Annotated in this window: 46 protein-coding genes and 3 pseudogenes (1 of these 49 running past the window's edge); 32 read left to right on the top strand and 17 right to left on the bottom strand. The window is 51.7% G+C overall.

Features of this window, described 5'->3' with window-relative positions:
* The 5 genes from KI809_RS05620 to rpmA form a co-directional block, all read left to right on the top strand.
* Nucleotides 1-2,293, top strand: the 3' portion of a protein-coding gene (locus KI809_RS05620) for a TIGR03960 family B12-binding radical SAM protein (protein WP_214170568.1). Its footprint begins 215 nt before the window's first position; 2,293 of the gene's 2,508 nt are visible here — the last part of the coding sequence; its start codon lies off the left edge, out of view; the stop codon is at nucleotides 2,291-2,293.
* Nucleotides 2,294-2,307: 14 nt separating this feature from the next.
* Entirely contained in the window at nucleotides 2,308-3,828 is a 1,521-nt protein-coding gene (locus KI809_RS05615) for an Rne/Rng family ribonuclease (RefSeq protein ID WP_214170567.1), read from the top strand.
* A gap of 24 nt (nucleotides 3,829-3,852) precedes the next feature.
* Nucleotides 3,853-4,155, top strand: a complete 303-nt coding sequence (locus KI809_RS05610; RefSeq protein ID WP_214170566.1) for a Rieske (2Fe-2S) protein — start codon at nucleotides 3,853-3,855, stop codon at nucleotides 4,153-4,155.
* A gap of 88 nt (nucleotides 4,156-4,243) precedes the next feature.
* Entirely contained in the window at nucleotides 4,244-4,552 is a 309-nt protein-coding gene (rplU, locus tag KI809_RS05605) for a 50S ribosomal protein L21 (RefSeq protein WP_214170565.1), read from the top strand.
* A gap of 45 nt (nucleotides 4,553-4,597) precedes the next feature.
* Nucleotides 4,598-4,855, top strand: coding sequence for a 50S ribosomal protein L27 (rpmA, locus tag KI809_RS05600; RefSeq protein WP_214170564.1), 258 nt, complete (start codon nucleotides 4,598-4,600; stop codon nucleotides 4,853-4,855).
* Between the two features lie 173 nt (nucleotides 4,856-5,028).
* Here rpmA and KI809_RS05595 read toward each other — a convergent pair whose 3' ends face one another.
* Nucleotides 5,029-5,220 carry a hypothetical protein gene (locus tag KI809_RS05595; protein WP_214170563.1) on the bottom strand — a complete coding sequence of 64 codons (192 nt, stop codon included), beginning with the start codon at nucleotides 5,218-5,220 and terminating at the stop codon, nucleotides 5,029-5,031.
* A gap of 91 nt (nucleotides 5,221-5,311) precedes the next feature.
* On the opposite strand from KI809_RS05595, the gene obgE reads away from it, so the two are divergent.
* The 8 genes from obgE (at nucleotide 5,312) to KI809_RS05555 (ending at nucleotide 12,672) form a co-directional block, all read left to right on the top strand.
* Nucleotides 5,312-6,322 carry a GTPase ObgE gene (gene obgE / locus KI809_RS05590; protein ID WP_214170562.1) on the top strand — a complete coding sequence of 337 codons (1,011 nt, stop codon included), beginning with the start codon at nucleotides 5,312-5,314 and terminating at the stop codon, nucleotides 6,320-6,322.
* A 65-nt stretch (nucleotides 6,323-6,387) separates the two neighbouring features.
* Complete coding sequence (proB, locus tag KI809_RS05585) at nucleotides 6,388-7,509, top strand: glutamate 5-kinase (RefSeq protein ID WP_214170561.1); 1,122 nt, start codon at nucleotides 6,388-6,390, stop codon at nucleotides 7,507-7,509.
* Between the two features lie 13 nt (nucleotides 7,510-7,522).
* Nucleotides 7,523-8,779, top strand: a complete 1,257-nt coding sequence (locus KI809_RS05580; RefSeq protein WP_214170560.1) for a glutamate-5-semialdehyde dehydrogenase — start codon at nucleotides 7,523-7,525, stop codon at nucleotides 8,777-8,779.
* 10 nt (nucleotides 8,780-8,789) lie between these two features.
* Nucleotides 8,790-9,440, top strand: a complete 651-nt coding sequence (nadD, locus tag KI809_RS05575; protein WP_214170559.1) for a nicotinate-nucleotide adenylyltransferase — start codon at nucleotides 8,790-8,792, stop codon at nucleotides 9,438-9,440.
* A complete protein-coding gene (rsfS, locus tag KI809_RS05570; protein ID WP_214170558.1) occupies nucleotides 9,430-9,816 on the top strand; it encodes a ribosome silencing factor in 387 nt (128 codons plus the stop codon). The genes nadD and rsfS overlap by 11 nt, the downstream gene beginning before the upstream one ends.
* A complete protein-coding gene (locus tag KI809_RS05565) occupies nucleotides 9,813-10,274 on the top strand; it encodes a 23S rRNA (pseudouridine(1915)-N(3))-methyltransferase RlmH (RefSeq protein ID WP_214170557.1) in 462 nt (153 codons plus the stop codon). Before rsfS ends, KI809_RS05565 begins: the two co-directional genes overlap by 4 nt.
* A 25-nt stretch (nucleotides 10,275-10,299) precedes the next feature.
* Nucleotides 10,300-11,844 (top strand): 2,3-bisphosphoglycerate-independent phosphoglycerate mutase, encoded by a 1,545-nt coding sequence (gpmI, locus tag KI809_RS05560; protein WP_214170556.1) that lies wholly within the window; start codon nucleotides 10,300-10,302, stop codon nucleotides 11,842-11,844.
* A gap of 264 nt (nucleotides 11,845-12,108) precedes the next feature.
* A complete protein-coding gene (locus KI809_RS05555) occupies nucleotides 12,109-12,672 on the top strand; it encodes a M23 family metallopeptidase (RefSeq protein ID WP_214170555.1) in 564 nt (187 codons plus the stop codon).
* 68 nt (nucleotides 12,673-12,740) lie between these two features.
* On the opposite strand, the gene KI809_RS05550 is transcribed toward KI809_RS05555, so the two are convergent.
* The 3 genes from KI809_RS05550 to KI809_RS05540 are packed head-to-tail and all read right to left on the bottom strand — an operon-like array spanning nucleotide 12,741 to nucleotide 14,292.
* The gene (locus KI809_RS05550; RefSeq protein WP_214170554.1) at nucleotides 12,741-13,316 is read right to left on the bottom strand and encodes a flavodoxin family protein; all 576 of its coding nucleotides are present in this window, start codon (nucleotides 13,314-13,316) and stop codon (nucleotides 12,741-12,743) included.
* Nucleotides 13,313-13,912, bottom strand: a complete 600-nt coding sequence (locus KI809_RS05545) for a hypothetical protein (protein WP_246559256.1) — start codon at nucleotides 13,910-13,912, stop codon at nucleotides 13,313-13,315. Before KI809_RS05545 ends, KI809_RS05550 begins: the two co-directional genes overlap by 4 nt.
* Nucleotides 13,909-14,292, bottom strand: coding sequence for a hypothetical protein (locus tag KI809_RS05540; protein ID WP_214170553.1), 384 nt, complete (start codon nucleotides 14,290-14,292; stop codon nucleotides 13,909-13,911). The genes KI809_RS05545 and KI809_RS05540 overlap by 4 nt, the downstream gene beginning before the upstream one ends.
* Before the next feature lie 136 nt (nucleotides 14,293-14,428).
* Between KI809_RS05540 and KI809_RS05535 the strand changes: the two genes are divergently transcribed.
* Nucleotides 14,429-15,487: a P-loop NTPase family protein gene (locus KI809_RS05535; RefSeq protein WP_214170552.1), complete on the top strand. Its 1,059-nt coding sequence runs from the start codon at nucleotides 14,429-14,431 to the stop codon at nucleotides 15,485-15,487.
* Nucleotides 15,488-15,525: 38 nt separating this feature from the next.
* Here the strand turns inward: KI809_RS05535 and KI809_RS05530 are convergent, their stop codons facing one another.
* From KI809_RS05530 to KI809_RS05485, 10 genes are all read right to left on the bottom strand, one after another.
* Nucleotides 15,526-16,215 carry a hypothetical protein gene (locus KI809_RS05530; RefSeq protein WP_214170551.1) on the bottom strand — a complete coding sequence of 230 codons (690 nt, stop codon included), beginning with the start codon at nucleotides 16,213-16,215 and terminating at the stop codon, nucleotides 15,526-15,528.
* A gap of 170 nt (nucleotides 16,216-16,385) precedes the next feature.
* A complete protein-coding gene (locus KI809_RS05525; protein WP_214170550.1) occupies nucleotides 16,386-16,928 on the bottom strand; it encodes a hypothetical protein in 543 nt (180 codons plus the stop codon).
* A 26-nt stretch (nucleotides 16,929-16,954) separates the two neighbouring features.
* Complete coding sequence (locus KI809_RS05520; protein WP_214170549.1) at nucleotides 16,955-17,635, bottom strand: cytochrome b/b6 domain-containing protein; 681 nt, start codon at nucleotides 17,633-17,635, stop codon at nucleotides 16,955-16,957.
* Between the two features lie 2 nt (nucleotides 17,636-17,637).
* Nucleotides 17,638-18,801 (bottom strand): cytochrome c3 family protein, encoded by a 1,164-nt coding sequence (locus KI809_RS05515; protein ID WP_214170548.1) that lies wholly within the window; start codon nucleotides 18,799-18,801, stop codon nucleotides 17,638-17,640.
* Complete coding sequence (locus tag KI809_RS05510) at nucleotides 18,767-19,000, bottom strand: hypothetical protein (protein ID WP_214170547.1); 234 nt, start codon at nucleotides 18,998-19,000, stop codon at nucleotides 18,767-18,769. The genes KI809_RS05515 and KI809_RS05510 overlap by 35 nt, the downstream gene beginning before the upstream one ends.
* Entirely contained in the window at nucleotides 18,997-19,437 is a 441-nt protein-coding gene (locus tag KI809_RS05505) for a DNA-binding transcriptional response regulator (protein ID WP_214170546.1), read from the bottom strand. Before KI809_RS05505 ends, KI809_RS05510 begins: the two co-directional genes overlap by 4 nt.
* A gap of 28 nt (nucleotides 19,438-19,465) precedes the next feature.
* The gene (locus tag KI809_RS05500; RefSeq protein WP_214170545.1) at nucleotides 19,466-19,744 is read right to left on the bottom strand and encodes a hypothetical protein; all 279 of its coding nucleotides are present in this window, start codon (nucleotides 19,742-19,744) and stop codon (nucleotides 19,466-19,468) included.
* 306 nt (nucleotides 19,745-20,050) lie between these two features.
* Nucleotides 20,051-21,472 (bottom strand): sigma-54-dependent transcriptional regulator, encoded by a 1,422-nt coding sequence (locus tag KI809_RS05495; RefSeq protein WP_214170544.1) that lies wholly within the window; start codon nucleotides 21,470-21,472, stop codon nucleotides 20,051-20,053.
* An 11-nt stretch (nucleotides 21,473-21,483) separates the two neighbouring features.
* Nucleotides 21,484-23,790 carry a hybrid sensor histidine kinase/response regulator gene (locus KI809_RS05490; RefSeq protein WP_214170543.1) on the bottom strand — a complete coding sequence of 769 codons (2,307 nt, stop codon included), beginning with the start codon at nucleotides 23,788-23,790 and terminating at the stop codon, nucleotides 21,484-21,486.
* A gap of 103 nt (nucleotides 23,791-23,893) precedes the next feature.
* Nucleotides 23,894-25,234, bottom strand: a complete 1,341-nt coding sequence (locus KI809_RS05485; RefSeq protein ID WP_214170542.1) for a deoxyribodipyrimidine photo-lyase — start codon at nucleotides 25,232-25,234, stop codon at nucleotides 23,894-23,896.
* A gap of 128 nt (nucleotides 25,235-25,362) precedes the next feature.
* Here KI809_RS05485 and KI809_RS05480 point away from each other — a divergent pair, with 128 nt between their 5' ends.
* A complete protein-coding gene (locus KI809_RS05480) occupies nucleotides 25,363-26,541 on the top strand; it encodes a vWA domain-containing protein (RefSeq protein WP_214170541.1) in 1,179 nt (392 codons plus the stop codon).
* A 4-nt stretch (nucleotides 26,542-26,545) separates the two neighbouring features.
* Nucleotides 26,546-26,950 carry a hypothetical protein gene (locus KI809_RS05475; protein WP_214170540.1) on the top strand — a complete coding sequence of 135 codons (405 nt, stop codon included), beginning with the start codon at nucleotides 26,546-26,548 and terminating at the stop codon, nucleotides 26,948-26,950.
* A 4-nt stretch (nucleotides 26,951-26,954) separates the two neighbouring features.
* On the opposite strand, the gene KI809_RS05470 is transcribed toward KI809_RS05475, so the two are convergent.
* Genes KI809_RS05470 through KI809_RS05460 form a run of 3 tightly spaced genes read right to left on the bottom strand, consistent with a single transcriptional unit; the run spans nucleotide 26,955 to nucleotide 28,216 of the window.
* Nucleotides 26,955-27,539, bottom strand: coding sequence for a putative metallopeptidase (locus tag KI809_RS05470; protein ID WP_214170539.1), 585 nt, complete (start codon nucleotides 27,537-27,539; stop codon nucleotides 26,955-26,957).
* Between the two features lie 27 nt (nucleotides 27,540-27,566).
* Nucleotides 27,567-27,851 carry a cytochrome C gene (locus KI809_RS05465; RefSeq protein ID WP_214170538.1) on the bottom strand — a complete coding sequence of 95 codons (285 nt, stop codon included), beginning with the start codon at nucleotides 27,849-27,851 and terminating at the stop codon, nucleotides 27,567-27,569.
* Nucleotides 27,852-27,874: 23 nt separating this feature from the next.
* Nucleotides 27,875-28,216, bottom strand: a complete 342-nt coding sequence (locus KI809_RS05460) for a hypothetical protein (protein ID WP_214170537.1) — start codon at nucleotides 28,214-28,216, stop codon at nucleotides 27,875-27,877.
* Between the two features lie 189 nt (nucleotides 28,217-28,405).
* Here KI809_RS05460 and murI point away from each other — a divergent pair, with 189 nt between their 5' ends.
* From murI to KI809_RS05390, 16 genes and pseudogenes are all read left to right on the top strand, one after another.
* Nucleotides 28,406-29,245 (top strand): glutamate racemase, encoded by an 840-nt coding sequence (murI, locus tag KI809_RS05455; protein WP_214170536.1) that lies wholly within the window; start codon nucleotides 28,406-28,408, stop codon nucleotides 29,243-29,245.
* Complete coding sequence (locus KI809_RS05450) at nucleotides 29,232-29,852, top strand: GerMN domain-containing protein (RefSeq protein ID WP_214170535.1); 621 nt, start codon at nucleotides 29,232-29,234, stop codon at nucleotides 29,850-29,852. The genes murI and KI809_RS05450 overlap by 14 nt, the downstream gene beginning before the upstream one ends.
* Complete coding sequence (locus KI809_RS05445; RefSeq protein WP_214170534.1) at nucleotides 29,849-32,266, top strand: homocysteine S-methyltransferase family protein; 2,418 nt, start codon at nucleotides 29,849-29,851, stop codon at nucleotides 32,264-32,266. The genes KI809_RS05450 and KI809_RS05445 overlap by 4 nt, the downstream gene beginning before the upstream one ends.
* A 90-nt stretch (nucleotides 32,267-32,356) precedes the next feature.
* Nucleotides 32,357-32,611 (top strand): annotated as a pseudogene (locus KI809_RS05440) (RomY N-terminal domain-containing regulatory protein); the annotation flags it as partial.
* 108 nt (nucleotides 32,612-32,719) lie between these two features.
* Nucleotides 32,720-33,550 carry a transketolase gene (locus KI809_RS05435; RefSeq protein ID WP_214170533.1) on the top strand — a complete coding sequence of 277 codons (831 nt, stop codon included), beginning with the start codon at nucleotides 32,720-32,722 and terminating at the stop codon, nucleotides 33,548-33,550.
* Nucleotides 33,551-33,617: 67 nt separating this feature from the next.
* Nucleotides 33,618-34,556, top strand: coding sequence for a transketolase family protein (locus tag KI809_RS05430; protein ID WP_214170532.1), 939 nt, complete (start codon nucleotides 33,618-33,620; stop codon nucleotides 34,554-34,556).
* Nucleotides 34,556-35,122, top strand: a complete 567-nt coding sequence (locus KI809_RS05425) for a type II secretion system protein (protein ID WP_214170531.1) — start codon at nucleotides 34,556-34,558, stop codon at nucleotides 35,120-35,122. Before KI809_RS05430 ends, KI809_RS05425 begins: the two co-directional genes overlap by 1 nt.
* 139 nt (nucleotides 35,123-35,261) lie before the next feature.
* On the top strand, nucleotides 35,262-36,743 hold the full coding sequence (locus tag KI809_RS05420; RefSeq protein WP_435052244.1) for an ATP-binding protein: 1,482 nt from the start codon (nucleotides 35,262-35,264) through the stop codon (nucleotides 36,741-36,743).
* Nucleotides 36,740-38,113: a sigma-54-dependent transcriptional regulator gene (locus tag KI809_RS05415; RefSeq protein WP_214170529.1), complete on the top strand. Its 1,374-nt coding sequence runs from the start codon at nucleotides 36,740-36,742 to the stop codon at nucleotides 38,111-38,113. The genes KI809_RS05420 and KI809_RS05415 overlap by 4 nt, the downstream gene beginning before the upstream one ends.
* Nucleotides 38,114-38,315: 202 nt before the next feature.
* The gene (locus KI809_RS05410) at nucleotides 38,316-41,345 is read left to right on the top strand and encodes an NHL repeat-containing protein (protein WP_214170528.1); all 3,030 of its coding nucleotides are present in this window, start codon (nucleotides 38,316-38,318) and stop codon (nucleotides 41,343-41,345) included.
* A 71-nt stretch (nucleotides 41,346-41,416) separates the two neighbouring features.
* Nucleotides 41,417-44,704: a multiheme c-type cytochrome gene (locus KI809_RS05405; protein ID WP_214170527.1), complete on the top strand. Its 3,288-nt coding sequence runs from the start codon at nucleotides 41,417-41,419 to the stop codon at nucleotides 44,702-44,704.
* A gap of 493 nt (nucleotides 44,705-45,197) precedes the next feature.
* Nucleotides 45,198-46,058 (top strand): annotated as a pseudogene (locus tag KI809_RS20930) (CxxxxCH/CxxCH domain c-type cytochrome); the annotation flags it as partial.
* A gap of 12 nt (nucleotides 46,059-46,070) precedes the next feature.
* Nucleotides 46,071-49,499: a CxxxxCH/CxxCH domain c-type cytochrome gene (locus KI809_RS05400; RefSeq protein WP_337833279.1), complete on the top strand. Its 3,429-nt coding sequence runs from the start codon at nucleotides 46,071-46,073 to the stop codon at nucleotides 49,497-49,499.
* A 161-nt stretch (nucleotides 49,500-49,660) separates the two neighbouring features.
* A complete protein-coding gene (locus KI809_RS05395) occupies nucleotides 49,661-54,046 on the top strand; it encodes a CxxxxCH/CxxCH domain c-type cytochrome (protein ID WP_214170525.1) in 4,386 nt (1,461 codons plus the stop codon).
* A 95-nt stretch (nucleotides 54,047-54,141) separates the two neighbouring features.
* Nucleotides 54,142-55,821: pseudogene (locus tag KI809_RS20925) on the top strand (CxxxxCH/CxxCH domain c-type cytochrome); the annotation flags it as partial.
* A 15-nt stretch (nucleotides 55,822-55,836) separates the two neighbouring features.
* Nucleotides 55,837-57,671: CxxxxCH/CxxCH domain c-type cytochrome (locus KI809_RS05390; RefSeq protein ID WP_246559254.1), on the top strand; the 1,835-nt coding region annotated here is incomplete at its 3' end.

Raw genomic sequence — 57,671 nt, 5'->3', positions numbered from 1 at the left:
GGATATGGAAGAGCTGATGCGCCGGGATGGGCTCTCGCTGAGTTCTCTTGAAACGGCGACACCGCTCTCTTCTGCCGACATCGTCGGGTTTACCCTTCAGTATGAACTTTCCTATACCAATATTCTCAACATGTTGGAATTGGGCGGCATAGAGATTTTAGCTAAGGACAGAGCTAATGATGACCCGCTGGTCATTGGCGGCGGTCCCTGCTGCGCTAATCCCGAACCACTTGCTGATTTTTTTGATGCGTTTCTTCTTGGAGACGGGGAAGAGGCTGTGCTGGAGATTGCGGCTGTCGTTCGGCAGGCCCGCAAGGAAGGGGTTGCTCGCGTAGAGTTGCTGGAACGGCTTGCAATGATAGAAGGGGTTTATGTCCCTTCGCTGTTTGAGGTGGAGTATACAGTTGATGGTTGCATTAGTGGGGTTGTGTCGCTGCGCCAGGGGTATGGTCCGGTAAGGCGCCGCTTTGTGGCTGATCTGGATCAGGCCGAGTTTCCAGTTGAACCCGTTGTCCCTTTTATGAAGACCGTCCATGACCGGGTAAGCATCGAGATCGCCAGGGGGTGTACCAGGGGGTGCCGGTTCTGCCAGGCAGGTTATCTTTACCGGCCGGTACGCGAGCGTAACCCGGAGAAGGTTCTGGCACTGGTTGCCGACGCACTGCGCAACTCCGGTTACGAGGAGATATCCCTGCTGTCTCTGTCAGCCGGTGACTACTGCCGGATTGAGCCGTTGATCAGTTCCCTTATGGCAAAATATGCTGATGACCGGATAGCTGTGTCTCTGCCGTCATTAAGGGTCGGAACGCTCACTCCGGAACTGGTTGAGGAGATTAAAAAAGTACGCAAGACTGGGTTTACTCTTGCGCCTGAGGCAGGCAGCGAGCGGCTGCGCTCAGCCATAAACAAAGGGATCAGCGAGGAAGACCTGTTGTTGAACGCCTACTCTGCCTATTCCGCAGGATGGCGGGTGATCAAGCTCTATTTCATGATGGGGCTCCCCGGTGAGACCGAAGAAGACCTGAACGCCATTGTTTCATTGGCTCGACAGGTAAAGGCTCAAGGAAAGCGAACCGGCCATGGCGGTGAAGTCAATGTTTCGGTTTCAACCTTTGTCCCCAAAGCGCATACCCCGTTCCAGTGGGAGCCGCAGATCAGCGAAGAAGAAACCGTTGCGCGTCAGCGCATCCTGCGCAATGAGCTGCGCAAGGGGAAGCTCAACTTCAAGTGGCACGATTCGCCGCTCTCAATGCTGGAAGGGGTTTTTGCCCGCGGTGATCGCCGATTGGGAAAGCTCCTTGTCCGTGCCCGCGCCTTGGGGTGCTGCTTCGACGGCTGGAGTGAGCGGTTTAATGTTGCCGGTTGGCAACAGGCTTTTGCCGAGTGTGGCTTGAATCCTGATTGGTATCTTCGTCGCAGGCGGCTGGACGAGGTTCTCCCCTGGGACCATCTTGACTTTGGCATAACAAAAAAGTTCCTGCTGGCCGAGTTGGAACGCTCCGGGACCGGAGTTTACACCGAGGATTGCCGCCATGGCGTGTGCTCAGGATGCGGCGTGTGCGATTTTGATCAGATTAAAATGAGAACGCTGGGTGCCGAGGGTGATCAATCAATCGAAAAGGTTGCTTCAGTCACTGAACCTGTGTCAAACAAAACAGGGGCAAAACGGATGCGCCTGAGATTCGAAAAGACCGGACTGATGAGGTATCTGAGCCATCTGGAGATGCTCAACATGTTTTCCCGGGCAGTGAGCCGGGCCGGGGTGCCGGTGCGTTATTCTCAGGGGTTTCATCCCCACCCGCGTTTTTCCTTTGCAACTGCGCTTTCGGTTGGTGTGGAGTCGTACTGCGAGTATATGGATCTGGATGTTTATGAAAATGGTGATGCTGTTCAGATTGCAGATAGCCTGAATTGCGTACTCCCCAGTGGTGTGAGAATTGTCGCTAGCCAAGAAATCCCGTTGAACAGCCCGTCTCTGTCGGTTATCATTGATGCTGTGAGGTACCGGGTTGCGCTTCGGGAACTTTCTCCTTCAGACCTTCGCCAGAAGGCTGACGCCTTTGTTGCGCTCGAATCCTCTAAGTGGGTACGGCAAAAGCGTGGTAAAACAACGGAATTTGATTTGCGGCATGAGCTGAAAGAGCTGAGTGTGGACGGGGCTGTCCTGGAAATGGTTATTGCCAGGGGCAAGCCTCTTGAGTTCGCGGCCGCGATCACCGGTTTGCCGCTGGAGCAGCTGGTCGGCAGCCGCATAGAAAAGATAGAAGTGATATTTTCCGATTCTCTCGGTTAGAAACAGAGGCATCAATGGCAAATGAACTGGTAATAAATACCGCTCCCCACGAAACCCGGATTGCCCTGATAGAAAATGGGACAATTGCCGAACTCTATATTGAGCGGAGCAAGGTCAAGGGGATTGTCGGGAACATTTACAAGGGGAGAGTAGTGCGGGTTCTCCCCGGCATGCAGGCTGCTTTTGTGGACATTGGGCTCGAAAAGGCCGCGTTTCTTTATGTGGCGGATGTCTTCGATGCAATGGATGAGTATGAGTCATTCATGGAAGGCAACGGCAGCAAAAAGGACGAGGTGCAGACCGGTGACCCTGATGAGCCGGTACTCCATCCTATGCACCCAATAGAGGACTTGCTGCAGGAAGGGCAGGAACTGCTGGTGCAGGTCTCCAAGGAGCCTATCGGCACAAAAGGCGCACGGATAACTGCTCACATTTCGCTGCCTGGCAGACATCTTGTCTATATCCCCACGGTTGACCATGTCGGGATTTCCCGGCGCATTGAGGAGGAGGAAGAGCGCGAGCGCCTCAAGTCGATCGTTGAGCGGATAAAGCCGGCCGGGAGCGGCTTTATCGTTAGGACTGTCTCTGAGGGTAAGAGCGAAGAAGACCTGCTTGCAGACATGAAATACCTGCTCAAACTGTGGGAAGAGGTCGCCAAGAAAAAGGAAAAGGTTCATGCCCCGGCTCTGATCCATTCCGACCTGGACGTTACGCAGAAAGTGGTGCGCGATATCCTCACTGAATCGGTTGATCGCATCGTGGTTGATTCAAAGCCTGAACACGACAAAATTGTGCAGTTTATCTCCACCTTCATGCCGAAGATGAAGTATTCGATTGAACTGTACGACGAGGAAGAGCCGATTTTTGATAACTTCGGGCTGGAGGTCGAGATCAGTCGCGGTCTGGGCCGCAAGGTATGGCTGAAGAGCGGCGGCTATATCATAATCGAGCAGACCGAAGCGCTGACGGCGATTGACGTCAATACTGGCCGGTTTGTCGGCAAGCACAACCTTGAGGATACCATTCTCAAGACGAACCTTGAGGCAGTCAAGGAGATTGCCTATCAGCTCCGGTTGCGCAATATCGGCGGCATAATCATCATCGACTTCATCGATATGGAGAAAGAGGTCAACCGGGAGAAGGTGTTCACTGCCTTGGAAGAGGCGATGAAGGCCGACAAGTCTAAAACCAACATCCTGAAGATCTCCGAACTCGGGTTGGTGGAGATGACTCGCAAACGGGTGCGTGAGAGCATGGGGCGGATGATGTGCGAACCATGCCCGTATTGTGAGGGGCGTGGCTATGTCAAGTCAAAGACTACCATCTGTCATGAGATTTTCCGTGAGCTGCGCCGTGAGATGCTTGATATCAGAGGAACCAAGGCGATGCTCACCGTTCATCCCCAGGTGGCAGATCTCCTTTATGACGAGGAGCGCCGGGGGCTTGAGGAGTTGGAGCGCAAGTTCAAGAAAAGGATCACCGTGAGGGCAAAGCCTGGTTTCCACCAGGAACAGTTCGAGATCCTTATTAACTGATGCTGCGTGAAAGGAGTGATTACTATGCCGCTGGTCGCGAAACTAGGTGATATTCCTAACTGGGGGAAAAAGGTGGTTGAGCTGGACGGCGTTCAGATCCTGCTGATAAATGTCAAGGGGGAGATCTTCGCCTGCGAAAATGAATGTCCGCACCAGGGGAGCCCTTTGAACGCCGGAGTGGTGAAGGACGGCCCCACTCTCTCCTGTCCCCGCCACGGATACAAGTTCAATCTGAGAAGCGGTGCGTGCAACGATTACCCTGAATATGTGCTCAAAACCTATCCCATAAGGCTTGAAGGGGAAGATGTTTTTCTTGATGTAGGGTGATTCGGTATTGCGAAAAAAAGCTTGACTCTGATTGTGGTTATGGGGTATTTTCCAACGCTCATCTAAATTATAAAGGTGGTGAAGGTATATGTACGCAGTTGTAAAAACCGGAGGGAAGCAGTACAAAGTTTCCGAGGGCGACCTGCTTAAGGTCGAGAAACTCGAGGGGGCAGTGGGCGACACTGTCGAACTTGGGGAAGTCCTGATGGTTGGCGGCGATACGGTTAAAATCGGAACACCGTTAGTGCCAAGCGCTTCTGTGGTCGGCACTATTGTCGAGCAGGGAAAAGACAAGAAAATCCTGGTTTTCAAGTCGAAGAGGCGCAAGAACTCCCGTAAATTAAACGGGCACCGTCAGCCGAGAACCATCCTGAAAATTGAAAAGATCAACGCATAACATGCAGTAACCGGATAACCGGTAACAGCAGGAGGCAAGAACACCATGGCACATAAAAAAGGGGTCGGCAGCAGTCGTAACGGACGCGATTCTGACGGCCAGAGACTCGGATGTAAAAAGTTCGGTGGCGAAGCAGTAAGGGCCGGCAACATTATTTACCGGCAGCATGGCACTAAAATCCATCCAGGCAACAATGTCGGGTGCGGCAAGGATTACACCCTCTTTGCCCTGGTTGACGGAGTGGTCAAGTACGAGCGTTTGGGCCGTGACCGCAAGAAGGTTTCTGTCTACCCGGCGAACTGATCAGGTATGGCATAATGTATGAGAAAGCCCGGAGCTTTATGGTTCCGGGCTTTCTGTTCTTTAGCATTGCGCAGGCTGCACGGGGCTTGCTGTTGCTTTGTTTGTTAGTGGCATGTTGCGGGCATGAACCACTGCCCGGTTGAAGAAGTATGTTGCGGTTGGCTGCGTGTGTGTCAGGCGTAGGTTGAAAAACCTCCCCCTTGAGGATCTTTCGGGGGCGTCACCTTTTGTGTCTGCTGGTCGAGCATGGTCGCCAGTTTTTGCTGGGAATCGGCCTGCTGCTTCAGTCCAGCCATCCCCAACTGGTAGAGCGACATCTGCTCCTTAAGCATCATTGCCTGACTTGAGACAGTGCTTATACTCATGGGATACCTCCCTTATGCAGCCTGCAATCACATTATTACCAGCAATCAGCTGGTTTGCAAGCTGCGTCAGGCGAAAAAGTTAAGGTAAAATATGCAATTCGTAGATGAAGTCAAGATACATGCCCGTTCGGGCGATGGCGGCGCCGGATGCGTGTCATTCCGCCGCGAGAAATTCATCCCTTATGGCGGTCCGGACGGCGGTGACGGCGGCGATGGCGGCAGCGTCATTATTGAGGCAATTACCGGTGTTTCCACACTGCTTGATCTCAAGCAACGCCCTCATCAAAAGGCAGAGCGGGGACGGCACGGCATGGGTAAAGACCGTCATGGCGCCTCCGGCGATGATCTGGTCATAAAGGTGCCGGTCGGTACCGTGGTCAAGGATGCTGAGACCGGTGAAGTTATTGCTGACCTGACCGAAGCCGGGGAGCGGTTTGTCATTCTCAAAGGGGGGCGTGGCGGTCAGGGTAATGCCAGGTTCAAGACCTCAACCAACCGCGTGCCGCGGTTTTCCCAGCCGGGCGAGCCGGGCGAAGAGCGCACCTTCCGCCTGGAGCTGAAGCTGCTTGCCGATGTCGGGCTTCTTGGTTTCCCCAGTGTCGGCAAGTCATCACTTATTACCAAGATCTCTGCTGCCAGGCCAAAGATTGCCGATTATCCGTTTACCACGCTGGTGCCGAACCTGGGGGTTGTGGCCTATAAGAATTACCGCTCTTTTGTCGTTGCCGACATTCCGGGGATTATCGAGGGGGCTCACGAAGGGGCTGGTCTCGGTCACCGTTTTCTGCGGCATGTGGAGCGGACGAGAATCCTGCTGCATCTCCTCGATCCTTGCCGGACCCATGATTCCGATCCAATCAAGGACTATGAAACCCTCAATTCCGAACTGGCAAAGTTCGATGAAGAGCTTGCGCAACGGCCGCAGATCGTTGTTGTTAATAAAATGGACTTGCAGGATGTGCGGGAACTTCTGACGGTAATGCTCCCGTATTTCCAGGATAAAGGCATTGCTGTGTTTTCGATTTCGGCCCTGACCGGCGAGGGGATCCCGGAGCTGCTCGATGAGATTGCACGTTATCTATGGTCTGATGCCGGAGCTTGAACCGATTGCGGTTGAGGCTCAAGAGTGTTAATATTCTGCAGATTATTTCCGGGTAAAGGGATGAAATGCGAGGGGAGCTGTTAAAAAACGTACGGCGGATAGTGGTCAAGATCGGCAGCAGAGTGCTGACTACTGTGCAGAACGATCTGGACCGGCAGAGGATTGCCGCCATTGCCGCTGAAATATCCCAACTCCGAAGCAAGGGAATTGAGGTCATTGTTGTGACTTCCGGTGCGGTTGCCGCCGGACGGAGCATGCTCGGCGTCGATCGCCCCAGGACGATTCCCCAGAAGCAGGCAGCTGCGGCAGTCGGCCAGCCGCGGTTGATGAACGCCTACGAAGAGGCGCTAGGCCATTTCGCCATCAATACCGCCCAGATGCTGCTGACCCGCGACGACCTTTCCGATCGCCAGCGGTTTCTGAACGCCCGCGCTACCATCGATACCCTTCTTTCCTGCGATATTGTGCCGATCATCAATGAAAATGACACGGTTGCCGTCGAGGAGATCAAGTTCGGCGACAATGATAATCTCTCGGCCCTGGTGACCAACCTGTCAGAATCCGACCTGCTCATAATTCTTACCGATATCGACGGGTTCTACGATTCTGATCCGCGCACCAATCCGGATGCCCGCCTTGTGCCGTTGGTAAGAGGCATTACCAGGGAAATCGAGCAGGCGGCCGGTGGCAGCGGCTCGTCGGTCGGCACCGGCGGCATGGCAACCAAGATATCAGCCGCAAAAAAGGCCGGCCGGTTTGGTATTCCCACGATAATCGCTAACGGGAGCAGAGAAGGCATTCTGGAGAGACTGATGACCGGCGAGGAGCTTGGTACCTTCTTTCTCCCTGCCGGTGAGAGCCTTAACCGCCGCAAACATTGGATTGCCTATACCCTGCGTCCCCGAGGGCGGATCATTGTCGATGCCGGGGCCGCAAAGGTACTAAGGCAACATGGCAAGAGCCTGCTCCCTTCCGGGATGGTTGCGGTTGAAGGGGAGTTCGAGCGAGGCGCCTGTGTGCGCATTGTCGCCAAGGACGGCAGCGAAATTGGCCGGGGGTTGGCTGACTATTCCAGCCGTGAGTGCCTGATGATCCTTGGTCGGCAGAGCGGCGAGCTTGAGGAAATCCTTGGCTATCGCTACGGCGACGAAGTAATTCATCGGGACAACCTGGTAATCGTCCCATAAGAGAGGATGCTCAATGACCATAGCTGAACAGATCAGGCAGATTGCAGAAAATGCCCGCAAGGCTTCGCACCGCATGGCCCGGCTTTCGTCAGGCGCCAAAAATGACCTGTTGCTGGCAATGGCGACGACGCTGGAACTTGGTACGCCAGGGCTGATTGCCGAGAATGCCAAAGACCTGGAAGCCGGCGCTGCCAAGGGGCTGTCCGCGGCCATGCTCGACCGTCTGATGCTCGATGATCAGCGGATTAAGGGGATGGCTGACGCCTTGCGCGAGGTTGCGGCACTGCCTGATCCCGTGGGCGAAGTGACCAAGATGTGGAAACGCCCGAATGACCTGATGGTCGGCAAGATGCGGATTCCTTTGGGGGTTATCGGCATCGTCTACGAGGCGCGGCCGAACGTAACCGCCGATGCTGCCGCCCTCTGCCTGAAAGCCGGTAACGCCGTGATCCTGCGCGGCGGCTCCGAGGCGATTCACTCGAATCGCGCCATTGCTGCCCTGTTGCAGGGAGAGATGACTAAGGCCGGCATTCCTGCGGAAGCACTGGCAGTCATCCCGTTTACTGAGCGGGAAGGGGTGCTGGAGATGCTGAAGCAGGAGGATTTGATCGACCTGATCATCCCCCGCGGCGGCGAGAGTCTGATCCGGTTCGTGGTGGAGCATTCGAAAATCCCGGTAATCAAACATTACAAAGGGGTCTGCCACCTGCTGGTCGATGCCTCGGCAGATTTCGCCATGGCTGAGAAGATCATCATCAATGCCAAGACCCAGCGTCCAGGAGTGTGCAACTCCCTGGAGACACTGCTGATCCATAAGGACGCTGCCCCGCAATTTGTGCCGCAGATTGCGGCTGCACTCAGTAACCTCAAGGTAGAGTTGCGCGGTGATGAGATATTCCGGGAGCATGCCCCCCAGGCAAAGGTGGCTACCGAACAGGATTGGCACGAGGAGTTTCTTGATCTGATCCTGGCCTGCCGGGTGGTAGGATCGCTGGATGAGGCGATTGACCATATCAATACCTACGGCTCGCTGCATACCGAGGCGATTGTCACCAGTGACTACGCCAATGCCCAGCGGTTTATCCGCGAGGTCAACTCCAGCTGCGTGCTGGTCAATGCCTCAACCCGGTTTGCCGACGGCAACCAGCTGGGGCTCGGCGCGGAGATCGGGATCTCGACCACCAAGCTCCATTCCTTCGGGCCAATGGGGCTGGAAGACCTGACCACAACCAAGTTCATCGTCTATGGAGACGGCCAGGTCAGGTGCTGAAGGCGAGAACATGAGAATCGGGATCCTGGGGGGCACATTCAATCCGATTCACCTTGCTCATCTTCGCATCGCCGAGGAGGTCAGGGAAAATCTCGCCCTGGACCGGATCACCTTTATCCCGGCAGCATCACCGCCGCATAAACCGATGAATGGCGAATTGCCGTTCGAGCTCCGTTGTGAGCTGGTCAGGGTGGCCATCGCGGACAATGAGTCGTTTCAGCTTTCCCGGATTGAAGGCGAACGTGCGGGGAAATCGTATTCCATCGACACCCTGCGGGCACTTGGCGAGCAACGGCCGGCTGATGAGCTGTTCTTTATTATCGGTAGTGATTCATTCTTGGAATTCGGGACCTGGCATGAATACCGCGCGATTTTCCAATGCTCCAGCATCGTTGTGGTGGAGCGGCCAGGGGCGCGGGTGCCGAACCTGTCCGAGGCCCTGCCGGAAGAGGTCAGAAGCGAATTTGTTTTAGATCGGGCGGCCAATCGTCTCGATCACCGGTCGGGCCATCAGGTCCATTATCTGGGAGAATGTCTGCTCGACATCTCCTCAACCCGCATCCGCAATCTGGCGAGACAGGGGCGGTCGATCCGCTACCTGGTCCCTGCTGCAGTGGAACGGTATATTATTGAACAGGGGTTATACGCAGATGAGCGTTAAAAAAGAGATCAGCAGCCTGGACCGCGCATTGAAATGCGCTGAATATGCTCTGGACAAGAAGGCGTACGAAGTTAAGATTCTGGAGATTGCGCGGCTTTCCAGCATTGCCGATTACCTGGTGATCGCCAGCGGGACCTCGGACAAGCAGGTTCAGGCCATTGCCGAATCAGTCCGCACCGGATTGAAGAAGTTCGGCAAGCCGCTGGATATAGAAGGGCTGGCAGAGGGAAAATGGGTTGTCATCGACTACGGCGATGTCCTGTTCCATGTCTTTATCGAGGAACTCAGGAGCTACTACGATCTGGACGGCCTGTGGCAGGTTGCGCCCCAGGTGGAGATCCCTGAAAAGTTCCTCTGGGAGACGAAAGGGGCGTGAAGCTCCGCGTCCTGTGGGTCGGCAAGACCCAGGAGGAATGGGTGCGTTGCGGCATCGATGAATATGCCGGCCGGATCAAGCGCTATCTGCCTCTGGAGATCAGCGAGGTTCGGGAAGAAAAGGGGACCGTGGCCGAGCAGCTGCGGTTGAAGGAAGGTGAGCGGCTGTTGAAAGCCCTGCCGAAAGCTACCAGGCTGGTTCTGCTGGATGAGACCGGAGAGCAGTTCACTTCGACCGGCTTTGCCGCCTTCCTCGGCAGAGAGCGGGACACCGGCACCCAGGAACTGGCCTTTGCCATCGGCGGTTCCTATGGTTTTGATGCCGCAGTACGGAAGTTAGCCTACCGCTCCATATCGCTGTCGAAGATGACCTTTACCCACCAGATGGTCCGCCCGTTCCTGCTGGAACAGCTCTACCGGGGGTTGACCATTCTCAATAACGAATCGTACCATCATTGACTATCTCGTTTAGCAAGGAGCTGATATGCCGAAAAAGCCGCTTCTCCTGATGATCCTCGATGGCTGGGGGATCAACCCCCAGACTGAAAATAATGCCGTTGCCCTGGCCAATACCCCCAATCTCAATAGCCTGCTCAAAGAATACCCGCACACCCAGATCCAGACTTCAGGTATGGCAGTCGGTCTCCCGGATGGCCAGATGGGTAATTCCGAGGTCGGCCACCTCAATATCGGTGCCGGCCGCGTTGTTTACCAGGACCTGACCCGGATCAGCAAGTCGATTGCTGACGGCGATTTTTTCACCAATCCGGTACTGCTCGACTGCATTGCCCGCACCAAGGCAGCCGGCGGCAGGCTGCATCTGGCCGGGTTGCTCTCCGACGGCGGGGTGCATTCCCACAACACCCACCTCTATGGCCTGCTGGAGCTGGCAAAGCGCGAGGGGCTGAATGATGTCTTTATCCACTGTCTCCTGGACGGCCGCGATACGCCACCCAAAAGCGGGATTGACTACCTTGAGCAGCTGGAAGCCGAGATCAAGCGGATCGGCATCGGCACGATCGCCACGGTGATTGGTCGCTACTATGCCATGGACCGGGACAACCGCTGGGATCGCGTGGAAATGGCTTACAATGCCATTGTTTGCGGCGAGGGAGAGACTGCCGTTTCGGCAGCCGCAGCAATCTCTGCCAGTTATGCGGCGGAAAAGAACGACGAATTCGTGCTGCCTACGGTCATAACCCCAGGCGGCACAGCAGTCGGCAGGTTGCAGGATAACGACGGTCTTATCTATTTCAACTTCCGGTCAGACCGCGCCCGGGAGATCACCCGCGCCCTTGCCCTGGACGATTGTCCCGGATTCGCACGCAAACAGCGGGCGCAGCTGGCATCCTACGTTTGCATGACCGAGTACGACGCCACCTTCGGCCTCCCCATTGCCTTTGGCCCGGAAGAGCTGAAGAATATCTTCGGTGATGTCATCAGCCGCGCTGGCCTCAGTCAGCTGCGTATTGCCGAGACCGAAAAATACGCCCACGTCACCTTCTTTTTCAACGGTGGGGTCGAGGAACCGTTCCCCAACGAAGAGCGCTGCCTCATTCCGTCACCCAAGGAAGTGGCGACCTACGACCAGAAGCCCGAGATGAGTGCTTACCTCGTGACCGACGAACTGGAAAAACGGATCGAGTCCGGCCGGTACGATGTCATAGTGCTCAACTTCGCCAACTGCGACATGGTCGGCCATACCGGCATCATCCCTGCCGCTGTCAAGGCGGTGGAAGCAGTGGACAGTTGTGTCGGCAAGCTTGCGGCCAAAGTCAGGGAAAAGGGTGGCGCGCTCCTGATCACCGCCGACCACGGCAATGCCGACCAGATGTGGGACCCGGAGAGCAACGGCCCGCACACCGCCCACACCTGTAACCCGGTCTGGCTGGTCATGGTGGATGACAGCCGCAAGGGGAGCACCTTGAAAGAAGGGGGCCGCTTGGCTGACATCGCACCGACCATGCTCGCCATGCTCGGGCTGGCGCAACCGCAGGAAATGACCGGGCACAGTCTGCTGGCTGGATAAGTGGCCTGTTTTCAGAGAATCATCTAGTTATCTCAAAGCCGCCTTGTCAGCTTCATGTTGGCGGGCGGCTTTTTGCTTAATTGGAGGTGGCTTGCTTGAGGGGATGACCCTGGGACGCCTCATAATACTGCGTTCATTGCCGCTGCCCTTGAAAAAACTCACCTTTAACGGTATCATGTGACCCCGGTACTGAAGAAATTCATATATATGCCGATAGGATATAAAGTTCGCTGATCCTGAATCTTACAACTGACGGTATTGCCTATGAAAATAGCGAAAATAATCCTGATTCTCTGTGCAGTTCTGGTCACCACCCCCTGTTTAGCAGCCCGCAAGTCGCCGGTTGACGGCGGCCGGGTCACCTCTGGCGTTGGCTGGCGGCTCGACCCATTCGGTAGTGGCCGTCAGGTCTGGCATAACGGCTATGATATTGCCGTGCCTTCCGGCACCGCAGTTTATCCTACCCAGGCCGGTACGGTTTATTTTGCCGGACAGTATAAAGGGTACGGCAACCTGGTGGCGGTCGAGCATGGCAAGGGGTATGTCAGCCTCTATGGTCACAATGCCGAGGTGCTGGTCAAGCCGGGTCAGCAGGTTGATACTGCTACTGTTATCGCCTTATCGGGTAGCACAGGGCGTTCTACCGGCCCTCATGTCCATTACGAGATCCGACAGCTGCCGCAACTTGCCAAACAACGCCGCGAGCAGATGGAGCAGGATTTGAAACTGATTGTCCAGCGGGAGATCGGGGACTGGGTGGAGGCCGAGATGAACGGCAAGGGCGGGCCGGAAGCGGAGTTGTATCTTCCCGAGCTTGATGCCAAATAAGAATTGATCAGCCTGATGTTACCAACCGGCATTGCTTTACGGCAATGCCGGTTTTTTTGTGCCGATGGTCAGGGGGTGAGCATTTCTCCGGCAAGCGCTCTTGCCTCCTGAAGAAACGGGGCCAGCGTCTCTGCAGTGCTGTCCGGAGACAGGCCACAGGCGCGGATCAGCCGGCAATCCTTATAACCGGTCCAATCGAGAAACATCCGGTAACGGCTGAAGATGTCGCTAAACATCTTCTGGTCCGGCTGCCCCTGGGTCTGGACCATGACCATCTTTTTTTCAGGCGCCAGTCGACTCGGCGCCGCATTGGTGATGTAATCCGGCTTGAGATAGGAGAAGGTCCGGTCAAAGAAACCTTTTGTCTGGGCAGTGATATCGCCATAGTAAACAGGCGAGGCCATGACCAGAATATCCGCTTCTTTAACGCTGTCCAGCACCTTGGTCAGGTCGTCCTGAAGGATGCAGTGGTCCAGGGTCTTTTTGCAGGCGTAGCACCCTTGGCAGCCGCGATAATTAAGGCTGTTGAGGGTGAATGTTTCGGCGGTTGCACCGAGCTCGACTGCCGCCTTTACGAATTCCCCGGCAATTGCCGCACTACAGGAGCCTGATCTGGGGCTGCCAAGCAGACATGCTATCTTCATCTGTTACTCCTTTCATTATTGGTGATCGGAACCATGCGTATCAGTGTCTGCTCGATGATGCGCAGGGTTGCAAAAAAGGTTTCTGCCAGAGGGTTGCTGCCGAAATCCGTATAGGGTTTATTGATGTAGGCAATACTGGTGCCGGCGAGACAGGTCGCAAGAACCCCGGTCAGCAGGCGATCATCGAGCAGGACGATCTCGGCAGGAGGTGAGGCTGACAGCTCGATGACCTTGAACAGTCCGTCAGGATAAGGCTTTTTCCTGACCCCGGAGATGAAGCGGATACCTGGGAAATGCGCTTTGAACCAGGCGCTCCGTTCGCGAGTCGGTTTGTTGGACAGGATGAACACGCGCTCTTCGCCGAATACCGCACAACAGCCGACGAGCCATGCTGTTGCCTCAGGCAGCGGTTCGGTTCTGCCATGGGGGGCCAGCACCCCGTCAAAATCGAGGGCCAGCACGGTCGCACCGCTTGCTTTAAGGGCTTCCGGTTTCACATTGTGGGTTTCCTGGCGTCTGGGGGAGTTGCGTAGAATCTTTGCCAGTTGGTGCCGGTTGCTGAAACCGGCTATGAATCCGTAGATGGCGTGGTTCATCGGCCGGAGAGGATCTCTTGCTTTATGGCATCGTCAATCAGGCTCTCTTCGATCGCTTCCCTTACCCATGGCTCTTTGCAGCGGGCCAGCACCCGGGCCGCGCCTATGGCAATGGCCGGGACATCGCTCCAGAGGGCGTTTCGGATGGAGCGTAGCTCGTTTTCACTCCCTTTGATTCCGGCTGCCAGCTCCCGGCAGCGGCTGCACAGCAGGGCCAGCCCTGACTCGTCAAGCTCTGCCTTCGGGTTGTAGTCCCATGGCCGCAGCTCATCTTTACCGCCGCACCATTCGCAGGCAAATCCGGCACGCTTGGCTAGATTTTTCCCGAATGAGTTTATTTCGGCCAGTCGCTCCTGGTTGGCGTTGTATCCTTTGGCCATTAAATCCCCCTGTCCGAATCTCATTGAATAGTACACCAGCGAACTACTGTTGTGAAGCGGTGAAAATGGTTGACTGAGCCGCGATCAAGTGGCTTACTTCTTAACGTAACGTTTTACTGCTATCCGGGAGAGCGATATGAATGTCGAACAGATGAAGGCGGTGCTCAGGGAGATGCTGACCAAGACCGACCTGACCCCGTGCGTGGTCGGCCATCGAGGGGTGGGGAAGACCGCCGGGATTATTCAGATATGCCGGGAGATCAACTACCGCTATGTGCCGCTGCGGCTGGGGCAGATGGAGGTCGGCGACCTGGTGGGGATTCCGTACCGCGAAGGCGGGGTGATGCACTGGTCCCGCCCCTCCTGGTGGCCTGCAGACGACGATCCGCCGACCCTGATCCATTGCGATGAACTGAACCGCGCTCAGCAGGAGGATACCCTGCAGGCTATCTTCCAGTTTGTCGAACCTCCCAACGAGGGGCAGCAGCGGGCGCTGCATACGCACAAGCTGCATCACCGGCACCGGGTGGTAGTGACCATCAACCCGCCGGATGGCACCTATCAGGTGGCGCCACTGGATCGGGCGCTGATCGACAGGATGGTAATGCTTTATGTGGAGACCGACTACAGTTGCTGGGCCCGCTATGCCCGCTCCCGGGGTCTTGATGCTGAGGTGCAGCAGTTCATGGCAGTCAACCCGGGGTTTCTTGCCAAGTCCGGCAACCCGATGGAGATGCTGGCCGAGCCTTCGGAACGGGGATGGGAGATGGTCAGCAGGATTCGCGAGCAGTGTCGCTTCACCCAGGAGCTGGCAACCGAGGTCTGCGCCGGAGTGGTGGGACATGAGGCCGCGATAGCATTCCTACGCTGGTGTGCCGAAAACCGCCACCGGCCTATAACTGCCCTTGAACTGCTCGATAGTTGGCCAAAGGTTGCCGATCAGGTCCGGGAACAGCGGGACGACCTGCAGGCTGCCACCATGAACAGCTTGGTGGAACTGTTGCGAGACGGGCTTGATCTGGAGCAGCCCCGTGAAGAACACCTGATTGCTTATATCGATATCCTGCCCAGAGATCTCCGCTTCGCCCTGGTCAAGTCGCTGCTGAAGATCCCAGCGGTGGCGGCGTTGCTGGCCCAGGACCGTTACGACGGCGTGGTGCTGGAGGCGATCAGGGGGATCAGCTCGGAAGCCTGATGTTATGACAATATTCGTGGCATTTAATGTCGGTCAAGCTAACGCTTTGCTGCGAGCAGGGCGGTAATCTCTCCCTGGATATCTGCCGGCGCGATCCCGGCGCTATTGAGAAGCGCCCCCCAGCTTTTCCCTCCGCTCTTGACCGCACGATAGTGCGACATTGCCGGTTGTTTGGTCTTTGCCGCCAGCAGGATGGCAATAACCAGCTCCTGGTTGGTTGCCCCTGCCTTGCGGATAGCCGCCAGATCGGGGCCGGATAACAGCCGGTGTTCCACAATGAGGCCATTCACCACGAGTTCGGCAAGCCTGAAGTCCTGCAGATTGCTTTTCAGAGCTGCAGAGAATTCGCTCCCAAGGGATTTTGCCGGGATCCGGGCAGCTTCCACCACGTCTCGCCAGCTCTCTTTGGCCCCCCTGCTTTGCAGTAACGACTCTGCCGGCTTACCGCTTTTCATTGTCAGCCAGTAGGCGATCCAGAGATCGTCGGAGGATGTCCCCAGCTGCTTTTTCACGACAATCCCTTTTTTGTCGACATTGAATATGGCGGCGAAGAGGGAGTTTTGGGCATTCGCCAGGAAGTAGGGATCGGCAATGGCTGGGTGCGCCGGATCGTAGGTGCGGTCTTTGAAACAGTGGCAGGTTATTGCCGGTGCTGCAGCCGCTGTAATTGGTGCCAGCAACGCAAGGGTCAAAATCAGGCCGTATGGGGCGAGGGCTGGAAGTCGCATTGGCTATTTTCTCCACGGTAGATAGTTTAAACAGAAGTTTTCGCAAGGCAAGAAACAGCGTGGTTTTGACAATAGCCGACCTGGGTCGCGCTGGCTTTGATTCAGGTCAAAACAACAGGAAAGAATATGCCCCACGGAGGACCCGCAGGGCATGGAACCCGTTGCTTTTATTAGCGCCCCATGGCGCTCAGCATCTGCTGCTCTTCCCTGATGGTTCTTGCTTCATAGAGATAGAGCACCGCCTGTTCAAAGCCTATGACCAGGATTCCGGCGGTGAAGACCACGAAGAACCGCAGCGGCAGCAGCCCCCCCAGCAGGTAGAACAGGTAGAAGACAGCCCTGAAACCTACGTGAATCCAGATCCTGTCCGGCTTGGAGCCGTCGTTCAACCGCCCGCCGATGAGGATGATGTCGCTGATGGTTGATACGGCAAATATCATGTCGATCATTGCCAGGAAGGTTTTCGGTTCCAGCAACTGCAGCATCCCCGGCTCCAGTGGGGCAAATAGTTGATAATCCGCCAGAATCCAAGCGACTGTGCTGGCAAAGAGAAAACTCAGCAGCCCCCATAACCCTTTACGGGTATGGAGCTGGACTGATTCGATACTTTTCATGATCCCTTGCTTCCTGAGTGCCGGATCGTGGACAAAGTTCACGCCATCTGCAGCTGCCCCGGTTGTCTCTTTGCTTTGAGTCGATCTTATGGCGTTCATGGCGTCCCTCCTTGTTCAGTGCTCACTTATCTGCCTGGTTCCACTTTGCCTAGCTCTGCTGCCTGGCCTTCTGCTTTCTCTTCGTCGATCTCTTCCCATCCGGTCCACATCGGCTTGAAATGCTCCAGCGGCGTATGGCCGAGAGTGGCCAGGTACACATGGGTGAACAGGAATGCGCACAGAGAGCAGGCAAAGAGGAAATGGAGGTTGGCAAGGATCTTCAACCCGCCGGCAATCACCACCAGATCGCGGAGCGGGGTGACATTCATGATCAGCAGCCCGGTCAGGCTGACCATCGGTACCAGAATGAACATGACGGCAAGATATGCCGATTTCTGCAGCGGGTTAAATTTGTTGTCAGGGGTGGTGTGGTGAGGATTGGGCTCCCCTTTGAAGTATTTAAAGAAGTAGAAGATTCCCTGTCTGAGCAGACCGTGGCGCAGGTCTTCGCTGTTTGGCATATAGAGCTTGAGGATGGTGCCTGCAACCATCTTGTAATAGAAGAACCAGAGAGAGAACGATACCGCCACCACCAGCCCTGCTGCATTGTGCAGAGAGATGGCTGCCTTGTAGCTGCCGAACAGGTTCACATATTCCGGGAAACGGATCTGGATGCCGCTGAGGATGAGGGCAATGAAGCCGGTTGCATTGATCCAGTGCCAGATACGGACCGGTGTCGGCTGGAGATAGATCTTGATCTTTGACATGGCTAGTGCTCCTTTCCATTGCGGTTCCGGCGGGTCAAAAATCGCAGAACCCCATGCCCGACCGGCATTATCATGCCGGCACCGAGGATGGCCAGCCCGATCTTGTTCATATACTCGTTACGGCTCGACCCCATGAGATACATGTCGGGGATGCTGTTTAGCGACTCAAGAATGGCCCCTTTTTCCACCGGGATGCTGGTTACTGAGCCGTCATCCATAGGCAGGGCAATGCTCGATGACTTCACAGCGCCCGGTCCTTTGGCATGGCAATAGGTGCAGTCCCAGCGGTTGTTGATGATTTTGAATGAGTGACTGATCTTGGACGGGGTCATGACCCCAGCCAGGCAGTATTCGCCGTACAGCGGATTTTTATTGAACGCCTTCAATTCGTCGATGGAAACGCTCTGGTCGCCGTTTCTGTCAATTATTCTCCTGATGTCGCCACCCTGCACCAGTTTCTTGAGAGCAGCATGCGACACCGGTTCGATCCGGGTTTCTCCCGCAGCTTGGTGTTTCCTGATAATCGATATGGTGACAACCAGTTCCCTGCTCTCGGTATGGCAGGTTATGCAGGGGATGGTTTCCAGGTGCAGCTCGGATTGCGGCAGCCATCTGGAGTGTCGTGACCACATGATTTCCTGCTTGTGACAACCGGAGCACTGTCTGCGCACCTCTTCACTGCTGATTTCCGAAAGGGTGAGCACGGTATGGGGGTTATGGCAGCTAGTACAGGAGGCGTTCCTGACATGATCGCTGTTGACGTATTCAGCGCCGATATCTTTATGGCAGTCGAGGCATCCGGTGCTCACCTTGCTTTGGAATCCGTCAGGGTGCTTACTGCCAATGGCGTCGTGACAGGTGCTGCAGCCAATCCTGGCGTGGGTAGAGCGGGAGAACTTCATCGGGTCGATGTAGTTGTTTTTGCCGACAGCCGTCATGCTGCTGTGACAGCCGAGGCAGGTGTTGTTTTTGTCAATGGTGCCGAAGGCAAAGCCCGGACCTTGGGCGGCCTGCGTGTGATAAACGAAGAGTGGCAGGCTCATCGCCAACGACAGTGCCATGGTTACTATGTAATGGATTGCTGCTTTCACGATAGCTCCCTCCCTGATGTTTCGTTCTGCCAGCATTGCCTCACTTGTCGTGTCGTTCCGGTAGCGGCGTTTCAACCTTAGTTTCCTTTGCGAGCCCGATCAGCCGCATGAATGCCGGTAGTAACTGCAGGACAACGATGAGGGCACAGAGGCCGACGAACAGCCACAGGAAGAGGCCTCCATCATCCTCACGGCCACCGCCTGCCGCGTAAAGGTATGGTGCCGCCGGTAGCATCAGCCAGATAACTCCTAATGTGATAGCGAACCGTTTCATGATAACTCCTCCTTTTTCTGCGACCTGTTAACCGGCTTGTCTCTGCGACTGGTCCGGTTGATCTTGTCAAAGGCGCACTCAACAGCCTGGCGAATCTCCTTGCGATCATCCATGGATTCGGGGCGCAGAGCCTGGTAAAAAATCCCTCCTTCGCGGATTTTTACGGCCTGGGGGAGCAGCATCTGTTCCGAGACCAGGATGATGGCGAGCTGCCTGTTGCACATCTTAAGCAGGTTGACCATTTCAGCGGATGACATCTTCTGGTCGAAATCCGACCCCAGAAGGAGCACCGGTGTTTTCTTCTGCAAAATGGTACAAAAGGCATGCACCGCTGAATTGGTTGTTTCAACCTGATATCCCTGTCGGGAGAAGTATTCCGCCATTTCAGACCGCTGCCTGGTGTCGCCGTCTGCTATAAGAATTCCTCTCGCGCTCATGGCCCTTTCTCCAATCGGTCTGCAGAGGTTATTTTTCCGGTCCGGCTTCCGGAACGGCAGAGTGCTTTCCCAGGCGCTTGGCACTGCCGGCAACTCCCTTGACCATTGCTGCGATCATGACCAGCGCTGGGATGATCTGGACTGTTATGATTGCCCCAAGAAACCCGATGAAGAGCTTGGACATCAATCCTTCCCCTCTCGTTGCGTCCGGGATGTTGACGAAGAGCATGGTCCCGACAATGACCATGGCAATGATCAGCCCGTTTGCCGCAACTTCGCCCCATGGTTTTTCCCCTGTATCTTTCATGGCTTTTACCTCCTTTGTTTTCTGAACCTCTGTCATGGGTAGAGCAACCGGAGTGCCATATGATTAATAATGGTTAATTAATTGTTAACATCTCGAAATTACTGTGTAAAATGAACCAGGGCATTTTTGCGGAGTGTTGTGGGCGAGGGGCAACTCCTGTTTTTCAGGAATTGAAGCAGTAACGGATTTTATGGGGTAATATTAATAAAATTGGAGTGTTATGGTGATTGGTTGCGCTGCCGGGCAGAAAGAGGCGTTTCCTGAAAAGCAGGAAATTCCTGCTCTGCAGGAAACCGGACTCTGCGGTCAGTGGGAGGTGAGATGCTGTTTCTTCAGGAGGGCGTAAAGGCGTGACTGGGAAAGACCGGAAACGCGGCATGCCTCACTGATATCGTGCTGTGCCTGGCCCATGAGATTCAGGAGGTACTTGCGCTCGGCTTCATTGTAGATGGTTTCACGGAATTCATGGAGCGGCGGAATAACTGAGCAGTCAAAGGCTGAAGACTCTTGGCCGGGCAGTGCTGGGTGGGGTTTTTCTGTTTTAAGCGACGAACAGGCCGCCTCTATCCTGATTTCGGCAGGCAAGTGCCGGGAAAACAGTACCGGTTCAAGGCCGGCAGCCACCACCGCCTGCTCCATAACAGTTGCCAGCTGCCGGACATTGCCGGGCCATTGCAATGATTGCAGCAGTTGGATGAGCTCCGGGGCCAGTCCTTTTGCCGGTATGCCATAAGCTTCGCAGAACCTGTCGACAAAAGAACGCACTAGATCTCTGATGTCATCGAGCCTTTCCCGGAGCGGCGGCAGATGTATTTCAAATCCCCTGAGCCGGTAAAGCAGGTCCTGTCTGAAGGATCCAGCAGTAACCATTGTATCAAGGTTGCGGTTGGTAGCGGCAACCACTCTGAAATCGCTGGACAACTCGGTTGAACTGCCAACCGGGCGGAATCTGTGTTCCTGCAGGACGCGGAGAAATGCCTTCTGAATGCTTAGCGGTAGTTCGCCAACCTCGTCAAGAAACAGGGTACCCCTGTCTGCGGTTCTGATCAGCCCCTCCCGGGAATGGTCAGCTCCGGTAAAGGCCCCTTTTTCATGGCCAAAGAGCATGCTCTCTACCAGGTTTTCCGGCATTGCCGCGCAATCCACCACGACGAATCGGGCTGAAGACCGGCGGCTGTTTTCATGCACGGCCCGGGCAAACAACTCCTTGCCGGTACCGGTTTCGCCAGTGATCAGGACCGCTGCCTCAGAACAGGAGGCCTTTGCCACCAGATCCAGGGATTCCTTCAGCCTGGGGCTGGTGCCGATTATCGCATCACGTTTAAGTGAGACAACAGTGGAACCTTTAAGCGCTGACAATTTTTGTTCCCGGTATTCAAGTGCCCGGGAGAGTGACAGCGAGAAGGCTTTTGCCGAGTCGCCCTTTTCGATATAGTCCCATGCACCGTTTCTGATCGCCAGTTCAGCCCCTTCAGAGTCGCCGAAGCCGGTAATTATGATGACCTCCGGCGAGCCGGGGAGCGTGTTGATTTTCGGCAACAGATCCAGGCCGTTGCCATCAGTGAGCCGCACGTCAAGGAAGACAAGGTCGAATTCGCCGGAAGCGGCAAGGTTCCACCCCTGAGCCAGCGTCAGGGCGTAACAGGCCTCATGCCCGGCCCGTTTTGCCACATGGAGCAGGGTAAGGCAGATACTCTCATCGTCATCAATCACAAGCACGCGGGACATGGTTTGTTACCTCAACGGGCGCTATCCAGGGCGCGGCGGATAAGACTGGACATTTCGTTACGTTCAAGGGGCTTATAGGCAATTTCCTGAATGAACGCAGGGGTAGAGTATTGATCGTTTTCTTCCCTGCCTCCAGTCAGATCCCCAGTGCAGAGCACAATGGGGATATCGTTGCGAATATCGGTAATTTCCCGGGCCAGTTCGATTCCGGTCATCCGTGGCATGCATTGGTCGGTGATGATCAGGTCGTACTCTGTCGGTTTCAGTCGAAACGCTTCAAGGGCGCGCAAGCTGTCGCTGTGCGCATCAACCAAATATCCCAGACGTTCGAGCATTTTGCGCCCGGTAAATACCACATCCTCTTCATCATCGACGAAAAGGATCCGCTCGGCGTTTGCAGCCAGGCTGCTTTCTGTTTTACGTGGCTGACTTTCTTGAGCAGTGTGGGTGCAGGGGAGAAATACCCGAAATCTGGTGCCAACCCCTGGTTCGCTTTCAACGGCGATGGTGCCTCCGTAGCTTTTGACAATGCCATGAACCACGGATAGCCCGAGGCCAGTGCCTTCCGATGGGGCTTTGGTGGTGAAGAACGGGTCAAATATCCTCTCGATGGTCTGGTCGTCAATGCCGCAGCCGCTGTCCTTTACCGTCAGCATAATGTGCGGCCCCGGAGTAAGACCGGTAAGCCGTTCAGCAGTCTCCTCGTTAATCTCGACCTCATCCAGGCTGAGCAAAATCTCCCCTTTCAGGTCTTTCATTGCCTGCACCGAATTAGTGCAGAGGTTCATGATGATCTGATGAAGCTGGGTCGGGTCAGCCATTATCAATGGCGGCGAACTGCATATCGATTCCCGGATTTCGATATTGCTATGGATTGAGGCCCTGAGTAGCTTGACACATTCCTGAATAATCCCTTGCACCTGAAGGGGCTGGCGGTCCTGCTCGGTTCTGCGGCAAAAGGTCATGATCTGTTTGACCAGGTTACGGCCACGCTGTCCGGATTTTAGTATCACATCGAGCAATTCTGCCAGTGGCGAGTCTTCTTGCAGATCATCCCTGGCTAGTTCTGCGCAGGTGATAATAGAGGCGAGGCTGTTGTTGAAGTCATGGGCAATGCCGCCGGCAAGAGTGGCAAGGGCCTCCATCCTCTGGGCCTGTCTTAACTGCCGTTCTAGGCGCTGTTCTCCGGTGACATTCCTGATTAGAACGACATGGCTTGCTGAATTGCCGTCAGGTGACGAAATGGTCCAGAAAGAACAATCCAGTTCCATGCTGTCATCAGTGTTTGAAGATTCGTAGAAGTGCTTGGTTATTGGATATTTTTTCTGCATATTGCCCCAGAGCCATTCATAGAACGCTCTGTCGATCTCCACGTTTTGCAGTTGGGAGATCGGACTGCCGAGCATCAGCTCCGGAGCCAGTCCGGTTATTGATGCAATGGCCGGGTTGGCATACCTGACAATGCCAGTATCGTCGACAATAATGATGCCGTCGTTGGATTGCTGAATAACCGAGGCCAGCAGCATGCGCTCTTTTTCCGATTTTTCGCCGTCATTCTTGGTGCGGAGCGACGCGATTCCGTAGGAAAGGTCTTCTGCCAGCTCTTCGAGCAGTGAAATCTCTCGATTGTTGAATGCCCCCTGATTCCCTGCAAAGATTACCAGGGCACCGAAAGCCTTGCCGTTTGCAGTCAGGGGGAGAGAGAGTGATGCTGCAAAGCCATGATTGACGGCTTCCTCTCTCCAGAGTTCCCACATCGGGTCGTAAATGATCTGCTGAACCACCACTGATTTGCCGTTTCTGATGGCTGTGCCGGTAGGGCCTCTGCCATGATCAACTTCGCCCCAGCTCGCCTTCAGTTTCGTCAGATAGCCTCGCTCATCGCCCCACTGAGCCACGGGACGTATGGATTTATCATCATCATCTTCAGCTACCCCGACCCAGGCGACCCGATATCCCCCGATCTCGACGCAGGTGCGGCAGACTTCGCTCATAAGCTGGAACTCGTCTGTCGCGCGGATCATCGCCTGATTACAGGAACTGTAGCACTTGAGCGCCCGATTAAGGTTGCTGAGTGAGTCTTTACGCCGCTTAATGGCAGCTTCGCTCTTGCTGACCAGGTAAAAGATCATGCCTGAGGTCAAGGTGACAAACAGCCAGCGCCCGAACTGGTCGGCATCGCGGATTATATGAGGAGAAACTCGCGGGATCTGGTCCGGGATGAAGTTGGCAAGAAGGATCCAGGTAATGCCGGATACATAGAAGATGAGAGCAATGGTCAGTGGTGTCAGCCGGGTTTTCAGGAGTACATCGCGCATCCAGGCACCTCATATGGGCGGGATGGTTAGTATATAATTAATTGTTGTTAATAGATTGTCTCGTTTTTTAGGGAAAAGTCAATATGATCTGTGCCTGGATGAATTAAAGTCGTTCTATGCGTGCGATATAGGAGGCCACGTCGAACTTTCGCTTGCAACCCGCATTGCTCATGTAGCGGATTTTACCGAATATCGGGCGTTCGCCCCAGGCCCGGTCATGGACACCGCCGATGCTCCAGGCTATACCGGTATAGCCGTTCGGATCGCGGCCATCCAGCTGGTAGCGATCGTTGAGCGCTATGGCTACCTTCATGGCATCTTCAGCCGACGGGCTCCATTCAAGGATCTTTTTTGCCCAGTACATTCTCAGGTAGCCATGCATACGCCCAGTTATGACCATTTCGTGCTGGGCTGCGTTCCAGAGCGGATCATGCGTGACCCCGGCCTCGAACTGCTCCGGTGAGTAGCAGTATGCTCTCGGGTCGCTTCGATGGAGGTCGAGAGATTTCCGGGCCCAGGCCGGGAAGCCGGCAACCTGGTCATAGGAATTGTTGTAGCAACAGAAATTGTCGGAAAGCTCCCGCCTTATGATCAACTCTTCAAGGAACTCCTCTGCTTTCGGCACTCCGGCAGCTGCGAGAGCTGCCCGTTGCGGTGCCAGCTGGCCAAAGTGGAGATAAGGGGAAAGGCCGGACTGACCGTCGCAGCAGGGGTCGTTGCGCAAGGTGTTGTACTGTCCGAGGCCGTTTTCAATAAATGAGAGCAGCCTGTTCTTGGCCGCAGCTGCTCCTGGGGGCAAAGCTATTTCCGCCACCGACCGGTCAACAGGCAGTTCGCCAATAACCGACAGGGGCTCGAATGGCTCGGGAGGATCAGGCCAGGCAAAGGGATGGCGTATTATCGGCGGGAAATCTGTGAGAAACTCGGCTAACAGCTTGAGTAGCTTGGGGCGCAGGGTGTAGGCGCCGTACTCTTGTTTTTGCGAGAGGTGGTGGCAAGGGACAATGTTGTGCGCATCAACCTCGTGCACGGCAATATTCAGTTCTCTGGCGACATGCTTTCTCCATCCCGCTTTTATGCGTAATGGATCAAAATCAGTTACCAAGGTACCGGCTCTATGCTTAGATACGAAGCTTGCTATTTCTGCGACCGGGGCACCGCGCAAAAGAAATAACGGGATCTCCAGCTCTCGCAGAGACCGGGCGGTATCTGCCAGCCCCCGGAGCATGAAGGCATACTGGCGCAAAGTGGCGCCGAGGAATGCCGGTGATAGTGTAAAAACAACGGCCAACGGCACCCGTCTTTCAACGGCAAGTTGCTGGGCATGCAAGAGTGCCCAGTTGTCGGAAACTCTCTGGTCGCGGCTCATCCAGTAAATAACCGGACCTGTGCCGTGAGCAGCCTGGTTCAGGGTGGTGATCCGCTCTTTTTGTACATGGTGCATCCCAGTTCTCCATTAACCAATTGCAGTCATTTCATTGGTTATTGTATGCCGGCCACAAAAGGATATGTTACACTGGATACTTTCGTCGGCAAGCTGATTAAATCCACAGCTATAACTCAGGTGGAGTGGTGACGTTGCGTACCCTGGAAAATGCCATTGTGCGGCTCCTAAAGGAGCGGCCGTTCTATGGGGAGTTTATCCTCAATCTGCACCGGGTCCCAGTAACGGCAGCGCAGCCGCTAGGGGTAACGATTCGCGACGGTTCTCCGCTGCTTTGCGTGAACGAGCAGGGCTTTGACGACCTGCTCCCTTCTGCCCAGGAGGCACTGCTGGAACATTGTGTCAAACACCTGCTCCACCTTCATATGGCGAGACGGAAGGAACGGAATCGCCATTGTTGGGACATCTGCTGCGACCTGGCCATCAATCAGACCATTTCCGGGATGCCTGGCGGGTCGGTGATGCCGGCAGATTTCAAGGTAGCTGACGGTCTGGCCGCAGAGGAGTACTATTCCTTGCTGGTGCCGAAGTTTGATATCGGCAATCTGTCTGGGGAGGGGCTTGGGGACGCTGCCGCGGATAGCGGCAGCGGGACCGGGCCTGAAGACCTCGGTGAGCACTTGCATAACTGTGGCACTGCGGATGATCATGCCTGCTGGGAGGAGAGCGACAGCACCCCGTTGCGTCTGGCTGAAGAGATGGTACGGAACATAACCCGTGAAGCCCGGAATAAGTGCGATGGCGAGGTGCCGCCGGAGATTCGGTCGCTGGTCGATAGTCTGTTGCGGCCGTCGGCAATCCCTTGGCGCCAGATATTGCGGCAGTTTGTGGCAACCGCCGGGCGTGTAGGGAGGCGGTCAACCTGGCAGAGGGAGCATCGGAGATTCCAGCACAACGTTCCAGGCACCCGGAAACGACACCGGTTGAACCTGCTGGTTGGTGTCGATGTCAGTGACTCGACCAATATCCTGGAACTACGCGAGAGCTTTGCCAAAGAGCTTATGAATATCGCGGCCGGCAGAGATACCCGGATTACGGTGCTCTATGCCAATAGCCGCATCCAGCGGGTGGAGAGTTTCAGCGGCGAGAATCTGCATGCAGTAAGTTATCATGGTGGCGGCTTTACCGATCTGAGGCCGGTCTTTGAATATGCCAAGACAATGAGTCCGCTGCCAGCAGCAATAATTTACCTGACTGACGGTTTTGGCGAAGCCCCGGAAAAGATGGATTTCCCGACGTTGTGGGTATTGACCTCAGATGGGGAGCAGCCGGTGCCGTGGGGTGTGGTATTGAGAATGGAGGCATGACCCGATGACCGATGTTACGGCTATGACTGCTGAGAGTATTAAGGAAATGCTTGAGCTGGCAGGTGCCCAGGTGGCAGCGCGGTCCGGTCGGAGCGACAGCTATGGGGCGCCGCGTGATTTCTCCTTCGAGGTCAAGGCGGTTTTCGCAAACGGCATGGGGCTGCAGATAGTTGCGCGGCAGTTTAACTACCGGGATCCGTGGGAAATGGGTGGCAGGGTCAATGATATGGTGGATGTCTCGCTATTGCGTAACGGCTCCTACTCACCGCTCCCCAAGGGGTTCCCGTTCTTTCAGGGAGTTGACCAGGAAGAGGGGGTGGATGCTGCCAGGTTTGCCGAGATCATTGAAGTGGTTCGAGGGGTGAACCCCAAGCTCTACCTGTTGCAGGAGCTCACTGGGGATCTGTAGCTCTTCAATTTGCGGCAATTCTGATTCTGGGAGCCTTGAGCTTTCTGCCGACAAGCGCCCTATGCCTGGTGCGCAGTAACGAGACGTCGACTTTAAGGAAATCAACAAGCTCTTGGTCAGACATCTGTTCCAGGTAGCGGTCGGCCAAGGTTCCCATAAATTCATTGAATTTGCGGGTAGAGCTGCCATGAGCATAGTTTCTGCCAGGGAAGCGGCGGATGTCCCCGTCAAATTCCGGCGATATGTGGTAGAGCTCATGGAAGATGGTGATCAGCTTTTCGCGAAACGGCAGGTCGAAAAACCGGGGGAAGAGGAAGTAAATGACGTACAGCATCTCCTCTCCCTTGTAATCAAGTGGCTCGTGGCAGCAGGTGTAGGTCTTTCTGCCGCGGCGCACCTGACGTGTCAATGCTCCGCCAGCAAACCGCAAGGGGTGGATCTTGGCATAGACGCCATGGATCCCTCCGCTACGGGTTGCAGAAAGGCAGATCATAAGCTTTGAGGGGCAGATGTGCGACAGTTCGTCTGTTTTTGCAACTATATCGACAACCAGTCTATCCAGTGCACCGGTCAGGTTTAATGTTGTCATGGCTGACTATAACCCCTGAAGGGGAGCTCACTTTTTCTGCAGCTTATGGCAGAAGAGGCACCTCATCGGGCCGTCTTTGGGTTTTAACGGATGCTTTGGCGGAAAAGGGACGCCGCCCTGTTCGTTGTGACAGGTAGGGCAACCCTTGTCAGCTTCCATTTTGCCGCTCTGTTTGACAATTTCGTAAAACGGTTTGTGTTTATCGTCCAAGGGGACCTTGTGGGTCTTTTCCTCTCCCGAAATTGCTAGGAATATTGCCAGCACCACCGCGGCAATACCGATGAAAATCCAGTCTTGTTTTCTTAATTTCATCAATCACTCCTGAAAAATTGTTGTCAGTCACCCTTGATAAAGCTGAAGTAGATAAGCACTCCGCCGATCGCCAGTCCACCGAAGGCAAAAGGAAGGGTTGAACTTAGTGTCAGTTCATTACCTTCTGCTCCTTGCAAGGTAAAGCGTACGAGGAACATGATTGCTATGGCGGCGAAAAGGAAGAGCAGTACCGGCTTGGATCGTTTTATTACAGCGTAAAAGAAAATAACCATGAAAAAGCCGATTATCCACGGATTCTCCATGGCAGATTTAAATGTCAGGTCTTTGATGAAGTTTACGATATTTTCGGTCTCGAACGGCGAGACTGCCTGCTCGGTTTTTCTCAGTAATTCCTCTTTTTCCATTGAGCCTCCAATACTGTGGGGGGCGTATCGATTTATATATCCATGCTTTTAGCCTGATATTCACGCAAGAGTAGCATATTTGTATGTTTTGTAAATGCCTTGACTTGATTCTGGAGCTATCATATGATTTCTATTTTATTTTTCGCGGCAATCGGTTGATTTTCAGTGTGTTGGGGAGACAGATAAAGCATGTCGTGGAAGGCAATCGGAATTTTCGATTCGGGTGTCGGCGGGCTTACAGTCCTTAAGGAGATTGTGAAGGCTTTGCCGCAGGAAGACACCATATATCTTGGGGATACTGCCAGGGTTCCTTATGGGACCAAGTCTCCGGAGACCGTGATCAGATATGCTCGCCAGATTACCGAATTCCTGGTGGGGCGTGATATAAAGCTTCTGGTGGTGGCCTGCAACACCGCATCTGCCGTGGCGCTCGACTCGCTCAATGAGGCCTTCTCCATACCGATAGTTGGTGTTATTGAGCCTGGGGCAAGGCGTGCCGTCTCGGTGACCAAGACGGGGAAGGTTGCGGTTATCGGCACTGAAGGGACGGTCAAGAGCAGTGCCTATACAAAGGCAATCAAAAGGCTTTCCTCAGATGTCCAGGTGGTTACGCGCGCCTGTCCTCTTTTTGTGCCGCTTGCTGAAGAAGGCTGGGTTGATAACGAGGTCGCCAGGTTGACCGCCCGGAGTTACCTTGAAGGGTTGCGGGAAGATGGCGTTGATACCCTGGTTTTGGGCTGTACCCATTATCCCTTGCTGAAAGGGGTTATAGAAGAGGTTATGGGGAGCGATGTCGTACTGGTTGATTCCGCCGAAGAGACGGCACGTACCGTGGCCGGGATCCTGGCTGATCATGACCTTCTCCGGCCAGTTGCGGAAAAAGGGAATCACCACTACTTTGTCACCGATGTTCCTGCCGGGTTCATCAGGGTCGGCAACCGTTTTCTGGGGGGGGACCTGGGGGATGTTTATCAGGTAAACCTTGAGCAGGCAATTCAAGTGGGAGATGGCGGCGATGACGGAGAATAGGGCACCGAGGAAAGTCAGCACGTCGGTACTCGTCGGGATCATTATCCTGGCGGTCATTCTGGGAGGCCTGTTCCTCAGGAAATATGCGGGTCGGGAGCCCCTGCCCAAGCAACCGCCTCCCCAGTCTGCCCCTGAACAGGGAGTTAAGACGGTGACGCTCTTTTTTGCTGCACCGGAAGGTGGTGGGCTGTTGAGGGAGTCCCGAGTGGTTGAACCATGCTCAGGCGTGGAAGAGTGCTCTGAGGATATTCTGAGTGAGCTCATCAACGGGCCTATCGGTGATCTCTCGCCGACATTGCCGGAAACCACCATGTTTCATGGGGTCAGTCTCTCCGGGGGCACGCTGACCATTGATTTTAGCAGAGAGTTGCAGGAAGGGCTGGTTGCAGGGTCTGAAGCCGAAATGTCTGCAGTTTATTCTGTGGTTGACTCGCTGGCTTTTAATCTTGCCCAGGTTAAGAAAGTCAGGTTTCTGGTAGACGGGAAACCGTTGGAGACCCTGAAGGGGCACCTTGACCTTCGCGAACCCCTTGATCCTGATTACACTTACGAAAAGAAGGTTGACTATCCAGCTGTTACACCGACACCTCAAAGGAGGCAGCCATGAAGCCTTCACTGCTCAAGGCGATTAATGACAGGGTTCTCGTTCTGGACGGAGCCATGGGAACCATGCTCCAGGAAAGGGGACTGAAGCCAGGACAGTCTCCGGAAGAGATGAATCTTGTAATGCCGGAAGTTGTTGCTGCCGTTCACCGCGAATACCTTGAGGCTGGCGCGGATGTCCTGGTAACCAACACATTCGGGGGGAGCCGCGAAAAACTGTCTCACTACGGGCTTTGTGACCGCCTTGCTGAGATCAATCAGGCTGCAGTACAGATTGCCCGGAAGGTGGCCGGGGATAGCGCTTATGTCGCAGCGTCGATGGGGCCTACCGGACGTTTTGTCGAGCCGGTAGGCGACATGTCCTTCGACCAGATGAAGGACGTTTTCCACGAACAGGCGTCAGTTTTGATCGAGGCTGGCGCCGATCTGGTAACACTGGAGACCTTCCTTGATATAAAGGAGCTTCGCGCTGCGGTTATTGCTATACGCGAGGTTTCTGCGACCATTCCGATTATTGCCATGATGACCTTTGATGATAATGGCCGGAGCGTACTGGGAAGCTCGCCTGAGGCCGCAGCAATAACCCTGGAAGCGGTTGGCGCAGATATCATCGGTTCGAACTGCGGGCTGGGCGTTGAAGGGATTTATGAAATCCTTGCTGCCATGCGCCGGGTCACGGATCTCCCGCTTATCGCCCAGGCAAATGCTGGACTGCCGCAGCTCAAAGACGGCGTTACCCTGTTCCCTGCCTCTCCTGAGGAGATGACTTTCTACCATGAACGCTTTTTGACTCTTGGTGTAAGGATCATCGGCGGCTGCTGCGGGACAACCCCTGCTCACATCAAGGCGATGCGTGATGCCCTGCAGGATAAGGCCCAGAGTTTTTGCCGGACCAGCGCGACCAAAGGAGTGACGTTTCTGTCGAGTCGGACCGGTTTTGTCCCAGTCGGCGGAGGTAATCAGGTTGCTGTCATCGGTGAGCGGATCAATCCCACCGGCAAAAAGGGGTTTGCTGCCGAACTCCGCGAGGGTAAGGTCTCCTATATTCGCAAGGAGGCATCTGAGCAGGTTTTGGCCGGCGCGACCCTGCTGGACGTCAATGTCGGAACTCCAGGCATTGATGAGGCGGCTGCCATGGAGAGGGCAGTATTCTGCCTGAGCGGAGCTGTTCAGACCCCTCTGGTTCTTGATTCATCCAGCCCTGAGGCGCTCGAAGCCGGGCTCAAGGCCGCTGAAGGCAAGGTTCTGGTGAATTCGGTTTCCGGAGAGGCGAAGAGTCTTGCCCGGGTGCTTCCTCTTGTCAAGAAATACGGGGCTGCAGTCATTGGGCTCGCTCTCGATGAGCAGGGCATCCCGGAAACAGCCGAAGACCGGCTGGCGGTTGCCGGCAGGATCGTGCACGCTGCAGCCGAGGCCGGGATACCACGTAAAAACATTATGATTGATTCCCTGACCCTGACAGTAAGCGCCGAGCAGAAGCGGGCTATGGAAACCCTCCGGGCCTTGCGTATGGTAAAGGAGACCCTGGGTGTTAATACGGTTCTGGGGGTAAGCAATATCTCGTTCGGCCTGCCGTCACGACCGGTAATCTCTTCTGTATTCTTTGCAATGGCAATGGCTGCAGGGCTTGATGCAGCCATCATAAACCCGAAGGAATGCCAGATGATGGATGCCTTCCGCTCGGCAATGGTGCTGCTGAATCGGGACGAAAATTCGTCGGCATATATCGAGGCATACAAGGGGCTTGCGAATGCGGTGCAACCGATAGCCGCTGCTGCCTTGCCAGCGGATGTTCGTGGACGTCTGGCATCGGCAATTATTGATGGCGATCGCGACCAGATCGTTTCGCTTGTTGAGGAAGCGCTTGCTGATGGTCTCAGTCCCATACAGGTGAGCAACGAAGGGTTGCTGCCCGGCCTTGAAGAGGTAGGGAGACGATTCGAAAAGAATCAGGTTTTTCTTCCCCAGGTAATGCGCTCTGCAGAAACCATGCAGGCGGCTTTTGCCCGCCTCAAGCAGGCAATGCACGGCGTCGCAATGGAGAGCAAAGGGCGGATTCTGATGGCTACGGTAGAGGGCGATATTCACGATATCGGTAAGAACATCGTCTGCACTCTGCTCGAAAACCATGGCTTCGAGGTGATCGATCTTGGCAAGAATGTCCCTGCAGAGCGGATCGTGCAACAGGCTACGGAGCTCAAGGTTGATGCCGTGGGGCTCTCGGCACTTATGACCACGACTATGTCTGAAATGGAACATGTGATCGAACGCTTGAAGTCCGCTGGGGTCAAAACCTTTTCTATGGTTGGCGGGGCGGTGGTTACCCAGGAGTATGCTGATAGCATCGGTGCCGATCTCTACGCCAGGGATGCCATGGAGGCCGTATCAAGAATTAAGGAGTTGCTGGCAAACCCCTGATCGGTTTTAGAATATTGCAACTGTGCTGTGGGTATGATACGTTAGCCCCTACGCGATTTGGCGGACTGTATAGGCGGATGGTATAAAGCTATGGTCGTAGGGTTTAATCATAATGTCATGTATAAAGGCGTTGTCTATCACGTGCAGACTGAGGACAGCGGTACAGCCAACCCCCAGATTACGACCTTGCTTTACTGCGAAGGGACAATTCTGGCATCGAAAAAAACCAGCTATGCCGACATAATTAAGATTGATCACCTGGACAAGGTGGTTGAGGATCTGATGAAGGATCAGCACAAGGAGATGCTTCGCAGTCTAAAAAATGGAGAATTTGACGATCGGATAGCAACTCTCAAGGGATAAGCGGTTGGCCATGGATGCCATGCTATCCCCCCTCAAGGATTTGTTGCAATACCTCAAAAATAAGATTTCTCAAGAAAGGACTGTTTCCCCGTGAAAGAAACCATTGCAAAACTTGAGGATAAGGCGCGCTCTCTGCGTGTTTCCATAATCAAGACCCTGCACAAATCCCAGTCTGGCCATACCGGTGGTTCTCTGTCGGCAATCGACATTATCACGGTTCTTTATTTTCACACCATGCGCCATGACTCTGCAAATCCTCAGTGGGATGGCCGTGACCGCTTTGTTTTGAGTAAAGGGCATGCCGCTCCGGCGCAGTACGTTGCCCTTGCCGAGGCGGGTTATTTCCCAAAAGAAGATTTGATGATGCTCCGTCGCCTGGGGAGTCATCTCCAGGGTCACCCGGACAGCAAGGTTACCCCAGGTGTAGAGGTGTGCACAGGATCTTTGGGCCAGGGGCTTTCATTAGCCAACGGTATGGCAATGGGGCTTAAGCTCGACGGTAAACCTAATCACGTCTACGCCGTTCTGGGTGATGGTGAGCTGCAGGAAGGGCAGGTATGGGAAGCTGCAATGGCTGCCGCCCATTACAAGTTGGACAACCTGTGCGCAATAGTAGATGCCAACGGGTTGCAAATTGATGGTGAGGTCGATCGTGTAATGGCGGTCGCACCGATTGCTGACAAATTCCGTGCTTTTGGCTGGCACACTATTGAAATCGATGGTCACGATATCGGAGCCATCATAGATGCCTTTGAGCAGGCAAAGAGCCTGACCGGAAAGCCGACAGTGATTGTTGCCCGGACAGTAAAGGGCAAAGGAGTGTCTTTCTTCGAAAACAAGGCGTCTTACCATGGTGTGACTCCTAGCGATGACGAGCTGCCGAGGGCACTTGAGTGCCTCGGTGAACAGTGCAATCTGTAGCGAGCCCTGGTTACCGTCGGTTGGAACGCCGCTTTTTTCCACGTTAATTGAAAGGATGTTTATCAATATGAGCGATATGATGGCCACCAGGGATGCCTACGGAGAGGTTCTTGCCGAACTCGGGCAGGACAATGAACGAATAGTGGTTCTGGATGCCGACCTTTCCGGATCGACTAAAACAGCTGTATTTGGCAAAAAATTTCCGGACCGTTTTTTCAATATGGGGATTGCCGAGGCAAATATGGTTGTCACTGCTGCCGGGCTAGCTGCAATTGGCAAGATTCCTTTTGTTTCAACCTTTGCTATTTTTGCTTCCGGCAGAGCTTGGGAGCAGATTCGCCAGTCAGTTGCCTACCCGAAAGCAAACGTGAAAGTCGTTGCAACGCACGGTGGTGTGACTGTCGGTGAAGACGGTGGGTCGCATCAGTCGGTGGAAGATATCGCAATTATGCGGGCAATCCCTAACATGACGGTGATCGTCCCTGCAGACGGCGTAGAAACAAAGGCCGCCATTAAGGCCATTGCTGATTACAAGGGGCCGGTATATGTCCGACTCGGGCGCAACAAGGTTCCGACTGTTTTCCCGAAAGACTATTCCTTTGCTATTGGCAAAGGGAGTGAACTGGTTACCGGCAGTGATCTGACCTTTGTGACGACCGGTTTGATGACTTCGGCTGCGGTGAAGGCTGCAGAGGCACTTAAGTCAGAGGGCATCTCGGCCAGAGTCGTTCATATCGGGACCGTCAAGCCTCTTGACCAAGATATTCTGGTCAAGGCGGCCAAAGAGACCCAGTTGATAATAACTGCCGAAGAGCATTCGATTATCGGCGGTCTGGGGGGCGCTGTTGCTGAGCTGTTATCCGAGCATTGCCCGGTTCCTGTTCACCGCCTGGGGGTCAAGGACCGTTTCGGCACCTCAGGAAAGGCGGAAGAATTGCTCAAATATTTTGAGCTTACCGCTGACGATCTTGCTGGTGCGGCGCGGGAAGCTCTCAAGAGGAAGTAATGTCCTATTTTACCCGTAAATATTGCGGGGGATTTACCTACCTGGCCGCACTGTTCGCAATTATGATCATGGGGATAATGCTGGGCATGGTCGGTCAGAGCTGGACCGCTCTTATGAAGCGAGAGCGAGAGGAAGAGCTGTTTTTCAGGGGATCACAGATCAGGGCTGCCATCACGCGGTACTACGATGATCCCAAAAACGGAAGTGGCGGGACGAGACACCCTCCGACAGGACTCCGTGAGTTGAAAGACCTGCTCAAGGACCCGCGCGAGCTGACAACAACGCGGTGGCTTAGGCAGCTCTACATTGATCCTGTGACCGGTAAAGATTGGGAAGTCATTAACGGTCCAGTTAAAGATAGCACCGGTAAAAGTAAACCCTTTACCGGCGTTATCGGTGTAAAAAGCAAGAGTGATGAGGCTCCTTTGAAACAGTCAGGGTTTTCTGAGGATTACAAGGCGTTCGAGGGCAAGACCAAATACAGTGATTGGCAGTTTGTCTATGGGTTGTCCCCACAGCAGGGATCACTGAAAGTAGAAATGCCGAAATCTCCATTTTTGAAATGATCAATTCTTTGACTGTGTTGTTCAGTCATTTAATAAGTTGCCCAGCTTTTATTCACTCTTACCTTAAATCTTTTGTTTTAAAGGAGCATGGTTGATATTTCGTAGCCTGACAACCAGGGTCATATGCATATCGATTACTTTGCTGGCCTTTGGCATAAGTTTTTTTGCTTTTTTGAATCTCAGAAAAGAGCAGACGCAACTTATTAATTCTGCACGAGAAAACACGGATCTGCTGTTGCGTACTGTTGAAGCCAGTATTTATAACTCCATGCGCATCGGGAATACTGAAGATGTCCAGGTAATTCTCGAAATGGTAGGACAAAACCCAAAGCTGACCAGCGTTAGAATCTTTCATCCCCATGGTATTGTCCTGCGTTCTTCCCACCCGATGGAAGTGGGCAAGCCGGTTGATCGCTCGGACTACAATCTTTTTGTGCATAATAAGAAAGAAGGGGTTTATACAGTCGATGGGGTTGGCGACCTTCTCAAGATGATAAAGCCCATTTACAATGAAGAACCCTGCCATGCCTGTCACGGTCATAAGGCAAGAGTCATCGGCGTGCTTAATGTCAACTATTCGCTTTCAGAGACACAGAAACGGATGCTGGAGGCGACCAAGCTCTTTTTTATTTCGACCGCTGCAATAATCTCTTTCCTCTCAATCGCCATATCTATGGTGTTGCTAAAGTTCGTACGCAAGCCTTTAAACCTGCTCGTAAACAATATGGAGAAAGTTGAGAGGGGCGATCTTACCGTTCGCATGCACTATATTGGCAAGGATGAAGTGGGGCAGTTGGCTAAGAGCTTTGACTCAATGGTTGACCGTCTCGATATCGCCAAGAAGGAATTGGAGCAGTTTCACTTCCAACAGATGGAGCGAGCCGATCGCTTGGCTTCGGTTGGGGAGATGGCGGCAGGAATTGCCCATGAAATAAAGAACCCTCTTACCGGGATAGCCGCAGCAATAAGCATTATCAAGGAGGATTTTGACAAAGCAGACCCTCGTGCTGATATTCTGAACGAGGTTCTTGATCAGGTTAAGCGACTTGATAAGACAGTAAATGATATGTTGTTTTTCGGGAAGCCTTCTCCCCCTGAATTTGTTTACGCTGACATAAATGCGATTTTGAATAAGACGTTGGTTTTTGCTTCCCAGTATAAAGGAGGCAAACATATAGATAAGAAACTCCTGATTGCCGAAGATCTCCCTTACGTTTATGTTGACCCAAAGCAGATGCAGCAGGTTTTTCTCAATCTTATTCTCAATGCCTTTCAGGCAATGCCGGGGGGGGGCGAATTGACCTTGGTAACCGAGCAGTCAGAGGTTGAGGGTAAGCTCTTTGTTCACATTACTATTGCCGATACCGGTGAAGGAATTCCGGACCAAGTTCTGGAAAAGCTGTTCACCCCGTTTTTTACTACCAAAGCACAAGGAACAGGATTAGGACTGGCAATTTGTCACAAGATTGTTAGTCAGCACAATGGTGTACTTAATGTGACAAGCGAGTGTGGCAAGGGAACTAAATTCATAATCGATCTCCCGGGGGTCCTGAAAACGGATTTGCGCAATGATAATGGGCTGCCACCGGTCGCGATTCAAGATGTAAAGGAGCTGCAATGAAAAAAACACGTATCCTCGTTGTCGATGACGAGCACCTGATTCGCTGGTCCCTTGAGCAAAATCTTAAAAAACAGGGTTATGACGTGTTGACCGCTGGGACTGGTGAGGATGCCTTAAGAATAGCCCGTGAAGAGCAGCCTGATCTTGTTCTTCTCGATGTGCAGCTCCCTGGGTTGAACGGGATTCAAGTCCTCGAAAAAATAAAAGAAAATGACGAAGATATCGTTGTGATCATGGTGACGGCACAGGGAGCCCTTGAAACGGCAGTTACTGCTATGCGACTTGGGGCTTATGATTATATAAATAAGCCGTTTAATCTGGAAGAAATGGCAATCGTCATTAAAAAGGCCCTTGAGACTTCGGACCTTCGCCGAGAAGTTGCTAGCCTCAGAAGTGAGCATAAGAAATTTGGCTCCCCGAATATTATAGGAAAAAGTCGTCATATGGCGAATGTCCTGGATATGATGCAAAAGGTTGCTAAAAGCGAAGCTTCCACCGTTCTGATTCAAGGGGAATCTGGTACTGGTAAGGAGTTAGTTGCGAAATGGGTGCATTTTGCTTCGAGCCGATCAGAAAAGCCGTTTGTCGCCATTAACTGTGCCGCTGTTCCTGCTACGTTGCTTGAGAGTGAGCTTTTCGGCCACGAAAAGGGGTCCTTTACTGACGCCAAAGTGACGAAGAAGGGCCTGTTTGAACTGGCCGATGGCGGCACGGTGTTTCTTGATGAAATTGGTGATATGGATTTTGGGATGCAGGCAAAGCTGCTGCGGTTTCTTGAAGATAGAAATTTCAGGAGGATCGGAGGTACTAAAGCGATATCTGTTGATGTCAGGATTATTTCTGCAACTAACAGAGACCTGCTAAAAGCGATAGAAGAGAAAAACTTTAGAAATGACCTTTACTACCGCCTGCAAGTCATTCCCATATATCTTCCTCCCCTGAGGGAGCGCAAAGATGACATTCTGCTCCTTGCTCAACATTTTATCGATGTGTTCAATAAAGAGTTCAATAAGTGTGTAAAAGGGATATCTGGCTTAGCTGAGAAAATGCTGGCAGACTACAATTGGCCCGGGAACGTGAGAGAGCTTAAAAATGTTATTGAGCGGGCAATAATCTTAGGGAATGAAGACACCCTGCTTCTAGAACATCTACCGTTAGAAATCGTAGCAAAATCATCTGCTTCTGCGGTTCCGCAAACAACCACCTTTAAGCTGCCACCAGAAGGTGTTGATATCGAAGAGGTTGAAAAGGAGTTGATTCGACAAGCTCTCGAAAACTGCGACTGGAATCAGTCTAAGGCTGCAAAAAAACTAAATCTGGGTATTGATGCTTTCAGGTACAGGATGAAAAAGTTTGGTTTTCTGAAATAACTTGGCTATAATGCCAACGCAATACATAAATGCCTGCTAACTGTACGGAATGAGTGGATATTGATGCTGTTAAGCTGCTTAGTAGAAAATACTGCCAGCAGGCTGCAAGTTATAGGCATCTATGTTGCATTAATGTTAATACTGTAACCCTGGAAACCAAAATAACAAGTAACGAATCTCCAATAAAACCGGAGGAAATAAAATGGCGGCACGAGTTCAAACTAAACTAACATTGCTGGTCATCTCGCTGATAGTGGCAGTTATTTCGCTGCCTATGACTGCTGCAGCGATTTCAATGCCTACGTGGGCAAGTTCTTTGGGGGCAGCTGCTACTGAGCTGCGGGCTCCAATCAGGATTACGGTTTGTGCTGATGGAGGGTTTTACGTTTCTGATCCACGTAATAGTGGAATTATGAAATATAATGCTTCTGGGGTATTGCTGCGAAGGATTAAAACTGCCGGGATACCTCAGTCGATTGTGGAGTTGCCTAATGGGAATCTTGCCGTCACCATTGCCGATTATATTCATTCGTTTGCGGCTATTATAGATTCTGTTAGTGGTCTTGAGATTACACGTCTTAAAAATAGCTCTGGTCAAGAGGCTAGTTTTGGGTTCGCTGATGGTATTACGGTAGATGATGGTGTTGGGGCGGCAGGTAGTATCTATGTTGTTGATGTTAAGGCGCTAACGGTAAATAAGTTTGGGTTTGATGGCGCTTATAAAAGTGTGTTTAGTGTGAGGGGTGCCCCGGTTGGAACAGGTAAATATTTAGGGGTTCCTACTAGCGTGCCTACGTTTATAGCTTATGAGAAGCAGAGTGGTTTACTTGCGGTTGTTGATGAACGTGTTTTGGGTAATCCTGACGGTAAATGTGTTCGTTTTTATGCAAAAGATGGCACATATGTTCGTGGTATTGGTGTTAATGGTCCTGCCGGGGCTCTGTCCTTTTCGAGTCCTCAGTCGGTGACGTTTCAGTATGCAGCTGATGGTGTGACTCTTAAGCGGATGTATGTAACTGATACATTTAATAGTACCATACAGGTTATAGATCCTGCGGGCGTAGCGAATGTTAATTCGAGCCCTGTATTTTTGGGTTTTATTGGTGATTATGGTTTGGATTCAGCAAAAGGAGAATTGTTTCTTCCTGTGGATGCTGCATTCGACCAAATGCGTAAGCGTCTCATTGTTGTTAATGGCAAGGGTAATGTTGTTGTTTATGGTGTGGATGGTGGGACTACTCCAGTTACTAGTGTGCCCGCTCCTCCTGTGCTGACTCTCGATATTCCATATAATGTAGTTAATACCTCATCGGTTTCGATTGGTGGCACTGTTACTGCGGGTTCTGCTGTTTCGTGTGTTTTAAATGGTGTGCCTGTTGTTAGGGGAACAGTTAATGGAACGGCATGGTCATGCAATCTGTCAGGGCTTGTCGCATATGCAACTCCTAGTTTTATAGATAATCAGATAACGGTAGTTGCTCAAAATTCATCTACATCTACTGATAGCAAATCTGCAAGCGTGCGCTATGTTGTTAATGGGCCTTCCATAAAAGTCGATCCTATTCCGTACTATGTTAAAACTGCGTCATTGTCTTTGGCTGGGGACACTGATGCCGATACAGTGAGTGTTTGTAATCCAAGTCCTACCTGTTATCCTGCCGCAGTCGCAAATTCTCGTTGGACTCTGGCAGGATTAACTCTTGAGCCTGGCAACAACCAGAGTATTACTGTAGAGGCAACGAAAAACTCGATCACTGCAAAGCAGACAGTGCATAATGTTATATTGGATGCAACTGCGCCGAAATTGAAAATATCTGCCGTGGCTCATAACTCTATAGTAAGTGACCAGGTTCAAAATATAACTGGTTTGGTTTCCGATACTGAAGGGTTGCTTAAAGATGTAGTCGTAAATATTTACAACCCAGGGGTTGACCCGGACTTAGTGGCTCCCTTGGAAGTTAAGCAGGCTACAATTACTAATCACGGGATATTCAGTGTAGCCATGTCTGGCGCTCTTGCCTATAATGTCGTCGCTACGGATCTTGCAGGGAATGTTACCAAAATCCCAGATTCTCAGAAAGATGGTAGAAAGCTGAATCTTGTTAATTATGATCCGAGCAAGGCAAAGATTGCCATGACATCGCCGGATGTTGCTGATGCGTCGGTTGTTACCAATGCAAATGGACAGTCTTTGTCAGGTACTTTTGATAAGCCTCTTACCTGGTTAAAGGTAAATGGGGCTAACGTTGATCAGTTTGATGCTGTGAACAAAACATGGAGTACGAGATTTAATTTAAATTATGATTCTGTGACAAAAGACGGGTTAAACGATATTCAGATTGAAGCATCTGATGGTTCAATTGCAAAAGTTACTTTAGTTTATGATCCTGCGAATCCTGAGGCTACAATGGTGGAGCCAAAGGTTGATACTGCCTCTAATTCTTCTTCCTATCAGTTAAAGGCCATGGACGGCACCGCGGTAATTCTGACTGCTACCTTTAAGGGCACTACTAGTGTAGTTGCCAGTCTTGCCCCATTCAATGTCAGTTTTGATGCAGAAGGTTCATATCCGGTAATTCTTTCTGCAAATGATTCAAACGGAGCAGTTAGCCAAGTCGTTAGAAATATTATTTATGATAAGACGGCGCCAAAGATTGACTTTAGCCCGAAATACAGTTCAATTAATTGTACTTACAACCAGGGTGTTTTGGTAGGTTGTGCTAGCGCTTGCCCGGAAACGGGTGGTGTTTGCGGTCAGACTGTTTACTCTGGCACCATTGAGCCTGGTGCTTCAGTTAAAGTGTATGATGCTGTAACTAATGCAGAAATACCAACCGCTGTCGTTAATTATACTGACTCTGGCAGGTCATGGTCGGTAGCAAATGGTACTTTGACTGCCAGAGATCCATATGCAACCGTCATAGTAGCTAAAGACGCGGCTGGCAACGTGACAAGGTCATTTCCTGCTAGCCCAGATGGTAACTTAAATGCTGATGCTAGTTTTGATATATCAGACGTAGACCTTTGTCTTACTAAAGTGTCCGCATTCGGTCCCAAGGTTGCTCCTGATTACGCAAATGCGCCGAACTTTCAAGTCCTTACTCCGCAGCAACTTGCTCACGGCGATATTGGTCCATTAAATAATGGCGTTGCGAACCCTGATGGATATATTGACATTGTAGACTGTCTCCTTATTGTTAGGAAGCTAAACGGATACAGTGTGTCATACTAACAAATGATATTATTAGATATAATGACAATACGTGTACAAGGAAACTTTACATGCTTTCTCAGGAGCGTGCTATGACCAAGTCGTGTTTCAAAAGTAGCTTGATTGCAGTTGCACTATTGATTTTGTTGCCGTGCTCAGTAATGGCATCAACACCGCCACATGACACAGATTCTGATTGTAATACAAAGTGCCATCAGACTCATAAGACATTGGGTAACTCTGGTTTTAATAACGTCTGTATGAACTGCCATCGCTATGGCTCCAGTGATCCACGATATGCACAGATATATCCTTTCGTGATTACAGACCAATCTGTTCAGACCGGCCCTAGCTTAGGTGTTATGAAAGCAGGCTCAATGCAGAGCTCGCACAATTGGGAAAACTCAGATAATAATCCCCGAGTCGGTGCCGTGCCTCCCACTAATCGGTACCTTAACGGAACAAACCCTGACGATCCTGCGGTTGCTAGTTTGTTTGTCGGTAAGCTTTACTGTGGGAGATGCCACGCAGTACACGGTGCTGATGGTTATACCGACTCAGTAACCCCTCCGTTTCTTCGCGTTAATAATGATGATGACCAAATGTGCTTGGATTGCCATAGACCTAGAGACGTGCGCTCACAAAAAGATGGCTCTCACCCAGTAAATATTAACTATAGTTCTGTTGCTAAGCGAAAGTCTGCTGAGTACTTTTACCCACCAGTAAATTCTAATCCAGACAACCATACATCTGCCATGAATTTAACTAAAAAGGGTAAAGTTCTTTGCACTACTTGCCATGGAGTACATCACTCTGACTCAAATAGTAGGACTATGGATAATTTTTCATCAGTTATTTATAACGGGCTTTCAAGTTCAAAAGGCTACCTTCTCAGGACTGATCTTAGAGGTAGAACCGCTACGGATCGGAACATCTGTACTAACTGTCACAAGACCACTGATGATCCGATAATTCCCGAGGCAGAGAGACTTAATGCAAAAGTAAAAAGTCATAACGGTTTGCGGAAGCAACAAAATATCCAGTGCTCTGACTGTCATGGTGCCCATGTTGATGAGGCTCAATATGATGCCGATGCCGGCAATAGCACTCCAAACGCATTCCTGATTAAACGTTTTATGGCGTACTCATCATCTATTTCTAACGGGAGAAGCCCAAAAGTTATATTCCAATACACTTCGGTTTCTCAGCGAAACTATAATAAAAATGCTTTTGGTGTCTGTTTGGCTTGTCACAAATCGCTGCCTGATACTATTGAGCAGCACAAGACACCAACATCAGCTGCTACATGCGAGCAGTGTCATATACACAAGGCTGGTTTCTCCGCAAATTGCACAGATTGTCATGGTATGCCCCCACGAGTCGATCAAGAGGGTGGCCCAATGGGGTACGCAAAAGGCTACAAAAGCGTAGCCGGAGCGTTAGATGAATCGCAGACTCCACATCAAAGCCATGCTGCTGGTGCGGCCTCTGCAAATAACTATTATGTGTTCAGCTGTAATGAGTGTCATAAAGCTCCTCAAGGGTCGGCATTGCATGGCAATGGTGTTTTTCAGGATATCTTTAAGAGTGTGAATGGTACCAAAGCCGCACTGGCACCTTCAGGGTACACACCTGGATATGATACTGTTACACGTACATGTTCAAATGTTTATTGCCATAGTAACGGTCTGCCAGCCAATACCACTCCAGTTTTCAAGTCTGTGACTTGGGGGCATAATATAAACTCTATTATTGGCATGCAGCCACAGTTGGCACGTTGTAATCAGTGCCATGAAGCAACACCTACAACAAACGCTCACACAAAGCACCTTTCAAGCGGTAAATTAACTGGTTGTGTGAACTGTCATAAGAATACTGTGTTAGACAATACTACCCTCACTCCTGAAGCAAGGTTAACGGGTGGTACCCACATTAACGGCTATAAGGATAGAAGCTTCTCGGGAATGCTTGGTGGTCGGCCACTTGATGGAACTGCTTGTGAAAACGTCTATTGTCACAGCGATGGTAGGGGCTCAGCACCAATTACTTTGCCTGTGTGGTCTAATCCCGCAACCGGTGCCTGCGGTGCCTGTCACTTTGCTTCTGCAGGATCGTCAAGAGATAAATATGCTCACTTTGCCCATTTATCAAGTGCTTATGGTCCTCTTGATTCCAAGTCGACACCTGTTTCCTGTAATTACTGCCACACGTATCCTGTAAATCATGTAGATGGCAATATTGATGCCCCTAATAATACAGTTTGCATTGGTTGCCATAAAAACAGTTTGCCGGACTGGAGGACTGAACCTCAGGTGCGTCTTGAGTGCGAAACATGCCACACCGGAAATCTTTCAGTGATAGATGGCAAGACAGCAGCTGACAAGACATCATCTGTTACATTGGGACACGGTAAGCCTGCTATCGGTAAGTCCTGCAAGGCTTGCCACGACCAGGATTCCAAACATTTTGGTGTCGCAAGCAACGGTAATACCAAACGGCTCAAGTCTGGACTTATCAATACTGGTAGTACTATTAACAACGAGTGCAACTACTGCCATAAGAGTGCATCAGAAGTGACAAATGTTCAGTATAGAAACATGAGCACTCACTTCATGCCTAGTGATTACGGTAAATCAACATTTACCATGTCCTGCGCTGTTTGCCACGACGTTCATGGGTCATCCAACAAGGCATCGATTAGGACTTCATTCGCGTTTATTAACAGCACCTCTAGGCCGATAACTTATAATGATAATGCTTTAGTCGAGAGCTTCATTTCCGCTGATGGTAGAGGCCTCTGTCAGGTGTGTCATACTCAAACTAAATTCTATCGCGCCGGTGCTACCGGTCAGACTCACAACAACACCAAAGCATGCTTAAGCTGCCATCTGCATAATACTCCTAAGGGTGCATTTGCTGCAGTTAACGGTGAGTGTGATAGTTGTCATGGCTATCCGCCGATTCCAAAGTCATCAGTTAAGATGTCGAACACTGATCCACTTTATGCTACAACCTACAAGACAACTTATGGTTTCTCTGGTAACTTCTCAAGCGCTAGGTTTGAAGACTATTCTGGTGGCGGTGGTGCACATATGAACCATGTGCCAGACTTTGCTCGTCCAAAAGATGGCTGGTCACGTTGCGCTTCATGTCACTCTGCAGGAGATACAAAGGATCCAAAATCTCACACAATGAACGGTGACCTTGCAAAAGTAGACGCTATTACAATTGCCATTGATTCGGCTTCCAAGTTCAATAACTCATTGCAGATCATCTACTCAGGAGCGAAATTGGTGGCACCTCCTGCTAATAAAACCGGATCATGTATGAACGTTAGTTGCCATTATCAGCCAACTCCGCGTTGGAGCAAAGATAGGTAACGTTTCTAAGTAGTTTTAAAGGGGATGGTTATTTGACCATCCCCTTTTTTATTTGTTGCTTGGTTAGTTGTCCGTCCGCTTCGGGTTAATGCTTCAAAAATCCATTGTCGAATCGTTGTACTAAAAATCTATTAATGCCCCCATATTGAACACACCAGAAATCCCTAATCTATTGATCAATTATCTAATTAACGCGATTTTGCCGCCGAGGATAGTCAATGTGCTCGAATTTGCGGCATAAAATAATGCTAAAGGTGGAGCATGATTTGGCGATAGAACTTTAAGGTAAAGGTTAAAATTGGTTCCTACCTTGCATAGTATCTATGCATCTGAGTTCTTTTTTTGAAAATTGAAGTCGTAATTTTCATCTTTAGTGGGGGAAACCCAAGTAATTACAGGCGGCTTAATTAAGTAATGTAATAATGGGTTAATATAGTTTCCGCGGTTAAAACGCGAACTTGCAGTTATATGACCAGGTGGTCACGAAAAATATATGAGAAAAATTGCTAAAAGGAGAAAATCTATGGGAAGACGTTACGGAATGGCAGGCTTGCTAGCGCTGCTCACACTGACATCTTTGGTGTTTGTGTCAGGTGTAGGCATCGTCGGTGCAGAGCCTCAGTACGCTTTGACATGTGGCTCGTGTCACGGCAACCCCCCTTTGGATGGTGCGACAAGGGACCCCAATACAGGAGCGTTTCAGGGTAACCATCAGAGGCATGTGCAGATTGCAAACCCCGCTTTGACTGTGTGTAATAGCTGTCATAATATGACGGATAATTCGCATAGTCATCAGGACGGGAAAATTTCCTTTCAATCTAATATTAATGCATCGCCAAAGGGTGCTGCTAGGTATGACGGAATTGCAACCTTTAAAAATCAGACTTCAATTCCTGTGCTCGGCTCATGTAGTGATGTAAGTTGCCACTTTGAGTCTGGGACCCGCACTTGGGGTGCTGCAAATTTCTCCTCAACTGCTAGTTGTTCCGAGTGTCATGCCTCTCCGGGAACATCGACCGGCCACACTAAGCATGACTCATATTACACGTTTGCAACTAATGGCTGCAATAAGTGTCACCCTGACTATTCTTCGTCTCCGACATTTCAGCACGCAACTAGTGCTGGCAATCGCGGTATTAAGGTAAAGCTTGCTGAGGGCTCCTATTCGGGGACAGGTCTTAATTACCTCCCGAGTCAGAGTGGTTCCAGGCTGCTTGGCAACTGTGCTAACCTCTACTGTCACAGCAATGGTACTAATAACTCAACGTTTACTGTGCAGACGACGCCGCAGTGGGGCACGAATCTCAACTGCAGCAGCTGTCACATAACAGGCACTACTCTGTCAACAGGCACTCACGGAAAGCACGTGAATGCCACAATTGCTACTCCCTATGCTTGTTACAAGTGTCATGCAGCAACTGTCAACGGCACAAATGCGGTTGTAAGTCTCGCAGATCACGTTGACCGCCTTGTAACCGTTAAGTACAGCAATACCTCGACAGCTGTAAATGGTACTTATAACGGTGTTAATGCTTCAACTGGTAAAACTGCACTTACTCCTGGAACCAGAGCAGCGACATGTACTAATATTTATTGTCATAGCTACGGTACGGCAGCTAGCGGCACGTTCCGCGTTATGTCAACTCCTCGCTGGGGTGGCGCAATGCCTTCAAACTGTACGGGTTGCCATGGTGGGACCAGCGCAGTCAACGGCAAGTTCAGGCTAATGTCAACTGGTAGGCACACCAAGCATGCACGTGGGACTGACTACGCAACGGCAAATACCTATTATAACTATGGCTGCGTAGATTGCCATAATGCCACTGTTAGCGATAATACAACGGTAAGCAATGTTGCCAATCACGTGAACAATAAAGTAGACGTAGGTTTCACCGCAACATGGGGTGGCTCGTATCCTTCTACCGGACATGCTCCTGGTCTTGATACAACCCGCACCTGCCAGAACGTCTACTGTCACAGTAACGCACAGGACGGCGGCCAGCCTGGTACTGCAATGGTATTCCGCAACCTTACAGGCAGCAAGACATGGTGGGGGTCTGCTACAAGCCTTGGATGTTCTGGTTGTCATCAATCCACCAGTGGTTCAAACCTGCTCTCCGGTAAGCATTCAGTTCACGTCAGCACAACATTCAATCCGGCTATCGGTACGGGCCTTAGCTGCGGTGAATGTCACTCCGCGGTTCGTTCTGTTGCAGGTGCATGGGTTGACCGTAGCAAGCACGCTAACAAGCTGAACGACTATTCAGGCGCCAAGGCCCGCGGCTCGGCTAACTATGTAAGCTCAACCGGTGTCTGCGCAAACCTCTACTGCCATAGCAACGGCAAAGGTACATTCAAGTCCATGGCAACCGATAACTGGTTCTCCGCTTCAACCCTTGGTTGCGACGGATGCCACGGTTCGGCAGCAACCTACGGGTCTCCTAACTATGCAAGTGGCGCAGCCGGTTCGCTGACAGCAAACAGCCATGCTGCACACGTTAAAAGCGCGGCTGACTGCGTGAACTGTCACTATAAGACAACCACAACAGGAACGACGATCGCCACAGGTTCTACCGACCACGTTGACATGACTGTAGATGCACGTTTCAAGTTGCTTCCATTTGCGACTATCTCTGGTTCGTACAACAATGTGGCGAGATCCTGTTCAAACACCTATTGTCACGGTACAGGCACAGCCCCTGTATGGGGAGCCAACGGGACACTCAAGTGCGATTCCTGCCACTCTAACCAGGGCGCAGGTATTCAGGCCGGCGGATTCGTCGGTGCCCACCAGCGTCACGCAGGCAATGCTGGAACCTATTACAACTATGCATGCGATCAATGCCACGCAACCAAGCCTGTATCGCCTCTCACTGGTGCTGCACATGCCGGTGGTGCTGTTTCGACAACTCAAGCTGCAAACGTTGTATTCTCCAACAACTCCACAGTATGGAGAAGCAATGTAAAGTATGGTGACGACGCTGCCACCAGCTTCAAGTATCGCTCTATGTACAATAACCCGTTTGTCGGGGCAGTAACACCTGCTTATGCTCCAGGTACAGCCCAGACAGCTGACAAGGGCTACGCCTGGACGAACGGAACTTGCTCGACTGTATGGTGTCACTCCAACGCAGCACCAGCTGGCGGCACCAATAACTATGTATCTCCTACATGGACCAACGGTGCGCTTGCATGTACTGCATGTCACGGCGGTTCGACAGGCACTGGCGGAACAGGGCTTTCCTCGATTCACGGACGTCACGTAAGCGGCGGCACAGGTTTCGCTTACACCTGCGACAAGTGTCACGCTAACACGGTAGCAGCTGGTTCCAATGGAACGCTAAATGCTACAACTGGTCTTGCTACCCACGTCAACGCAGTAAAAGATGTTAACTACGACGCATTCAACACTGGTGCAGGCTATGCATCACAGCAGTGCTCCAACGTTTACTGCCACAGTAACGGTAAAGGCACATTCGTTGCCCCAGCAGCACTTCGCTGGACCACAGCAGCTGACGGCGCATGCGGTACTTGCCACAGTCTGGCAGCAACTTTTGCTAGCAACAATACCCACTTTGCTCACTTCAGTAGCTCCAACGGTCCTAAGTTGAGCAAGACGGCAACAGTCGGCTGCGTAGAGTGCCACACCTATACAGCTGAAAACGGCGCAACACACATCGATAAGTCATTTAACGTTCTTACTACAGGTAACTGTACGACAAACTGTCACAAGCAGATCGCTTCCGGTGCCGCAGTGGCTGCTTGGTCAACTGGAGCAGTGGCCTGCCGCAGTTGTCACGTGACAACTGCCTCGGTAATCAGCGGTACTACAGCTCCTCTCATGAACAACTTCTCTAGTTACGGCCACGGAGCTGGCAATATCGGTACTGGCAAGTCAGGCAACGCATGTACGGATTGTCACGATGCTAATTCAAGTCACATCACTGGTACGCTCGGCGATAGCAACCGTCTCAAGCCTAGCTTCGGTACAGGAATGAACAAAAACGACAATACATCATGTACGGTATGCCACAACACTACCACTGTGGGTACAGCTGCAAGGAACCTTCCGGGTCACTACGTAGCAGCAGACGGCAAGTCTGCTCTAGGCTGCCGCAATTGCCACAATCCGCACGGCAGTGGCACAAACAGCCACATGATCACGAACCAGATTGCGTTCTTTAGTACAACAACTCAGTCAATCTCATTTACCGGGACAGAGTTCGTAAACCTCGTAACTAACCGGGGCCTCTGCCAGGTGTGTCACCGTGCAACCAAGTACTATCGTGCCGGTGTTGCTGAGACAGTCCACTTCACTACAAACTGCCTCCAGTGTCACACGCATGCTGGTGGTGGAGTTGCCGCATTCGCTGCTTCTGCATGCGATAGCTGCCATGGATACCCACCTGTCGCTCGTAACGTCGGTTATAGCATTAAGTCTAACATCGGTCGTCTCAACAACTACACCGGCGCTAAGTTCGAAGACTACTCAGGTGGTGGTGGCGCACACTCGGTTGCCGCTCACGTGTCTCCGACAGCAAAACCGGGTGATGGCTTCAATGCTTGTGCTACCTGTCATAACCTTGGTAGCAGCGCCCATAACGGGACAACACCGGTCAAGTCGAACATTGCCAACGTAAGCGTAAAACTTACACAGACCAAGCAGTTCAAGTCTGGCACACTCAGCATTTACTCAAGTGCCAAGTTCGTTACCCCGCCGAACAACAAGTCAGGTACCTGCTTCAACCTGAACTGTCATATCGGCAAGTCGCTCAAATGGAGCACTGAGAAGTAAATGTCGTTAATGGTGTAGCGGCGACGGGTTACCGTCGCCGCTACCACCTATCTAAAACAAAGTTGACAATAGGATAGATGTAAGGCTAAGATACGTCCATTTATAGGACCATTTAATTCTTAAGAGTTACCCTGTTCCCAGTGATCGATAAGGAGCTAGCAATGGAAAGAGATTTCAAGGTGGGATGCAAAACGAAACCAAGTATACTCTGGTTTGTCTCACTAATTACTGCTTTGTTTTTGGGGGGAGTAGCCCATGCAGCACCTCAATACTCTCTGACCTGCAGTTCTTGTCACGGGATGCCGCCAGCCGACTCTACTTCACGCGACCCGAATACCGGTTCTTTTAAAGGTAACCACCAGACGCACCTTTCTTCCGGTGCACCACCAGTAACATGTAATGTCTGTCACAATATGACTAATTATACAAATAGTCATCAGGATGGGCAGATTAGTTTGAAAAATGGCATTAACGGATCGCCTAAAGCTGGCGCTCTTTATAATGGGATTTCAACGTTTAAGAATCAGACTTCTGTTCCAGTCCTTGGATCATGCGCCAATGTAAACTGTCACTTTGAGTCGGCAACTACGACTTGGGGCACAACAACACTTCTTTCTTATACAAATGCTACAACAAATGACTGCAATGATTGTCATGGCATGCCACCAGCTGGGGTTGCAGGTAATAGTTATGCCGGTGGTGCTGATGGAAGTCATACAAAACACAATGACTATTACGCTGGCGCTGATAAGTGTATAAAGTGCCACGCTGACCATACTGCTGAAGCTAACAAGTTTGCTCATGCAACAAGTGCAGGCAATCGAGTGCTGAATATAGCGCTCCGAGATGCTGCTAATGTTGCTTCTGGATCATACAATGGGACTCTGACTACCATTAATTATCTTCCGAGCCAGACAAAGACTACCTTTGGTTCCTGCTCTAATCTTTACTGCCACAGCAGCGGGATTAAAGGCTCTGCACCATTCACTGGTAAAGCTAACGCTCAATGGGCAACTGGAGTGCTTTCCTGCGATAAATGTCACGGTTATGATTCTTCGTCTCTTCCAGCATATAATATGATTAGTTCCGGCCGTCACAAGCAGCATATCGCAAATGGCACATTGACCGGTGTAGTTATTAATTGTGAAACGTGCCATGCCGCAACTGTAAGCGGAGGTGCAATTACTGCCGGAACCCGTGCAAATCACGTGGATAAGAATGTAAACGTAAAGTTTCAAGCTGCACTTAATGCAGGCGCACCACTCTATAATGGAGCTGACGCATTGACCGCCGCAGCCGGGTCTGTTAAGGCTGCTGGTAGCGCACCCGCTAGTTGTGCGAACCTGTACTGCCATAGTAACGGTAACAAAAAGGCATCCGGTACCCCCATATATCAAACAGTTGCTTGGGGCACAGGTGTAGCCTTGGATTGTACTGGTTGTCACGGCTCGGCAGGAACATCATCTAGCCCAGTATATGCAAATACTGGTGTTGGTACCAATCAGGCTAACAACCATGTGATCCACGTCCAAGGCAAAGGGCTTACGTGTAATATTTGCCACTCCAGTACTGCAACTAGCAGCACAGCTCTTATTGCTGGAGGTCAGCATCTGAATGGCACCATTCAGGTTAGTTTTGACACATCATTTTATACTCCCATCGGGACTGCAGGTTATGCAAGCAGTACTTGTAACAACACTTACTGTCACTCTAACGGTAACGGAGCTGTTGTGACCCAGCCACAATGGGGCGCTCAGCTTGACTGTCGTGGTTGTCACGGTGGCGATGCGGCACACGCTAATGTGCTTAGCACCAATAAACACAGAATTCATATTGACCCAGCTGCAGCCGGATCTTCTCTCGGTCTTGGGACAGGCTTGCAGTGCGCTGCTTGCCATGTGAAGACCATTAACACCTTTGCAAATAATACGACTATTACCGCTCAGGCGTATCACGTTAACAAGCTCAAGGATTACTCTGGGGCACGGGCTGGTAAAATTATTGCTGCAGCGCAATGTGCGAATGTCTACTGCCATAGCTCTGGTGCCAAGACCCCTAAGTTCAGGAATATGACAGGCAGCAAGCTTTGGACTGGCAGTGCAACTCTTGATTGTAAAGGGTGTCATGGTTATGAGACAACTGCTCAAGGCGCTGCATTCAACTCCATTGCTGGTGAGCCAAACTATACTACAGGCACCGGTAAGGAAAATAGCCATGCCACGCACGTAAACACTGGCGCAAATTCAACAACATGCGCTAAATGTCATGACCATACGGTAAGCTCTACTGTGGTTGGTAAATTTAAGGATTATACGGCACATCATGTTGACGGTAATCGTGACGTTACCTTCTCGGCAGCAGTCGGGGGTACCTGGACAGGCACAACTTGTAACAATACCGCATGTCATGGTGGCGGCAACCCTCAGTGGGGTGTCACCGTCATTGCCTGCGATTCTTGCCATGGTGCTGCGTTCCGGTCTTTTTCATCCGCGAGCAAAAAGGGAGCTCATAAGCAACACTATGAGTCAGATACTTTCTCTGCATTTAATGATGCTGCGGCCAATCTCAGTTCAACGACGCAGTACCGCTTTACCTGTGCAGCTTGCCACTCTACACCAGCACAGCATTCTAACCTGGCCAACTCCAGAAGCTCTGTTGGGAAGGCAGAAGTATATTTCGGCCTTTATAGTGCCAACTCTGTAACGACTGGGCGTAAATGGTATAATTACAATTCCACAGTAGCTGGTCAGGATAATAGTGCTGCATTTGCCTGGACCAATGGTGGTAGCACCTCATGTAATACAACCTACTGTCACAGCGATGGCAAGGGTGGTACAGCTCTCATCGCCCCTACTTGGGGGATGGCTGAAGGTGCCCTTACAACTGCAGTGGGCTGTGCTGGTTGCCATGCCAATGAGACTTCCTCTGGCTCGCTCTCAGGTGCACACCTGCAGCATGTTGCTAACACTAGAACTGGGTTCACTGGCGTTGTTGCTTTTGGGTGCGTAGATTGTCACGCTAAGACTGTTAATGCAAAGCCTGCCCGATCAATAGCTGATAAGACCAAGCATGTGAATAACTTCCATGATTACTCTGGCGTCAGAGCAGGCGGTTCCATTCGATATACTGGCGGTAACTGTAACAATGTTTACTGCCATTCGAATGGTAAGGGTGTGTTTGGTTCAGCTATTGCCTGGACATCTGGTGCTGGTGCCCTTAACTGTACAGCTTCTTGCCATACGGTTTCGTCCCAGCCGCATGCAAAGCATTTAAGCTTCTCTTCAATCACATGCGATAAATGCCATTCTAATACTGTTGCCGCCGGGAGCACTACCGCACTCAAGGCCGCAACTACAACACATATCAACGGTACATATAATGTGAATGGTACTGACGTTAAGTTTGCTACAATGAGTTCTTCGTGGAAGTCCACGTTTACCGCTAATGTTTGTAATAACGTGATGTGCCACTCCAACGGTAAAGGCTCTTATCAGCCGATTGCCTGGTCTGCCGGTACGCTTAATTGTGCTTCTTGCCACCCAAATCTCGGCGGTGCACATCTTCGTCATATTGGTGGAACTTATGCAACTACATTGCTGGCACAGCAGAATTTGCCCTACCAGCCTTTGAGCAACTACACATCTAACCGGTCTGCAGGGTCTGACCCATTGTCTGGTACGGCATGGGCTAACTACAGTTTTGGTTGTGCAAGCTGCCACCCCTATGGTTCTGCATCTCACCTGAATGGGACTATCGATGTTATCCTGGCAAGTGATACGGCGGCTGGCACGATGAGATCCAAGAACCCAACTTCAACATATACCCCGACTGTCGGTGGTTCTGTTGGTACTAACTCTGTAACCTGTGCTAATATCTACTGCCATAGTAACGGCTCTACTGCATACATAACAACAACGGTGTGGAGTTCTACTTATGGAGCAGACCGTTGTAATAGATGTCATGGTAACGCTCCAGCTACTGGTGCCCATTCTGCTCATGCTATCGGCATTCATTCCGATGATATCTTTAACGGGACAAGCGGCAAGCTGAGCAACTACAGCTCTTCTGTACGTTCATCTGCACATGGCAACGCAACACAGGCAACGACCATCAGCTGCAATATTTGTCACTTCGTAACGACAGAATTTGCGAGGAATAAGTACAACACGAAGTGTACCACTTGTCACTCTGATGATGCTAAGGAAGCTGGCAGAATTTACGCCACCGATACCAATGCACGCGGTCTTAAGATGCATGTTAACGGTAAGCTTGAAATGGCTTTCAATCCGATTCAGGTCAGGTCGAAAGCGCAGCTCAGGACATCCGCATTTGCCGATTATACTGCAGCGGGCGGGTACTGGAATCGAAACGGCAGCAATTACAAAAATGGTGCAGCTGCTTATGACATTGCGAAGTCCGCCCTTGATACAACAAATATGTGGAATGGCGGGACTAAGACATGTAGCAACGTAGCATGCCACATGGCCAAACCTGTAACCTGGAATGCTGGTAGCCTCACCTGTGAGGCTTGCCACAGTAAGCTCTAAAGTCTAACTGCGCTCCACCCGATATATGGGTGGAGCGCCTTTACTGATCATATATCCTTTAATTTCATACATAGTTCTTACGAGGTGAGGTCACCATGGGACAGGTTATAGCAAAAAAAATTCTCGGCATGAACAAATGGAGGAGTTCTTTTCCTCTCCTGATCGCCTTTAGCGTGATCATGTTCACAAATGTTACTGATTCTAATGCGCTTAACAGCCCGATAATGCATGACAGCAACAACACCAGTGCTACATACGGGACATGGGGTACCACAAAGAATTGCTCATGGTGTCATTCTTCATCAACAACTAATGTTAAAAGGGTCCTTGAGAATATAACGACCCCTATTGGTAAAAGATCAGTAATTTTCACGAGGATGACAGCATCCTTGAATACCACGCAAGGTGTTTTCGGTAATGACGAGCGGTCCTATGCTTTAAATGGTTCAACAAATGTTTGTGAAGTTTGTCATCATAAAACAAAATACCATCAGTACAGTAACAGCAAGATTACGACAAAGAATAACCCTTCCCACTCTAATAATAGAAAAGACTGCACTGCTTGCCATGCTCATGCAGCTGGTTTTAAAGCTAGTTGTAATTCCTGCCATGGTAATCCACCTGCTGCAAATACTACCGGTTCAGGTGGTATGGCTATAAATAATTCCAGCCAGGCTACTGGGTTCGGCAGTTTTGGAGCGCACACAGTACATGCAACAACTGAAGCGATGAGTTGTGCGATTTGTCATTTCAATAACACTACTGGCGGGCATCCCGGTAACACTGTACAGATTGGCTTTAAGCTGAATAAGTCGAACTGGAGTCATTATTCATCTACTGTAAGTAATGCCGGGTCATTTGGAAGCTACAGTGGTACCTCTCTTAATGCTCCTTATAATTATGCCTCTACGGATACTGCTACCGCTGTTGTCACCGCAGCTGGTGCTCGTAATTCATGTAATGTCTATTGCCACGGTGCATGGAGCGGGGCTAATGGTTCTACCAACCCGCGTTGGACAGGCGGTTCAACAGATGCAGCCTGTGGTACCTGTCATGCTGTAACAAATGCAAATCCGCCACAGACTGGGAGCCACATCCAGCATGTGGCTACTACAGCTGGGAATTATGGTTTCTCCTGTAGCAAGTGCCATTCAACAGTGTCAGCAGGGAATTTTTCACATATCAATGCCAGCGTCCAGTGGCGGCTGTCAACCGGATCAAAGCTTATTGGTGTCAATGGGTTTACGCCTCAGTATCGAACTGGGGCTGCTGGGTCTACTGGTACGATAGCGCCGAGCACAAGCTTCGGGAACTGCACTAACATCTACTGCCATAGCGCTGCTCAAAGTGCAACTGGTGGCGCACTGGCTTCAACTGATTTTGCATCTGTGCAATGGGGTAATTCAGCTTCAGTTACTTGTGGATCTTGCCATAAAAATATGTCTACTGATGCTACCGCAACAGGTGATCATAAGCGACATGCTCAGGACTACGCTGCGAATGGCAACTTCAAATGTGGCACCTGTCATAAAGGGTATTCCGCAACCAGTGTCAATACTGCTAATCATGTGAATCGGTCCATTTATTTGAGTTTTTCTGGCATTGCTCCCAATACAGCATATTCCAAATACTCTGCAGCAGGTTTTGCTCCGGCTAAAGGTTATTTCGGTACTTGCAATAACAGCTACTGTCACTCAAACGCACAGGGACAGAATGCTTCAGCCTCAGTTACATACCGTAAGCCTCTCTGGGGAACAACGACCCTTACCTGTGGTGGTTGCCACCAGAACATGAGCACCTTTACAACTATTTCATCTGGCGATCATCAACGGCATGCTAAAGACTATGCATATGCTTGTAATTATTGCCACGGAGCTGGCTATACCACATCAGCAGTGAGCGTTGCCACTCACGTAAACAAGAAAATAAATCTGGATTTCTCGAATACTACGCAAACAACAAGCACTGTTTACTCTAAGTACTCAGCTGCAGGCTTCGCGCCTGCTAAGGGGTACTACGGAACCTGCAGAACCAGCTACTGTCACTCCAACGGCCAAAGTGATAACGCCAAGGCGTCGATCTACCGCCAGCCAAAGTGGGGGACCACGGTGCTTGACTGTGGCGGCTGCCACAACAATATGGCTACATTCGCCAACGCTACATCTGGAAGCCACTACACTCATGCTTATCAGACTGGAAATGCGAAATACACCTGCGACATCTGTCATGGATCAGGTTACACAGGGACATCCACTGTTCCTAGAAGCGCCGGCTCTACTCATGTTAACCAGAAGATCGATCTTAGCTTGACAGGCTACTCCAAATACTCTTCAACAGGGTTCAAACCTGCGAAAGGTTATTATGGTACTTGCAATGTGACAAATTGTCATGGTTCTGGTAAACCGACTTGGGGCGCATCAGTCGCAGCTCCTGTCAATGGTTTCCCTTATTCCAGCAATGTCTGCGAAAAATGTCATGGTCAAGTAAATAGCAATCCGTTTTATTCGACGGCAATACCTAAGGTTACTGCAAACACTGATACCCAAGTCGGCGCTCACTTTAATCACCTGAGCTCCAACGGCAGCCGTATTAGCCATTCTGCGTCGTGCAAAGATTGCCATGTCGTACCTGCTACAGTTACGGCTTCTGGTCACTTGAACGGTGTTGCTGAAGTTACCTTCCCAACAGGTTCCCTTGCACGCGGTCTTGCAGGAACACTTCAGGCGACTTACAGTTCGGCTACACACAGTTGTGCAACAACCTACTGCCATGGCGATACTCTTGCTTCCAACAAAAAGGCTACTGGTGCTAAGTTGGCAGCAATAGTCAAAGCCCCACGTTGGGCAACGCCGTTCCTTTCTTTAAACCATGCGACAGCCCCGACTGCAGCTGATTGCGGAGCGTGTCACGGCTTCCCACCGCGGTCCGCAGCTCATACAGCCGTAGCGGCTTATGCGGCCTACACTGCCAGCCAGAACATTTCACCTGCATCATCTAATTGCAGTAACTGTCATAAGCACTTCAATGCCAACGGCACCTTGACTGTTGCCGGTCTTGGCCTGCATATCAACGGTTCTGTTGAAGGTGGCGATTGTGTCGGCTGCCATACCGGCGCTGTGCCGGCTGCTGCACCTAAACGAATCGGCGCTGCCGGCCAGTTCACCGCCCAGTCTCACCATATCCAAGGCCGGCCGGTCACCACCGCCGACTGTTATCAGTGTCACTGGGAAGCCAACAGTGACGGCAGCATAAATAGTAGCTATCACGACCAGACTTCCGGCAAGCCGGTCGATCTCGTCATCTGGAACGGCACTGCCAGGCCTTCTGGCACAACTTATACTGAAGGATCAACCGGTACCGCCTATACCGCAAACGGCACCAGGGCGCAGATCGCCAAGATCAACAACCAGTGCCTGAGCTGTCACAGCACCAGGAACGCTGCAGTTGCTCCGTTCGTTACCGGATCCACCACCGACAAGTACTCGCCGGAAGCCCGTCTTGCCACACCCAAGGCCAAGACCAGCATCCTGTCCCGTTACTCCAGTACGGTTACTGTAGCGTGGAGCATGTACAACTTCTCCTCAGCAACCGGCAACACCTCACGGTTCGGCACCAACCAGAAGAA

This window comes from Geoanaerobacter pelophilus (assembly GCF_018476885.1).
Lineage (GTDB): Bacteria > Desulfobacterota > Desulfuromonadia > Geobacterales > DSM-12255 > Geoanaerobacter > Geoanaerobacter pelophilus.
Note: the sequence above shows the minus strand (reverse complement) of the source record. Positions and strands in the feature narration are given on the sequence as shown.

What these genes read in the sequence shown, in the direction of transcription:
- KI809_RS05615 (WP_214170567.1), top strand. Translation starts at nt 2,308, where the DNA reads ATGGCAAATGAACTGGTAATAAATACCGCTCCCCACGAAACCCGGATT.
- KI809_RS05610 (WP_214170566.1), top strand. Translation starts at nt 3,853, where the DNA reads ATGCCGCTGGTCGCGAAACTAGGTGATATTCCTAACTGGGGGAAAAAG.
- rplU (WP_214170565.1), top strand. Translation starts at nt 4,244, where the DNA reads ATGTACGCAGTTGTAAAAACCGGAGGGAAGCAGTACAAAGTTTCCGAG.
- rpmA (WP_214170564.1), top strand. Translation starts at nt 4,598, where the DNA reads ATGGCACATAAAAAAGGGGTCGGCAGCAGTCGTAACGGACGCGATTCT.
- KI809_RS05595 (WP_214170563.1), bottom strand. Translation starts at nt 5,220, where the DNA reads ATGAGTATAAGCACTGTCTCAAGTCAGGCAATGATGCTTAAGGAGCAG.
- obgE (WP_214170562.1), top strand. Translation starts at nt 5,312, where the DNA reads ATGCAATTCGTAGATGAAGTCAAGATACATGCCCGTTCGGGCGATGGC.
- proB (WP_214170561.1), top strand. Translation starts at nt 6,388, where the DNA reads ATGCGAGGGGAGCTGTTAAAAAACGTACGGCGGATAGTGGTCAAGATC.
- KI809_RS05580 (WP_214170560.1), top strand. Translation starts at nt 7,523, where the DNA reads ATGACCATAGCTGAACAGATCAGGCAGATTGCAGAAAATGCCCGCAAG.
- nadD (WP_214170559.1), top strand. Translation starts at nt 8,790, where the DNA reads ATGAGAATCGGGATCCTGGGGGGCACATTCAATCCGATTCACCTTGCT.
- rsfS (WP_214170558.1), top strand. Translation starts at nt 9,430, where the DNA reads ATGAGCGTTAAAAAAGAGATCAGCAGCCTGGACCGCGCATTGAAATGC.
- gpmI (WP_214170556.1), top strand. Translation starts at nt 10,300, where the DNA reads ATGCCGAAAAAGCCGCTTCTCCTGATGATCCTCGATGGCTGGGGGATC.
- KI809_RS05555 (WP_214170555.1), top strand. Translation starts at nt 12,109, where the DNA reads ATGAAAATAGCGAAAATAATCCTGATTCTCTGTGCAGTTCTGGTCACC.
- KI809_RS05550 (WP_214170554.1), bottom strand. Translation starts at nt 13,316, where the DNA reads ATGAAGATAGCATGTCTGCTTGGCAGCCCCAGATCAGGCTCCTGTAGT.
- KI809_RS05545 (WP_246559256.1), bottom strand. Translation starts at nt 13,912, where the DNA reads ATGAACCACGCCATCTACGGATTCATAGCCGGTTTCAGCAACCGGCAC.
- KI809_RS05540 (WP_214170553.1), bottom strand. Translation starts at nt 14,292, where the DNA reads ATGGCCAAAGGATACAACGCCAACCAGGAGCGACTGGCCGAAATAAAC.
- KI809_RS05535 (WP_214170552.1), top strand. Translation starts at nt 14,429, where the DNA reads ATGAATGTCGAACAGATGAAGGCGGTGCTCAGGGAGATGCTGACCAAG.
- KI809_RS05530 (WP_214170551.1), bottom strand. Translation starts at nt 16,215, where the DNA reads ATGCGACTTCCAGCCCTCGCCCCATACGGCCTGATTTTGACCCTTGCG.
- KI809_RS05525 (WP_214170550.1), bottom strand. Translation starts at nt 16,928, where the DNA reads ATGAACGCCATAAGATCGACTCAAAGCAAAGAGACAACCGGGGCAGCT.
- KI809_RS05520 (WP_214170549.1), bottom strand. Translation starts at nt 17,635, where the DNA reads ATGTCAAAGATCAAGATCTATCTCCAGCCGACACCGGTCCGTATCTGG.
- KI809_RS05510 (WP_214170547.1), bottom strand. Translation starts at nt 19,000, where the DNA reads ATGAAACGGTTCGCTATCACATTAGGAGTTATCTGGCTGATGCTACCG.
- KI809_RS05505 (WP_214170546.1), bottom strand. Translation starts at nt 19,437, where the DNA reads ATGAGCGCGAGAGGAATTCTTATAGCAGACGGCGACACCAGGCAGCGG.
- KI809_RS05500 (WP_214170545.1), bottom strand. Translation starts at nt 19,744, where the DNA reads ATGAAAGATACAGGGGAAAAACCATGGGGCGAAGTTGCGGCAAACGGG.
- KI809_RS05495 (WP_214170544.1), bottom strand. Translation starts at nt 21,472, where the DNA reads ATGTCCCGCGTGCTTGTGATTGATGACGATGAGAGTATCTGCCTTACC.
- KI809_RS05490 (WP_214170543.1), bottom strand. Translation starts at nt 23,790, where the DNA reads ATGCGCGATGTACTCCTGAAAACCCGGCTGACACCACTGACCATTGCT.
- KI809_RS05485 (WP_214170542.1), bottom strand. Translation starts at nt 25,234, where the DNA reads ATGCACCATGTACAAAAAGAGCGGATCACCACCCTGAACCAGGCTGCT.
- KI809_RS05475 (WP_214170540.1), top strand. Translation starts at nt 26,546, where the DNA reads ATGACCGATGTTACGGCTATGACTGCTGAGAGTATTAAGGAAATGCTT.
- KI809_RS05470 (WP_214170539.1), bottom strand. Translation starts at nt 27,539, where the DNA reads ATGACAACATTAAACCTGACCGGTGCACTGGATAGACTGGTTGTCGAT.
- KI809_RS05465 (WP_214170538.1), bottom strand. Translation starts at nt 27,851, where the DNA reads ATGAAATTAAGAAAACAAGACTGGATTTTCATCGGTATTGCCGCGGTG.
- KI809_RS05460 (WP_214170537.1), bottom strand. Translation starts at nt 28,216, where the DNA reads ATGGAAAAAGAGGAATTACTGAGAAAAACCGAGCAGGCAGTCTCGCCG.
- murI (WP_214170536.1), top strand. Translation starts at nt 28,406, where the DNA reads ATGTCGTGGAAGGCAATCGGAATTTTCGATTCGGGTGTCGGCGGGCTT.
- KI809_RS05450 (WP_214170535.1), top strand. Translation starts at nt 29,232, where the DNA reads ATGACGGAGAATAGGGCACCGAGGAAAGTCAGCACGTCGGTACTCGTC.
- KI809_RS05445 (WP_214170534.1), top strand. Translation starts at nt 29,849, where the DNA reads ATGAAGCCTTCACTGCTCAAGGCGATTAATGACAGGGTTCTCGTTCTG.
- KI809_RS05430 (WP_214170532.1), top strand. Translation starts at nt 33,618, where the DNA reads ATGAGCGATATGATGGCCACCAGGGATGCCTACGGAGAGGTTCTTGCC.
- KI809_RS05425 (WP_214170531.1), top strand. Translation starts at nt 34,556, where the DNA reads ATGTCCTATTTTACCCGTAAATATTGCGGGGGATTTACCTACCTGGCC.
- KI809_RS05415 (WP_214170529.1), top strand. Translation starts at nt 36,740, where the DNA reads ATGAAAAAAACACGTATCCTCGTTGTCGATGACGAGCACCTGATTCGC.
- KI809_RS05410 (WP_214170528.1), top strand. Translation starts at nt 38,316, where the DNA reads ATGGCGGCACGAGTTCAAACTAAACTAACATTGCTGGTCATCTCGCTG.
- KI809_RS05405 (WP_214170527.1), top strand. Translation starts at nt 41,417, where the DNA reads ATGACCAAGTCGTGTTTCAAAAGTAGCTTGATTGCAGTTGCACTATTG.
- KI809_RS05395 (WP_214170525.1), top strand. Translation starts at nt 49,661, where the DNA reads ATGGAAAGAGATTTCAAGGTGGGATGCAAAACGAAACCAAGTATACTC.